Source organism: Erythrobacter crassostreae, assembly GCF_019204045.1.
In the GTDB taxonomy this organism is placed as follows: Bacteria; Pseudomonadota; Alphaproteobacteria; order Sphingomonadales; family Sphingomonadaceae; genus Erythrobacter; species Erythrobacter crassostreae.
The window spans coordinates 57672-115040 of record NZ_JAGSPC010000002.1; the positions used below are offsets into that span (position 1 = coordinate 57672).

The following is a 57369-nucleotide window of genomic DNA, read 5'->3' on the forward strand; positions in this document are numbered from 1 at the left end:
CCTGCCCGATACGCTCAGTCTCACGTGAACGTGCAAGCGTGATAAGAGCCGCCAAGCCAAGCGCCTCTGGCTCCTCGGGGAACAAATCGGCGATCATGGCGGCAAGTCTGCCGATTTCAGCGGACAATTCCGCATCCAATTCGCCCGCCGCATCCTGATATGCGGCAGTGTAAGCAAGCTCTAACGTCAGCAAGATCGCGTCCAGACGCTCAGGCCAGTCCCGGCGCTCAGGTAGATCAAATGGAATGCCTGCCTCGCGAACTTTGGCCTTAGCCCGCGTAATGCGCTGGAACATGGCCGGTTCACCAATCAGAAACAGCCGCGCAATCGTGCAAACAGGCAGACCGCATATAATTTTAAGAGCGAGCGCCGCGCGCGTTTCCAACGCAATCGCCGGGTGGCAGCAGATAAACAGCAGTCGCAGGCGCTCATCCGGAATGGGGTCGGGTAACGCGATAACTTCGCCCATGTCCATGGCTCCTTCTTTGATTAAGGCCGCCGCATCACCTGCTCTAAACTCAGCAGATCGCTTTCTGATTATGTCGATCCCTTTGCGGCGGGCGACGCTCATCAACCAACCGGCGATATGATCCGGCGGATCGCCCTGCGTCAGGCATACCGCCAGAGCGGCGTCAAACGCCTCTTCGGCCAGATCAAGATCGCTGAAATGCGCGGCCAGAGCTGCAATTAGCCGCGGCCGCGCATCCATGCATTCACGCGCAAGTCCGGCGCGGTGTCTCACTCGTCTTCGGGCCAGACCGGGCGGATTTCGATCGCTCCGGCACCTGGGATCGGGATCATTCGCGCCCATTCAACTGCCGCATCAAGATCCGGCACATCCACGATGTAATACCCGCCCAGTTCTTCATGAGTTTCGGCATACGGGCCGTCATGCAAAGCGCCCTCGCCTTTACCAGAATACCGCAATGTCGTTGCCGTGTGGGCTTCGCGCAGGCGGTTGCCTGACCATTCAACGCCGCTTGCCGCCAGTTTCTCTATCAATTTCATATGACCGGCGAGAGTCTCCTCCATCACTTGGGCGGCATTCTCACCCGCATAGGCATCTTCGCTCTCATTGATCAGCAGCATATATTGCATCGTCGTTTCTCCATGAATGGCCGCGCCGCAGCAGCGAGGCTCTGCCACCAAGACGGATGACGCAAGACGGATTCGACAGGGCCGAGTAAATTTATTTCGAAAGGGCGCTTTCGAGCAGATCGAGCGCGTTGCGCGTGAACGCCTCCATATTGTCGATCCGGTCATCGCTGGCTGTTTCAACGGTGGCGGTGCGTTCAAAATCAGGTCCGGAGACCGCTGCCACGCTGATGCCTGAGGCGACGCCCATCGGATGTTTGCTCGATCCGGCAGCGCCGCTTTCGGCGATGCCCCATTGCGCGCCAAGTCTGTCACGGATCGCGCGGGCTTGAAGCAGCGCATATTCCTCTGTCGCAGAGCGCATCCCTTCATAAGCATCGCGCGGCAGATCAAACAAAACATCGCGGGCCTTGAACGAATAGACAATCCCGCCACCGACATAGAATTTGAGCGCACCCGGCACAGTGAGCAAGCTCGCCCCGATCAATCCGCCAGTAGCGCCGTCGGCCACGGCAATCTTTTCGCCGCGCGCCTTAAGAGCGCCCGCAATGCGAACGGCTTGCGGATGAAGTTCGCGCAGGATCATAGCTGCTTGTCATCCTCTTCCATGTCGCCGTCTTTATCATAACCCGTCAGCACCTCGTACAACGCGCCAAGCCCCAATCCAATTGGCAGGCCAAGCGGAATGTTGTCGATCATCACTCCGATGAGCGGGCCAAAGATCAAACCAACAAATATCGGCCGCATCACAAAACCCTCTATCCCGCTTCCGCTACAATCTTGGCCCACCCCGCTTCGTCCGTCGTCTCGATGCCGAGTTCCTGCGCCTTTTTCAGCTTAGAACCCGCGCCCGGCCCTGCGACGAGCAAATCGGTTTTCGCGCTGACGCTGCCCGATGCTTTCGCGCCCAACCGCTCGGCCTGGGCTTTCGCTTCATCGCGGCTCATTGTTTCGAGTTTGCCGGTGAACACGACCGTTTTGCCTGCGACAGGGCTATCGAGTGTCTCTACCTCGTAACGCGGCGGGCTCACCTCGCTTAGCAAGCCATCCCACACAGTGACATTGTGCGGCTCGTGAAAGAAATCGGCGAGAGAGTGTGCGACAGTCACACCGAACTGATCGGTTACGCCAAAAACGTCCTTCGCTGCCTGATCCATCCGCGCTTTGAATGGAGAGGTCTTCTCGTCCTCGCCTTGCGGATTGGCAGCGCGGTATTCTGCGAATTTCTCCGCAGCAGTTCTAATCTCGGGAACCTCGCCTAGCGACTTCATCAAATCGCGCGCGGTCACTTCGCCGACATGCCGGATGCCGAGGCCGAACAGCAGCCGCGCCGCATCGGGTTCGCGTTTGCTATCCACAGCATCCAACAGGTTATCAACAGACTTATCCTGCCACCCTTCAAGCGCAAGAATATCCTCCCGCCGCTCCCGCAAACGGAAGATGTCCGCCGGACTCTCCAGCCACCCCAGCGCAAAAAATTGCGCGATGGTTTTGCTCCCGAAACCGTCAATATCGAGCGCCTTTCGACTGACAAAATGCTCAAGCCTTTGAGTGCGTTGCGCCGGACAGATAAGACCGCCTGTGCAGCGAACATCGACCTCGGCTTCCTCGGCCACGGCCTCGCTATCGCATTCGGGGCACTTGTCGGGAAACGCATAGGGATCGCGCGTAGTATCACGCGTCAGGTTCTCGACGACTTGCGGGATCACATCGCCTGCGCGCTGAATCACAATCCGGTCACCCTCACGCACACCGAGCCGCTCGATCTCGTCGCGATTGTGAAGCGTGACATTGGTGACCGTCACCCCGCCGACCAGCACAGGAGCGAGTCTGCCCACCGGCGTTAGCTTGCCCGTGCGCCCGACCTGAATATCAATCGCCTCCAGGGTGGTCTGCGCGCGCTCGGCAGGGAATTTGTGCGCCAATGCCCAACGCGGCGCCTTTGCCACAAAGCCCAATCGCTGCTGATAATCGAGCCGATCCACTTTGTAGACCACGCCATCAATATCATAGCCAAGATCGGGTCGCTGCCGGCCGATCTTGTCATAATGCGCGATCATCGCATCGACGCTGTCTGTGACGGTGAGAAACGGCGAAAGCGGAAAGCCCCAGCTTTCAAGCATCCGCATCATTTCGTGCTGCGTCTCGCACGGCACTTGCGAAGCCGCACCCCAACCGTAAGCCCAGAATTTCAGCGGACGTTTTGCCGTGACACTCGCATCTTTCTGACGCAGAGATCCTGCGGCAGCGTTGCGCGGGTTGGCGAAGAGCTTTGCCCCCGCCTCCTCCTGCGCCACATTAATCGCGGCAAAATCGGCCTTGGACATATAGACCTCGCCGCGCACCTCGAACACGTCGGGCACACCAGCAGGCAATTGCTGCGGAATGTCGGCGATATAGCGCACATTGGGCGTCACATCCTCGCCCACCTGCCCATCCCCGCGCGTAGCCGCGCGTACCAAAGCGCCGTTTTCATACCGCAGCGAGCACGATAGCCCGTCAATCTTATCCTCCGCCGTGATCGCCACCGGATCATGCGCACCAAGGGAAAGGAAACGCCGGATGCGCTGCGTCCAATCTTCCACTTCTTCGCGGTTAAACGCATTGTCGAGGCTCATCATGCGCTGCTCATGCGTCACCTTCGACAGCGGCGAAGCGGCGACCTCGTGCCCGACTTTCTGCGAGGGGCTGTCAGGCCGGATCAGATGCGGAAACGCCTCTTCAAGTTCGCGATTGCGGCGAACCAGTGCGTCATATTCCTGATCAGTGATCTCGGGATTGTCCTGCGCATGATACAGCTTGTCATGCTTCGCGATTTGGCGGGCAAGACGCATCAGCTCATTGGCGGCATCGGCTTCGGCCATGTGTTCAGCCACGCAAAACAGGCTTCGTTTCTACACGAGTGCCAAAGCCGGTGATATGCGCGCGCGCTTCACCAATGGCTTCCTGCACGCTGGGCAGGTTGAGGCTGTTGGCGTGGTCTGTTTTCGTCTGCCACACTTCGGTGATCCAGATCGAGTTCGGGTCTTCAATGTCCTCGGCGATCATGTAAGCGATGTTGCCCGGCATATCGCGCGTGCCCGCCAGCATGGCCGCGATCACCTCACCGCGCTTTCCCTCTGCGACTTTCATTTGCCCGATCAGGCCGTACATTTCTTCCATTGTTCTGTTCCCTAATCCTGCCGAAGTGCAGCCCGCCAATAGGCCAAGCGCCGCCGCGCCGACAAATTCGCGCCGTCCAATCACTTGCTGTTCTGAAACCGCACAGCCCAACCGTCGGGCGTCTTGTGCGCGGAAATCGGCACGCCGCTCTCAATCGTATAGCCGAAACTGATATCGGTGTTCGCCGTGCAAACCAGCTTTTCACAGCGGATCGTGCTGAGCCCCACCAAAACCGAGGTGTAGTCAGGATTGCGGCGCGGCGAGCAGGCCAAGCGGCCTTTCAGCGGAACGCCCGTATCCGCCATCTTTTCGAAAAAAGTCTCGGTCGGCTGACCATAGGAGTAGCCTAGACAGATAAAGTCCAATTCCTCACCAAAGCGCGCCTGCATCCTCGCAATTTCATGACGGAACAAAGCCTCAACCGCAGCCGGATCAGCCTTTTCAAGCGGCCATTCGCCGAACTCAGTCGCGTTTGCGTCGGGTACGATGATGCGCGGTGCTGGGGATGCGGCTGGCTGGGCGATCACCGTCGCAGAGAGCGCCATCGCACTGAACAAGCCGATCATCTCATTCCGCCTCCGAAACCTGATCCACTTCCGTCACCGCTCCGGACGGCACCTCAACGCCTTCGAGCTCAACCTGCGCGCCGGACGTTTCCTCGATCAACTGCTCGAGCTGAGTCTCGAACTCGTCTTGGGTAATCGTTCCATCACTCAATTGCTGGCGCAGTTCCCGAATGCGCGGAATAGCGCCCATCACATTCTCTGATCCAGATACTGCATCATTCAGTTCGGTCAGCAATTCGAGTTGAACACTTTCTTCGCTGACTTGAGTTGAAATCCACCCTGCGAGCAGAATTGGTGCGAGCAATCCTATCCCAAAAGATGCGAAAAACATGCGCTTGAAGCTCATTTCAGTAACGAGCCCTAGTAGCGCCATGCTCGCGAATGCCAGGACGGTTACCGAGCCAAGCATGGCCAGCAAGACCGTCACCAAAAGAAAGCCACCCAGAATTTCCATCAAACCCCCTCCAGCAAACGATCCGCTTGCGCCCTAGCTTCGGGCGTCACTTCCGCGCCTGACAGCATCCGCGCAATCTCTTCCTGACGCTGCGCATCGTCCAGCAACACGACGCTTGTTTTCGTGACAGTGCCGCTCGATGCCTTGGCGATCAGGTAATGTTGCCCGCCGCGCGCGGCGACTTGCGGGCTGTGCGTTACGGCCAGCAATTGCCCTTCCGCGCTGGCAAGCCGCGCGAGCCTGTCTCCGATGGCAGAGGCCACCGCCCCGCCTACACCGCGGTCAATCTCGTCAAAGATGATCGTCGCCGCGCCGCCTTTCTCCGCGAGCGCCACTTTCAGCGCGAGGATAAAGCGTGACAACTCGCCGCCCGATGCGATCTTGGCCAGCGGCGCAAAGTCGGCGCCGGGGTTGGTCGCGATCAGGAATTCGGCGCTGTCCATGCCATTCGCGCCCCATTTCTCCTCTGGCAGTTTGACAACCGAGGTGAGGAAGCGGGCCGCATCTAGTTTTAGCGGGGCAAGCTCCGCCGCTACCGCCTTGTCGAGCGTTTTGGATGCTTTAACGCGTTTCTCATGCACCTTTTCCGCCATGGTTAGATAGGCGGTGCGCGCTTCTTTCGCGGCGGCTTCCAACGCATCCAATTGCGCCTCACCGCCTTCGATTGCGTCCAATTGCCCGCGCATCTCCCGCACCAGATCGGGCAAGTGATCGACATCGCAGCGATGCTTTCGCGCCATCGCGCGCAGTTCAAACAGCCGCGTTTCTGCATCATCCAGCGCGGCGGGATCATGCACGAGCGATTGCGCTGCGGTTTCCAACTTGTCCTCTGCCTCGCCCGCTTCGATTACAGCGCGGTCGAGCGCTGCGAGCGCTTCTGTAAGCAGCGGATGTTGTTCCGCAATCCGGTCCAGCTTCCGCGCCGCCACACGTAGCGATGCCAGCGGCGAATCCGAACCCTCCCAGATGTGGCGCAAATCTTCGAGTTCACCCGAGAGTTTCTCCGCCTTTTGCATGTCGGACCGTGCGCCGGCGAGGCGCACTTCTTCGCCCGCCTGCGGCTCAAGCTCGGTAAGTTCAGCGAGATGCGCGATCAGCAGATCTTGGTCAGCTTTGGCCTGTTCAACATCGCTGCGCGCTTCGGACAGTTGCGCCTCAGCCTTGGCCCAAGCGCGCCACCGGCGCTCTAGCCCGGCGAGATCAGTGCCCGCATACCGATCCAGCAAAGCCCTGTGCCCGCGCGGATTCACCAAACCGCGATCATCGTGCTGTCCGTGCAGCTCGACCAGCGCAGCGGCAAGCTCGCGCAGCAGCGCCACGCTGGTAGGTTGGTCGTTGATAAAGGCTTTGGAACCGCCATCGGCTTTTACCTGACGGCGGATGATCAGCGGCTCGCCCGGCTCGATCTCCAGATCGGCATCGTCGAGCGCCTCAGCGATCAAGTCGGGCAAAGCTGCAAATTCAAAACTGGCCGTGACGCTGGCCTTGGCCTCTCCTGCGCGAACCAGAGCCGTCTCTGCACGGTCACCCAGGATCAGGCCAAGCGCATCCAGCAGGATCGACTTACCCGCGCCAGTCTCCCCCGTAAGCACGCCGAGACCACGCGAAAAGTCGAGGTCGAGCGCCTCGATCAAAACAATGTTGCGAATGGAAAGGCGGGTCAGCATCGTTTCAATGCCTTAACCCAAGTGTCTGGGCGCGTCACGCGGGGTGCGAAGCAATCCCCACAATTGGCAAACCTTAGTTGCCGCCAACCGATGCGACCGATTCAGGCGCCTTGTCCTGAACCATCTTATACGCCTTTTCGTACCACTCATCGCCGGGATAGTTAGCACCCAAAACGGCGGTGTATTTCACCGCTTCCTGACGCAGGCCAAGGGCAAGGCTGCTCTCGGTCAGACGGTAAAGCGCCTCTGGCGTGTGGCTCGTCGTATCGAATTTCTCGACAACATTGCGGAAGCGGATCGCGGAGGCGAGCCATTGGCCGGAGCGCTGATAATGGCGCCCGATTTCCATTTCCTTGCCCGCAAGGTGATCATCGACAAGGTCGAGTTTAAGCCGCGCATCGGCGGCATATTCTGTCTGCGGGAAACGGCGGTTCACCTCGCGCAAGGCTGTCTTGGCTTGCTCAGTGATTTTTTGATCGCGGTTCACATCGCTGATCTGCTCGTAATAGCTGAGCGCGATCAGATAATATGCGTAAGGCGCGTCTTTGTTGCCCGGGTGTATCGACAGGAAACGCTGCGCATTGCGGATCGATTTGTTGTAATCGCGGGCGATGTAATAGCTGAACGCGCTCATCAGCTGAGCCCGGCGGGCCCACGGCGAATACGGGTGCTGACGCTCCACTTCGTCAAACAAGGCCGCCGCCAACAATGTGTTGCCGCGATCAAGCCGACGCTGCGCCTCACCATAAAGCGATTCGACATCCCGCGCGACGTAGGCAACGTCCTCTTCAGCCGAGCCGCTGGAACAGGCGGTCGTAGCAGTGAGGGCGGTGCCGAGCAGAGCGGCGCGGATGAGCGGTGTGCGGAGTATCGTGAACATGGGAGCCGTATAACCGCGCCGCTCCTGAACGCCAAGTGAAGTTCGCGCGTCTTACCCCGATCAGAAATTCACTCGTCCGATTTGAACCTCTGGGCCTAGTGTCGGGGTCCAGCGAAACCTTTGCATGGCCTGATCCGGCCCGTCACACTTGGTGAAGCCGCCATTAGGCCCTGCATTCCTGTCCCATTGGTTGATGGCGTATTTGCGCTTTGTGTTCACGCAAAGCACAGGGTCTTCTCTCTCCGCAGCCCCGCTCCACACCGCTGCGTTGTCGCCGACAGTATAAGCGCGGTACATCATTTTCGGCGGATCGAGCGGATAACCGCCGCCGACTTTCATCAAAAGCTCGGAATAGTTGATCGTTATGCATTCCTTGGGCGCAATGCCCCAATACCCTTCCGAATAGGCTTTTGGCCCGCTGGACTGCCCGCCAGAGAACCCGATTGCCAGCCACACTTTGCCGGTCTGGCCTTCATTGCAAAACTTAACCCGGTATGACGGCTTGGGCTTGGCCGGCGCGCGATATGCACGGGCTGAAAGGTTCTGGTCCCGTACTGTAATGCTAACAGTATCGCCGGGCATCCTGTCTCTCGAATACAGATATTTCGGCAGCAGTTTGCGCTTTTCGAACACCTTCACCTTGAACCGTTCTGCTTTGCGATTTTCGCCGCGCGCCCAAATCGTCGTCCGTTCGCTTGGCAGATCAAAGCACTCCTCAGCCTTCAGATTGATCCGCTGATCTTTGTAAACGCACACGCGTTTTTCTGTGTCCGAACCATTGGTGATCTCGATCAGGCCGATCCGGTCCTGCGCAGAGGCAGGCAGTGCGGTGCATCCGGCGATCAATCCGGCCAGCCAGGCGGCGCGTTTGGCAAGTGATCTGAACATTTCCGTTTCCCCAAAGCGATAAGCGTTTCGTGCGATGAAGCCTGTTTGCCCGTTCCAAAGCCCAAATTAAATGGGGCAGATCCCCCAACTGTCCTACTCAGCTTTTATGATTTATCTCAGCCGATCCGTCGCACCGCAAGACCAGTTCCCGCGCGCCTTACCGCGTGGAACGCAAGGATTCACGATGACCCGCAAAGCCGATCCCCGCACCACGCGCCTGCCCGTACCCGCTGGCCAAATCCCCGATTTCACCCCCGTCCCTCGCAGATGTCAGCGCCATGACGGGTGGACGGAGGAACGCCAGCACGCCTTTATCGATGCTCTCGCCGATACAGGCAGCGTCGCCGCGGCCTGCAAAACAGTCGATATGAGCACAGAGGGTGCCTATTACCTGCGCCGCCAACCCCATGCAGAAAGCTTCCGCGCCGCTTGGGCCGCCGCGCTCGACCTTGGCGTGCAGCGGATCGAGGATGTCGCGATGGACCGCGCGCTTAATGGCGTGGATGAGCCGCTCTATTCCTATGGCAAGCTGATCGGCACACGCAAACGGTACAATGACCGATTGTTGATGTTCATGCTGCGCAACCGCGCGCCGGAGCGGTTTGCGGAAGGGTCTCCCAAAGCGCTGAACGCGGTCGGCAAGATGGATGAAGAGCGGCTTGCCAAGAAACTGCGTAAACAGCTGAAAAAGGAAATCCGCGCCGAGATGGAGGCCGAGGCGGAGGCAAACGCGCCCTCGCCCGCACAAATCCGCGCCAGCATCGATGCGAAGGTGGAAGGGTTCCGCCGCGAAGCCGAAGTGCGACGCAAAGCGGAATGGGAGCGCTTGTCCAAGGACACCCGCGAAGCGTGGGAGCGTTACGAAGCGCTAAAGACGCGCGATATGGTGCGCCTCGCCGCCGAGGAAGCCGCGCGGCGCAAAATGCTGGAGGGGCCGAGGGTGCAGGTAAATGCTGTGCCGCCGGTGGAGCAGGTTGCGGAGCCGACGCCGCCTAAGACGGTTTGGTCGCTTAAGGATGATGGGTGGGATTGAAACCTTGCTCCTTGACGCAAACTCTATCGTCCCGATGCGCGCAGTGAATTGTCCAAAATTGACGACAGTTGATTTCAGTGGCGCGGATTGGGCCGAACGAACCGGTTTCGAACTAGACTTCCAACTAATCAGCGATTGTAAATATATGCACGTCAACTTTGCCAAACATACCGTCCGCAGCACCCTTCAGTACCTCTCTAACGATACAAATTCCCTGGGCACTGGCCAACCGATACAAGCAAGAAAGCATGGATGAATTATCGGTTGGTTGCCCCTCTTCCATAGCCAGTGAGTTAAATCTTCCGTTATTCAACGCAACAAAAGTTGGCATGCCGCGGAACGACCGATTCTTGTGATGAGTATCCGCCACATCCCCAAGCGTTGAGCCGTAGATCGCGATCCCTCGAGTCTTGAGCAGCTCCAGCAACTGTTGCGCATCTACGACGCGCGCCTCAGCTCCAATCCAAAAGAGCACATGTAGTTTAGGAAGGGGATCACCACCCAAAGAGGCAATGCTGTAACACGCTTTTGCCCAATCAAGAGGCTGAATACCGGCATCCGATAAAAGCTTAATCTGGCAGGTAAGCCAAGCTTCAATATCAATAGTATCATACAAGCTATTTTGGTCTGGTTCTCGCTTTGCAGAAGCCGGACGAGTGTCCATAAAACCCAGAAACGATTTCTGACCGTTAGGAGTTACTGTTTGAGCAAGCCCTCCTACTGTCTGTATCCCATGCCCGGTGCTTTCAAAATTTGTCACTAAGGCAGCGATACCTTTGAGGCGCCCACCTCTATCGAAGAGACACCTCAGCCTGCCATAGAGTTCATTCAAAACACTCTGTGTCGCGACTAATTCCTCAGACTTCCAATCAAAAAGGTTCCTCGCCCACAATTCAATTTCGTCTTTCAGCATATCACGATGTATAGCCTTGTGCGCGAGTAACGGAGTACTATCACCCTCTTGTAGGTAAACATCCGTATCGAGACCGGCTGCTATGATTGCAATATACTGCTTTAATTGCAGATTGGACTTTGCGACATTCAATACCCCGCTTGGAATTTCCATTGCTTTGTCGAGCAGGTCCTGTTGCTCCAGTTCTAGGCAAACGAGAGTGCTAACCTGAGAACTGAATTGAGCAGAACGACTGTTGCTTAGTGTTGGCCGTAAAGTCACTCCATTGGGAAACTCGAGGGACGTTGCATCGACCAAGCCTCGGTCATATCGTTTCGATGTCACGGTAACTGCAGAGGCTACCATAAAGACAGAATAGAAACCAATGCCAAACTGGCCGACCATCTCTTGCTTCGATGAGCGAAGGCCCGGCCATTCGTCTTTCACAAGGTCGGATGTCCAGAATGAAGTTCCAAAATCGAGGAATGGTCCTGTCAGCACTCGCTTACTCATGCCAACACCATTGTCTTCGACCTGCACTACCGTCTTGGTCCCATCTGATTTCAATACGCGAACCGTTATCTTGCCTCTGACTCCACTTTCGGTAAACTGTCGCGCGGCGATGGCGTCCCGTGCATTCTGTAGGAGTTCTCTAAGTACCACCGCCAATGGCTGCCCTGCGCCATACAATTTTTCACCACCGAGTTCTCTGACAAGGCCTTGAACGTTACTTACGTGCAACTTGGCCGCACAAGGAGTCCATCCTCGAGTTTTAATGTAGTTTGACGCTAGTTCGGGAGCTTCGGCACCTTTGACTGATTTGATCGCAAATTCCAAATTTGAGGTCTGGTTTGATGAATTCCTCAATAGCTGGTTTGCCGACCTGATCTCGCGATCAATTAGTTGCAATGCATCAAACGCCACCCACCATGCCGAAGCTTCTGATTTCTCGAAGCTTTGGTTCGACGTTATGAGCAATACATCTTTTCCGTCAGATAACTGGTCGACATCGGCACGATTGAGATAGTTTTGCGCAGTCCAATGGTCCGCAGACACACCAGAGCGCCGAAAAAGCGCCCTGAGAAAATCTGGAGCGCGCCTCTCGTCTATATGTGCGGCGTCGGCACAACGAAGCAAACACGCAATTTTCATTGGATTAACTCGCCAAGAGGCTGGTAAATCTGGCGGCGAGTTTAGCTGTTGCGGGAGGCTGGCAACACGCTCAATCGACCAGTGATGGCTCGCAGCAATAGTTCCAATTATCTCACCGTACGCTTTCCTCAGGGCAAAGCTCTCAATTAGGAAGAGAGGATCTCCATCTCCATCTTTCCAAGATGCTATCGCCAATCGTTCAGCAGCGTGAGCATGCAGCACTCTTATGGCCGCGAAGTCAGCTTCCTTCTCAACGTCTCCCAAACGATGGGTTGGCATCCGTTGTCGCGCAACTGCAAACTCATCTTTCCACTGCGTAGTTTCTCTAACACCTGTTTGCCCGCCTTCATATGCTTCGAAACAGTGCGCGGCATCATGCAAAAGCACTGCCCCCCCAAAAACGAAGGCTTCTGCTGGATTCAAGTCATACTTCGAACCTGCAATCAAATCTGCAGTCTCCCAGAGCGCATCTAGATGAGTAACATCGTGAACGGTCAACTGTGGGAACTGTGCGCGGATTCCTTCGGTAAGTGTTGCGGCCCTTTTACGGAACGTATCTAGGTTCGTTCGAAGATCATCTAGAGCCTTTTTCTCGCTCTCATCAATTACATGTTTCCCCAGCGAGTTCTTCCAAAGGGCTAGATTTTCAAATTCTCGCATCAGTCTTCCTTTCGAGAAGACAATATATCGACAAAAAACTACTTGGAAGAGGTTCGATAAGACGTAATGCATTCACCTGTGGATGACCAGAATTCGCGATGCGCTGGCGCGCACCGGCTTCTAACTTGTCGCTTACTTTGTAGCTATGGCGTTAGGCGCGTTGGGACTGCGTCCCGCCTTTCGGCCTGCTTACTCTTCACCCATCCGCAACGCAGCAATAAACGCTTCCTGCGGGATGCTCACATTCCCGTACTCGCGCATCTTGGCTTTACCCTTTTTCTGCTTTTCCAGCAGTTTCTTCTTACGCGAAATATCGCCGCCGTAACATTTGGCGGTCACGTCCTTGCGCATCGCCGCGATAGTCTCGCGCGCGATGATTTTGCCGCCGATGGCGGCTTGCACGGGGATTTTGAACAGGTGGCGCGGGATCAGGTCTTTTAACCGTTCGCACATGCCGCGCCCGCGCTCTTCCGCCACGCCTGCATGGACGATCAGCGATAGCGCATCGACCGGCTCGGCATTCACGAGGATGTTCATCTTCACCAGATCGCCCTCACGCAGGCCGATTTGCTCGTAATCAAAGCTGGCATAGCCGCGGCTGATCGATTTCAGGCGGTCGTAGAAATCGAACACCACTTCGTTCAGCGGCAATTCGTATGTCACCTGCGCGCGGCCACCCACATATGTCAGGTCGGTCTGCACGCCGCGCCGGTCCTGACACAGTTTCAGGATGCTGCCGAGATATTCGTCGGGCGTGTAAATCACCGCTTTTATCCACGGTTCCTCAATCATGTCGATGCGGTTTACATCCGGCCAATCGGCGGGGTTGTGGAGCATGATCTCCTTCGCGTCCTCATTCTTCGTCTTACCCAATTGCAGGCGGTAAACGACCGAAGGCGCAGTGGTGATCAGATCAAGGTCATATTCGCGGCTGAGGCGTTCCTGAATAATCTCGAGGTGCAACAGGCCGAGGAAGCCGGCGCGGAACCCAAAGCCAAGCGCGGCGGAGCTTTCCATTTCAAAGCTGAAGCTGGCATCGTTAAGCCGCAATTTGGCGATGCTTTCGCGCAGTTTTTCGAAATCTGCCGCGTCCACAGGGAACAGGCCGCAGAACACGACCGGTTGCACTTCCTTATATCCGGGCAGCGCCTTTTCCGCCCCGCCCTTCACCGTGGTGATCGTGTCACCGACGCGGGCTTGCTCAACCTCTTTGATCTGCGCGGTGATAAAGCCGATCTCGCCCGGGCCAAGCTCGGTCAGGTCGGTGCGTTTCGGGCTGAAACAGCCGACGCGGTCAATCAGATGCTGGGTGCCGCCCTGCATGAATTTGATGTTGAGCCCTTTGGACAGCACGCCTTCGATCACGCGGACGAGGATCACGACGCCCAGATACGGGTCGTACCAGCTGTCCACCAAAGAGGCTTTAAGCGGCACGTCGCGGTCGCCCTTTGGCGGGGGGATTTTGGCGACGACCGCTTCGAGCACTTCTTCGATACCGATGCCGGTTTTGGCTGACGTCATGACCGCTTCAGATGCGTCGAGGCCGATTACCTCTTCGATTTCCTCCCGCACGCGTTCCGGCTCTGCCGCAGGCAGATCGACCTTGTTGATGACGCAGACGATTTCGTGGTCGTGCTCGATTGATTGATAGACATTGGCGAGCGTCTGCGCCTCAACGCCCTGAGCGGCGTCTACGATGAGCAGCGCGCCTTCACACGCTGCGAGACTGCGCGAGACTTCATAGGCGAAATCTACATGGCCGGGCGTGTCCATCAGGTTGAGCTGATAGGTCTCGCCATCTTTGGCGGTGTAGTTGAGGCGCACAGTCTGCGCCTTGATCGTGATGCCACGCTCTTTCTCGATATCCATATTATCAAGGACTTGCTCGGACATCTCACGCGTCGTCAGCCCGCCGGTGAACTGAATCAAACGGTCAGCCAGCGTGGATTTGCCATGATCGATGTGCGCGATAATGGAGAAATTGCGAATTTTGGAAAGGTCAGTCATTACTACGCGCAGATAGCGGTAGGAAAGCGCTATGTCATTCGCGAAAATCGCAACAGTCGCTTTGACCAACGGTGAGACCTTAAGCGGCTTCGTTCGCCGGGCTCGTGACGTAGCCGAATTGCGGCATACTTGCGCTCTGGTTCAGCAGCCCGCCTTGCATGCCTTTATAGTTTCCTGGCTCAAGGGCAGCCAACGGCGCCCCTGCTGCTGTTAGCGCGTAGGGCGACACTCGATTGCGAGTACACAATCCGCCTGATCCGTCGTCAACCAATGGCTGCTCAAATTCCAAACCCTGCGTGTCCGACATGGCGCGAATAACTGTGGCAACGGCCAGTTGCCCCCCGCCAAGGTCCACGACAAATTGCGTGCCCTTCGGGACATCGGCAAGGCCCTGAATAAGGGCTCCGGATCGTGATAGATTTCGCAGGGTGACTTCGTAAGAGTGGTCATCATGAATAACCTGAATCTTGCGGTAAACCGTCCTGCGGCGCGCCCGTTTCGTTCGGTCTCCGCAGGGTTCTATGGTCCACCCTTCCCCAAGCAATTCCGCGATCACAGTCTCTTGCCTTACCGGATCAGAGAAAATCGGCCCTTCGACAAAACTGACACCGCAATCGAGAAGCGAGGCGAGCAGCATGTTTGACTCGATGCCGTTTGCAATCGTGTCCATTTCGAGAGCGCCTGAGAGCGCAACGATTGCCCGGACCAAGCTTAACTCGCGGCTGTCATGCCGGTCTGCCTCGGCCAGCAATTTTTCATCGATCTTAATCGCATCGAATGGTGCTCGGCGCAGATAGGCGAGCGATGAGTATCCGCTGCCGAATTCATCAAGTGTTAGCCGCACTCCTAGCTTGAACAATTGAGCAAGCGTACGGTCAACCTGATTTGTGTCGCCAAAGAATACGGCCTCGTTGACTTCCAATTCCAAGCGTCCAGCCTGCATGTCTGCTGTTTTCAAAGCATCCGCTACAAACTCAACGAAATCGCTGTGATTGAACAGTTGTACAGGGACATTTACCGCAACCCGAACACTGTCAGGCCACTCAGCAGCTTGACCACATGCTTGAGAAATTGCCCATTTGCCGACTTCAATAACCTGGCTCGAACCGTCGAGGATAGATGCGAACTCGTCCTCGTCGATCTCTCCGCGTTGCTCATGTTCCCAGCAAATGTGAGCTTCGAGCGCGCTGACTTTCTGCGTCTTCGCGTGCACGATTGGTTCGTATTTAAGGAACAGTTCTTTCTCACGAACAGCCTTGCCGACATCCGCTTCGAGGCGCCGGCGAAAGATCGCTTCATTTTCGAGTTCACATGAGAAAAAGCGATACTGGCCGCGACCACCATTTTTGGCTGCGTAAAGCGCAAGGTCGGCTGACCGGACCACTTCGTCGCATGTTACGCCGTCATGCGGGGCGATAGCGACACCGACTGACGCGCCAATGACGCATCTGCCTTCGTCCAAAGAATATGGCTGCTTGAGCATCGTGATGATCTTCGAAGCTATGTCACCAAGGACGCCGCGATCATCAATATCTGGTATCATGACCTGAAATTCGTCACCACCAAGACGGCCGATTTCACAGTCTTGATCAATTGCGCGTTTCAACCGGTCAGCGACCTGCTTTAGCAGCTCATCGCCAGCGGCATGTCCAAGCGTATCGTTCACTTGTTTGAATTTATCGAGATCAAGCATCATGATCGCACAATCGCGTTTCGCCGCTTTGAATGCGGTAAGCGTCGTTTCGATCTGCTGCGCCATACGGTGGCGGTTCATTAGCCCGGTAAGGGAGTCGAACTTCGCCAGGCGTGCTGTCTCGGCCTCGCGGTGATACTCCTTAGTAATATCGGCGCCAGTCCCGCGAAATCCGTTGAACCTGTTAGAACCGTCAAAAACAGGCTGACCGGCAAGGCGCACAACGGCACCTTCTGGTCGGTTAGCAGCTCGGACAGCAAAGCCGCTGAAACCCTTTCGGGCAGCGTGTACCAATGAAAGGGACTTTGTGCGGCCATCGCCCTCAATTGGGTTGAAAACGTTCGCCAGCGCCTTGCCGATCAAATCATCGAGCGGAATTTCGAGCCGGTCGGCGATTGCACCGCTAAGATAGGTCAGATTTCCGTCTGCATCGCTCGCCCAGAACCAGCCAAGCCCTGACTGCTCGAGATCATCAAGCATAGCGAGGCGTTCACCATCGGACATCTCCGAGGCGGCTTCGGTTCGAAAATTGCGGAGTAGACTACCGCTTTTCGATGACAAGAGACCCTTTAGGGACACCTGTACAATTCCTCCAACACAGCAATTGGCCAGACCATTCTGGTTCTCAATCACGAGTAAACTCGGTTGGTTATTTTTTTGCTAAGATTGCAGCCAATTGACCACCAAAGCGCTGCTTCCACGCCTTGGTAGCGTGGCATCCCGTTAAAGGGTCAGTAAGGCTATCCAGCCAACTGTTCGCTTTGAGCGTTCATATCGACCTCGATAAATGCCTTGGGGCTTTTGCTCATTGCGCCAGTGATCGCTGCGACTGCAATATCGTTGAGCGCGCCAAGCGGCCGGCCCGCTGCTTCAATCTGGTAAGGTGAAACCCGGTGCCGCGTGCAGAGCCCTTCTGCCCCGTCACTTACCAAATGAGTTTCAAACTCCACGCCCTGGCTAAAGCCTTCGGACCTTCGCACTTTCGCAACTGCTAGCTGACCGCCGCCCAGATCCAGAACGACATCCGTGCCGATCGGCACGTCGAGCAACCCTTCAATCTTTGCACCCGTTTTAGAAAGATTGCGGAGGAACACGCTGTACCGGCTATCCTCATGGATAAGACCAACCTTGCGGAATTCGGTCCTGCGATCCGAACGGTATTTTTCGGGGCCCTTTGGCTCGAACAAGAGATCGCCCTTTTGCAGTCGCTCGCTGAACTCTTGCTCGGGTATTGCTCTTGAGAAGATAGCGCCTTGAATACGGGACGCTCCGAAAGAAACGACTGCTTCAAGCTCGTCTTTGGTTTCGACGCCTTCAGCCACGGTCTCCATGTTTAGCGCCTTGGCTAGGCTCACAACTGCTGAAACGATCGCTCCGTTGTTGTTGCCTTCCTCGGTGCAGCCACGCACGAAACTCTGATCAATTTTGATTTTGTCGAAAGGAGCATCACGCAAATAACTGAGCGATGAGTAGCCGGTCCCAAAATCATCAAGCGCCAGCCGCACGCCGATCTCTTTCAATTCGCGGAACATTCTCAGCGCGCGATCAATATCGCCGACAAAAACGCTTTCTGTGATCTCAAGCTCGATTTGCGAAGGCTCTACGCCGGAGTTTTGTAGCGCCTTCTTCACAACATCTATGAAAGTGTCGGATGCAAATTGGACCGCCGATACGTTGACAGCCGCGCAAATTCCACCGGGCCATTTGGCGACTTTCTGACACACATCGTTGATCGCCCATTCGCCAAGTTCGCGGATAATGCCAACTTCTTCCGCCACCGGAATAAAGTCAGCAGGCGAAATCATACCGCGATCAGAATGGTTCCACCGCATCAACGCCTCAGCGCAAACGACGCGGTGCTCATCTGAGCTAACGATTGGTTGAAAGTGCATTTCCAGTTCGTTTTTGGATAGCGCATCGCGCAAATCCTCCTCGATCTGGTGGCGGTGGCTCGCTTGGTCACGAAGGTCCGTCGAATAGAAACGGAATTGACCGCGGCCACCGCCCTTTGCAGCATACAACGCCAGGTCGGCCGCCTTGATCAGCTCTTCGCTTTCAATCCCATCGAATGGAGCGACTGCGACGCCGATTGAGCATCCGATCACCGCACGCATTCCGTTGATAGAATATGGCTGTGAGAGCATTTGAATGATCCGCTCTGACAGATCGCCAAGAATGGCGCGATCTTCTACGTCGGGCAGCAGAACCTGAAATTCGTCTCCACCCAAACGCCCTATCTCACCTTGATCGCCGACGATGCGGGTAAGGCGTTGAGAGACCTGCTTTAGTAGCTCGTCGCCAGCGGGATGACCCATCGTATCATTGACCTGTTTGAATCGGTCGAGATCAAGCAGGATGGTTGCACAGCTTCGCTTCGCCACCTGAAATGAGGTTAGAGTCGCCTCCAATTTGTGTGTGATGCGGTGACGATTTGCCAGACCTGTCAGCGCGTCATAGCGGGACATTTTCTCTGCGTCGCGCTGACTGGCAATAGTAGCTGTAACATCGCGTGCGATACCGTGATATCCGCTGAACGCATCATCGCCGCTCTGCCGCGGGGCTCCGGAAATTTCCCACCAAACCGTCTTACCGCCCCGGTCCAATTTCACGATCGTGGGCCGTAGTGAATTGCGCGCAGCCAACTGGAACTTTAGCGGGCGCTGATTGGCTGCCTCTTCGGCCTCTTCATCGTCAAGAAAGAGTTCACTGATTTTCGTGCCGAGCAGCTCATCAACTTGATCAGACAATCGGTCAGCCGCAGGCTCTGACAAATAGATCAGACGCCCGGCCTTATCGCTGGCCCAAAACCAGCCAAGGTTTGACCGCTCAAGGCTGTCGAGCAATCCCGCGCGGCGTTCAACATCAGACGACAGGATAGGAGCCAGAGGTGCGCTATCACCACCTGGATCAGATACAGGCTGCTGTGCCCCGCTAAACCTTGATAACAATCCGCCCATGACCAGGCATTCTCCAGCGCAAAATTCCAGACTGCGCTCATTAGCGTGTGACTAGTTGAGGAATGGCTAAGACAGGTTAACCCAAGTGCGCCGTGTTCTGGGAACCTGCGAGCATGCTTGAAACTTGTTAAGGCAAGAGGCATGACTTGAGGCGATAGAGAAAGTCAGCCGGAGAGCGGACTATTCAAAAGGGGATCAAATGTCAGACGGCACAATCAAGCTTGAAAACGAAGCTGCACAGTCCACCAATGCGCTAGGCCCCTTAATCGGCGTTGCGCGTGAGGATTTTGTTAGTGCGGTGGCGCTGCTGCTGCGTGAAACTGCGTCTGATCCCAACCGCGCCATCAGACACGCGCGGTCCTTTGGCGAAGACATGGTCAAAATCATGACCGGCAAAAGTGAGCTTGCCCCGAACCCCAAGGACAAGCGCTTTCAAGATCCCGCATGGCAGTTCAATCCATTCTTCCGCGCCGGTGCGCAATATTACCTGGCGGTGCAGAAAGGTATGCGCAGCTGGCTTGAGGATTTGGAACTGGACGAATTGGAGCGCAACCGCGCCAATTTCATCGCGAACATCATCCTAGATGGTCTCGCCCCGACCAACTCATTGGTTGGCAATCCGATTGCGCAAAAGCAGATCATCAATTCCGGCGGTTTGTCTCTGATAAAGGGATTGCAGAACGCCTATAACGATCTCGTCCATAACAAAGGGATGGTCAGTCAGGTTGACAAGCGACCGTTCACAATCGGCAAGAATATCGCGACTAGCGAAGGTTCTGTTGTGCATCGCACCGAGATGTACGAGCTAGTGCAATACGCGCCAACAACCGATGAAGTGCACGAAATCCCGCAGATGACGATCCCGCCGCAGATCAACAAGATGTACATCAATGATCTGTCGCCAGAGAAATCGATCATTAAGTGGCAGCTCGATAACGGCCTGCAAACCTTTGTAATCTCATGGCGCAACCCGTCCAAAGATCAGGGGCACTGGGGCCTTGGTGATTACATCGCTTCTTGCGAAGAAGCATTGGAAGTCGTCTCGCAAATCACGGGTTCGAAAAAGGTCAATGTTTCGGCGGGCTGCTCCGGCGGCCAGACAGCTTCGGTGCTCGCATCGAAACTCGCAGCGACCAAAAATGATGTGATGGGCACGCTTACGCTGATGGTCTGCGTCCTGCATCCGAAGCAAACCGATATCGAAGCAGCATCGCTCGTCAGCGAGAACGGCACCCAGCTCGCACGCCAACGCGCCGCGAAGGCAGGCATCATCAAGGCCGATGACCTAGCTCGCGGTTTTGCATGGTTGCGACCAAACGATCTCATCTGGAACTATGTGATCAACAATTACCTGCTCGGCATGGACCCTCCAGCTTTCGATGTTCTGTACTGGAACGCCGATGCGACGAACCTCTCTGCCACGCTGATGGGTGATTTCCTCACACTGTTCGACACCCTCGCTTTCACAAAGCAAGGCGAAGTCGAAGTCGCAGATCATATGCTCGACCTGTCAAAGGTCACTTCTGATATGTTTATCCTAGGCGGTGTCACAGATCACATCACGCCGTGGAAAGCGACCTATCGTTCCACGCAGTTGTTCGGCTCGAAAAACGTCACATATGTCCTAAGCCAGTCTGGCCACATGCAGGCAATCCTCAACCCTCCCGGCAATCCGAAAGCCAAATATTTCGTGCAGAAAAAGAAGGGCAAATTGCCTGACACTGCGGACGAATGGCTGCAGGGAACAGAAGAGGTCAAAGGCAGCTGGTGGCCATATTGGATGGAATGGATCCAGGCCCGCTCTGGCGGAATGAAAGCGGCACCAAAGAAACTGGGCAGTGCCAAGCACAAACCGTCTGACCCTGCACCCGGACTCTACGTTGTCGAAGAAGTCTGATAAGGGCTACACGGAACACAGATTTACAGCTTATGGGAGGCACCCCCGTTAGGGATCAACGAGGGTGCCTCCCACCCACGTTTCAGGCCCAACCGAAATGTGAACGAAGGACGGGAAATACATGTCTGATGTCTTGAAAGACGCCGTGGTGTCCATGCAGCAAGTGGGCGGGCGGACGCTACGGGTTGCTACATGGCGCCTCGATGAGAAGAGCGACCATCTGCCGGTTTTGTTCTTCAACGGGATCGGCGCGAATATTGAGGCTGTGGCCCCGCTCGCCGATGCCCTTTCAGAGCGCGGCTTCATCATGTTCGATATGCCGGGCGTGGGCGAATCACCCGATCCGACGATCCCCTACAATCCCTTCACGATGAGCTGGACAGCGTCCAAGTTGCTCGATCAGCTGGGGATAGACGATGTTGATGTCATGGGTATCAGTTGGGGCGGCGGCATGGCGCAGCATTTTGCCATGCAACACGCAGCCCGCACGCGGCGTCTCGTTCTCATCGCGACCAGCGCCGGTATGTTGATGATGCCCGGAAGTCCAAAGGCCCTCACAAAGATGGCCAATCCGCGGCGCTATATCGACACCGACTACATGTTGAAGAATTTTGAGACGCTTTACGGCGAAGGTCTGGGCAAATCGAAGGGCAAAAAGGGGCATATGTCCTTGCTTAAACCCCCTTCCCCGCGCGGCTATATGTACCAATTGATGTGTATGCTCGGTTGGACCAGCGCGCCTGCTTTGCCGTTTTTACTGAAACAGAAAACGCTCATCATGATGGGTGATGACGATGCAATTGTGCCGCTGACCAATGGTAAGTTCCTGTCGATGCTAATCCCGAACAGTGAGCTGGTCGTGATGGAAGGTGGCGGTCACTTGTTCCTGCTCAGCCATAAAGAGGAAAGCGTGAAGGCTATTCGCGGTTTCTTGAATGGCACAGCGGCAGACGCGGAAAGCAACGAAGCACAAGCGGCATAAGGTAGGCGCAGTTAAGCGCCCGGCAGCCAGTCTTTCAAAGCCGCGTTGACCGCCTCAGGCGCGTCTTGCTGAACCCAATGAGAGACGCCGGGAAAGCGCTTCAGCGTGAAATCCGGCACCCATTCCTCTGTCCCTTCGGTGCAATGGATGTTGAGAGCAACATCCTCTTCCCCCCACAGCATCAACGTGGGCACTTGGACACCGAATTCTCGCATATTCAACGTGCCGCGATGACGCAGCAATGCGCGATAGTAATTGACCATTGCGGTTCGTGCGCCTTTGCGCATTGCCGCCTTATTGTAGATTGCCTGTACCTCCGGGCCGAATAACTCGCGGTTGCAGCTGATCTTTTCGATCAACCTGCCCGCAGTCTGACCACCGCCGCGCCCCAGCATTTTCTCCGGCACCCATGGAAGCTGGAAAAAATAGATGTACCAGCTCTTCTTCAATTGCCGCCATTGCTTGATCTCCCGCATTGCAACCTGAGGATGCGGAACGTTCATAATCACCAATCGATCAAGATCGGGTTTGTGCGCGATCGCATATGCCCATGCGATAATCGCACCCCAATCGTGTGCGAACAAAGTTACCTTCTCCGCGCCGCTAGCCTTGATGAGAGCGGCAACATCACCTGTGAGCTTGTCCATCGCATAATTGCGAACGCCCTCTGGCCGCGATGTGCCACCATAGCCCCGTAGGTTTGGCGCCCATACGCGGTACCCCATTTCTGCGAGCAAGGGCATCTGATGCCGCCAACTGAAATGCAGCTCTGGAAACCCGTGAAGACAAAGAGCGAGATGATCGCCCTCGCCCGCCTTAGCGACCTCAAATGTCAGTTCTCCCGCCTCGACAAAATCGATGGAAATTCCGCTGGCTACATCGGGCGTCCAGCTCTTCGGTCCACTTGGCTTCATGGTCATCGTCGCAGAGTAGCAGCCCGATTGCTCTTATGGTAAGCCAGTCTCAAATAAAAACTGGGAGAGAGAACCATGCCAGCCTTTGACCTAATCATTCGTGGTGGAACCATTGTAGATGGAACGGGCGCGGAGCGTTTCACTGGCGATGTCGCGATCAAAGACGGTTTGATTGCGCAAGTCGGTGAAGTGCGCGGCGACGCGGCCGAGGAAATCGACGCATTGGGCAAGGTCGTCGCCCCTGGATTTGTAGACATCCACACGCATTACGATGGTCAGGCTACGTGGGATCAGGAAATGGCTCCGTCCAGTTGGCACGGTGTCACCACCGTGGTGATGGGCAATTGCGGCGTTGGCTTTGCCCCCGCCAAGCCCGATCGGCACGAATGGCTCATCAGTCTGATGGAAGGTGTTGAAGACATTCCCGGCACAGCTCTGGCCGAAGGGATCACATGGGAGTGGGAAACCTTCCCCGAATATCTCGATGCCCTCGAAAAGCTGCCCCGTTCGGTCGATATCGGCACTCACGTTCCGCATGGCGCAGTGCGCGCATACGTACTCGAAGAGCGCGAACAGCCCGGTGCAGTCCCGACCGATGATGACATCGCGAAAATGTGCGACATCGTGGAAGAAGGGGTGCGCGCCGGTGCGCTTGGCTTCTCAACGTCGCGAACGGTGCTTCACAAGTCTGTCGATGGCGAACTCGTCCCCGGAACCACTGCCACTCCGGAGGAATTGGTCGCAATCGGCAAGGCGATGGGCCGCGCCAAAGATGCAGGCGGTCACGCGGTTTTTGAAATGGCGAGCGACCTTCAGCGCGACTGGAACGAGTTTGGCTGGATGGGCAAGCTTTCCCGCGAAGCCGGCATCCCTGTCACATTCGCAGCGCTGGAATCCATCGCCAAGGAAATGCCGCTTAAAGAGCAAATTGAGACGATGCGTGCCGAGAATGACAATGGCGCCAATATCGTCGCCCAGATCGCATTGCGCGGGAACGGCATCATTATGGCCTGGCAAGGGACAGTGAACCCGTTTGCGTTCCGGCCGAGCTGGGAAACAATCAAAGAACTGCCTTGGGCGGAGCAAAAGGCGAAATTGCTCGACCCTGCTTTCAAGAAACGGCTTCTTTCCGAGGCAAATGATTACACCGAAGCGCCAATGGACATTATCGGCGTGGTGATGGTCATCACCCAAGGGTGGGCGCTTCAATACGAGATGGACCCGGATTTCGACTATGAGCCGGACGAAACCGCGAGCGTGAATGCACGGGCGCAAGCTGCCGGCGTTGATCCGCAAGAATACGCCTATGATATGCTGTGCGCCGATGACGGGACCGGTTTCATCTACCTGCCGATCTTGAATTACGCGGAGGGAAATCTGGATTTCCTCCACCCTCTGCAACATGCGGATGATACCGTAAACTCTCTGTCTGACGGCGGGGCGCATTGCGGTACGATCTGCGATGCGGCGTCGCCCACCTTCATGCTTGAGCATTGGGTGAAAAGCCGCAAACGCGGTGAGCGGATTAGCCTGGAGAACGCGATCAAACGCCAATGCCGCGATACGGCGGTGCTGTACGGCCTCGAAGATCGCGGCATTATCGCGCCGGGTTACCTCGCCGACATCAACGTGATCGATATGGACGCGATCAAGCTTGGCCGCCCTTGGCTGGCGTTTGACCTTCCCGCAGGCGGCAAGCGCCTGTTGCAAAAGGCCGATGGCTATGTCTGCACGATCAAGAACGGCGCAGTGACATTCCGCGATGGGACATGGACCGGCGAAACACCGGGCGGTCTGATCCGAGGACCGCAGCGCGCAGAGCTCGCCGAAGCGGCCGAATGACAGCCTATGTCCCAGCCAAGGGTGATTGGGCAGTCATAACCGGCGCCGGTCGTGGGATCGGCAGGTGGCTGGCGCAGCATTTTGCGGCAAAGGACATGCGGATCTGCGCGCTCGATATCGATGCCTATGAAGCAGAGGAAACGGCACGCCTGTGCGGGCCAGAATCACGCGCGCATGGCTGCGATGTATCCGACCGTGAAGAGACCAAACGCGTTGCCACAAAGCTGATCGCGATGGGTGTTGAGCCTTCGCTGCTCTGGATCAATGCAGGCGTCGGAACCGCGCAAACAGTAAGCGGCGCAAAACCGCAAGCGCTCGAATGGTTGATGGGCGTCAACGTGCTGGGGCCGGTGTACACAGCTCAGGCATGGCTTCCCACAATGAAATCGGTCAGCGGAAACCGTCACGTTGGCATCACCGCAAGTTCGGCATCGGTCACACCGGTGAGCGGTCCGTTTACGCTATATGCGACGACCAAGCAGATGACCGCGGCCATCGGAGAGGCGCTGACCGCCGAGCTTGCCGAAGACGGCATTGGCGTAACGATCCTGTGTCCCGGCATACTCAACACAGAGATATGGAATGCGGCGCAGGCACGACCCGAACGCTTTGGCGGCGTGCGCGAAACGCCAGACAATGTCGGCGATCACTGGCGCGCCCAGCCGGGCCCCGAAATTCTGGAACACGGATTGGACACCGCTCTCGCCAATGGCGGCGGGTGGTGCATCATTCCGACCGAGGCCGACACTGCAGACAAAATGAAAGCCCGCCACGCGGATCAGCGCAGCGGGCTGTTCGATTACGCAGTGCAGCCCAAAGGCAGCGACTAACCGGAACGGCTTATGGTTCGATCACGATCCCTTTGGCCGGATCGACACTGCCGCCGATCATTTCGAGATAGACAGATTTCGCAGCCTCAAGTCCCGAATGCTTGACGATTTCTACCGTACCTTCGGTTGAACCGAGGAAGCCGTGCCATGACTTCGCAACCAGCTTCCCACCTTCGACAGGGCCATGCTCTTGGAAGAACGAGACCGCATGATCTGGCGCAAAGAACAGGGTTGGCTTTGGTCCGGGAAGTCCGCGATCAGCATTCATACCGCCGCTGCCGCGTTCCTCGATATGGGTTGCGCCGACGAGACACGAATATTTGAGCGTGTCAGAGAAGTGTTCATGCAGGCTTGCGAGCAAGCTGGCATTGCCAGCAAAATCGACCGTGACGCTATCCGCAATCGGCAGCATTCCGACCTCATCATACGACACAACCTTGTCGTAAAGCCCTGTTCCCTCAACAAATTCAACATTGCCTGCCGAAGTCAGGCCGATGCGCTTCACCTTTGGTGAGTTCTGCTGCGCAACGCTGGCCAGCCCCATCGCCGTTTTGGATGAAGCACTGGTAAGGATGACCTGATCGGCTCCGAACCAGTCCTCATTGCGCATGAAGTACTCAATCAGATAACCGGTCTTGAACAGCGGGCCGAAGATCATCCGCTCCACTTCGCGCGAAGCATCATGCTCTGGGTCAGCGGCGAGACGCGCATACTGATTGTAGATCGGGCTCATCGGTTGACGGTAATCGGTCATATCCATGAAGCTGGATGCGGAAACTTTGCCCGGGCGAACGTCCAGATGCGTCGCCATCGGCAGATAGCCATAAACACGCTCACCCACCGCGAATTCGCTGTGATTGCTCCCGATCACCTTGGCGTGGCCCCACATCGGCACAATGCCGAAGCCCTCAGGCGCAGGGAAGAAATTCCAATAGCCGAAACCATCACCGACCACGGCATAAGTGATGTTATTCGCTGTGACCGAGAAGCTCTCAATCTCGAGGCGGACAGCCTCATCGGCAAGATCGGTCAGCTCGACATGGACGAGATCGGCGTGTGTCAGTTCGTCTTTTTTGACGTGAACTTGTTGGATGGTCATGGGGTTTCTCCTCTTTGAGACACCTCTAACGCATCACGGCTCGCTTTCCCACCGTGTTGCGTGGATCGACGGCCGCTTTTCGCAGTTCTTCATCCACTCCGAAATATGATCGCATTGCGCGATTCCAACCTCGCCTTGAGGGGTAAGCTGAAGCCCCCGCAAAACCGGATAGAGAAACACATCAGCCATGGAAAAGCCGTTCGCCGTCCACGCGCCATCAACGCTCATTTCCGCTTCGACAAAGCCGAGAGCGCGGCTAATATTGGGCAGCGCCGCTTCGATCTTCTCACGTCGCAGCGGATAGCCTGCGACATTGTGCATTATCCACGGCATGACAAGGCCATCCTCGAACAGCGGAAACAGGTAATTGTTGGCGATCGCGACCCATTTGTCTCCGACCGCGCGAACTGCTGGATCGGACAGCTGCAAAGCGCCGCCATTATACGCATTGTCGATATAGTTCGCGATGGCGACGCTTTCGATCAGTTCGAGGCCATCCACTTCCACCACCGGCACTTTCCCGAACGGATGGCGGTTCTGCGGTGACTGTGCAGCAGTCGCAATAATTTCGTGACTTATGGTCGATTCTTCACAAGTAATCTGAACTACGCGGGAGTAGGTCGAAATGACCGTTCCGAAGATGCGGACATCAGTCTTCATCACTATCCGTCAGGCTCATTTTTCAAGAGCTATAATGCGCTCGGACGTAGCCATCAGTCGTTCACCGAATGCTCCAAAACGCTCAAGGCACGATGGAGTGAAGGAAAGAAGCGTCGCCCGATCAAGTTCGGCCGTACGCTCTACCATCGCGTCGTCGATCTTCGTGCCTGTTTCGCCCTCATAAAGGCCGATGAACCATGCAAGGGCAATTGCGAAAGCGTCCTTCTGCTCTTTCTCAGGCAGCGTCCCAGTCTGATAAGAGGCCCAAATCGCGCAGTCCAGATTTTGCTGGGCACTAGCTTGCTCAACTGGAGCACTTTCTTGAGCGGCAACCGGCGAAGCCAACATTTGCAATGCAAAGCAGGTAGTTAGGATCGGAGCGAGCAGGCGCATCAATTACACCCGCATCGGCATCAGCACATACAGCGCCGGGCTTTTCTCATCCTGCCGGATCATAGTCGGAGCACCGGCATCGGCGAGGTGCAGTTCAACCGTTTCGCTATCAATCTGATCGAGAATGTCTTTCAGATAATTGGCGTTAAAGCCGATTTCAAAACCTTCGTCTTTAAATTCTGCGGCCAACTCTTCCGTCGCCGTGCCGTTGTCAGGCGATGTGACAGAGAGCGTGACCTTGTCCGTATCCAGACCCATCTTCACAGCGCGTGTTTTTTCGGTCGCGATTGTCGCGACGCGGTCCACGCCTTGGAAGAACAGTTTTGGGTCGACTTTCAGCAGCTTGTCATTTCCTGTTGGGATAACCCGGCTGTAGTCGGGGAACGTTCCGTCGATCAGCTTGCTGGTAAGTACAACACCGCCCTCACCGCCAAGCGTGAAGCGGACTTTGCTCGCCGACAGATCAACTTGAACATTTCCGTCTAGCGATTCTTCAAGCAGCTTGCGCAGTTCCGCCACGGCTTTGCGAGGGACGATCACATCCGGCATGCCCTCTGCACCTTCCGGACGATCAAGCGTGAAGCGCGCGAGACGATGACCGTCGGTCGCCGCTGCCTTCAAAACAGGCTCATCTTCGTCGGTAACGTGAAGGAAGATACCGTTGAGGTAGTAACGCGTTTCTTCGGTGGAGATTGCAAACCGAGTACGGTCGATCATCTCAGCCAGAGTGCGCGCAGGAAGCTCGAATGAGGTTGGCAGGTCGCCCTCAACGATCACGGGAAAGTCATCACGCGGCAGGGTCGGCAGTTTAAACCGGCTGCGGCCTGCTTTCACTTCCATCCGGTTTTCAGCCGTTTCGAGGCTGACCTGGCTGCCCTCTGGCAGTTTACGGGCAATGTCGAAGAGAAGGTGCGCAGAAACCGTGATTGCGCCCGCATTCTCAACCGAAGCGGCCGACATAGTCTCCACAACTTGCAAATCGAGGTCGGTCGCCATGACTTTCACGCTGCCGCCATCGCTGGCATCAATCAGCACATTGGAAAGGATCGGAATGGTATTCCGGCGTTCAACCACCGATTGGACGTGGGAGAGACAACGCAGGAGGGTTGCGCGTTCGATCGTAGCCTTCATCGCTTACCTATCGCTCTGTTGGGGCCTGTGGCCCTCGTTTGGTGCATTGAGAGCGGAATCGCTCTGTGCGCACTGGAATTCGTCAGAAAACCTTAGCGTTGTAGCGAATACGGGCAAGCCGCCAGCCTCGTGAATTGCGGACTCCTCTGGGGATAAGGGGGGCGTAAGGCTGCAGGAGAGCCCTCTCAGCCTCTTCTCAGCCCTAAGAAAGCATCGCCATGCCGCCATTCACATGAATGGTCTGTCCGGTGACGTAACCGGCTTCACGGCTGCCCAGATAGGCCACTGCTGCACCGATATCGTCGCCCTCGCCCATTTTGCCCGCCGGAATCTTGGCGTTGATCGTGTCTGTCTGCTTTTCGTCCAGCGCCGCTGTCATCGCGGTGCGGATAAAGCCGGGCGCAACGCAGTTTGCCGTGATCCCGCGTGACGCGACCTCCTGAGCGAAGCTTTTGGTCATACCTGTGACGCCTGCTTTCGCAGCGATATAGTTCATCTGGCCCGGATTACCGGTCGCGCCGACAACGCTTGTGATGTTGATGATCCGGCCGAAGCGCGCCTTCATCATCGGACGGGCACTTGCGCGCATCAGGCGGAATGTCGCCTCGAGGTTGATACGGATCACATCATCCCACTCATCATCCTTCATCCGCATTGCGAGGTTGTCGCGCGTGATGCCGGCGTTGTTCACGAGGATATCGATCCCGCCCATCGTGTCGAGCGTCGCAGGGATCAGCTCCTCGACTTGTGTCGTATCCGAGAGGTTGCAGGTAATCTCGACGTGATCGCCGCCATGCTCTTCGATCAACTGCTCACGAAATCCGCGCAGTTTTTGTCCGTTAGAGCCGGACAGCGCGACCCGCGCCCCTTGTTTGGCCAGCGCAATCGCAATTGCCGAACCGATACCGCCGCTTGCGCCGGTAACCAGCGCGTTCATTCCTGAAAGTGAAAACATGGGTGTCTCCTCACCACTTGAATTGTTTGTCGGGCCAAAACTGCCAAAGACGGGTTCTATTTATAAGGCTTCGAGCGCCTTGACAGCGCGATCGCGCAGCAACTTGGCAGCAAGATAACCGCCGATAAGCTCAGATTGCTCGACAGTTGCGCCAACAGGTTCGCCGATCAGAGTTTTCTCAAACCACGCTGCTTCTTCGGCATTGAGATTATCGCCCGCACCGGGGCCTGCACCGCCGAACACCAGTTTTTCGAACAGCGCCATAAAGCGCTCGTTATCTTGCTGCGAAAGCTCGGTATCTATCCGCGTTACTACACCGACAACATCTGGCCGTGTCGCTGCAATTCCGCGCTCCGAAAGCAGTGCGAATTGGTGCTGCGACAGCATAACCAAAGTCGTCTCGCTAGCCCCTTCTCCGGCGCATTCGGTTATTCGGCGACGCAGCGCATCACCCAAAGGCTGCGTGTCGCTATCATCGCCAATTTCGAAGTTGGCGATGTATCGATCAATCGTAGCCTGCTCCGCATCGGTGTAGCCGGTATCACTACATGCCAACATTTCTGTTACTTGAGCCGCAGCTTGTGCAGGAACAAATGCCGCCGTCGCAGCCAAGGAAAGTGTCGTGATCCAGCGCATCACGTGACATCCTTCGCAAATGCTTCGATGTCTTCCATCGTTATCAGACTGGTCGAGGAAGCCTCTTTGTTGATCCGGCCAATCATCGGGCCGAGGACTTTTCCGCCAAGCTCTACGAAGCTCTCAACGCCATCAGCGCTCATCGCCAGAACACTTTCCCGCCAGCGCACGCGGCCAGTGACTTGTTCGACCAACAGGCCCAGCTCCTCGGCAGGGTCGCTGACCTTCGCCGCCGTAACATTGGCATAGAGCGGCATTGAGAGCGCACCCGGAGGTGTTTCGCCGAGCGCTTCGGCCATGCGATCAGCGGCGGGCTGCATCATCGAGCAATGGAATGGCGCGGAAACCGGCAGCAGAATGCCGCGCTTAATCCCGTGATCTTTCACCAGACCGATAGCGCGTTCGATCGCGCTCTTCTGACCGGAGATAACCACTTGTGTTGGATCATTATCGTTGGCGATCTCGCAGACTTCGCCTTCGGCAGCTACCTCAGCCAGAGCAGCTGCTTTCTCGATGTCCGCACCCAGCAAAGCCGCCATCGCGCCCTCACCCACCGGCACCGCCGCCTGCATTGCTTGTCCGCGTAGTTTGAGCAGCCGCGCAGTTGTGGCCAGATCAAACGCTCCGACGGCGCACAGGGCAGTGTATTCCCCAAGCGAGTGGCCCGCGACACCGGAGCCTTTATCGGCGAGCTTTACTCCGAATTCGCTTTCCAAAACACGCAAAGTCGCAATCGCATTGGCCATAATCGCGGGCTGCGCATTCTCGGTAAGGGTCAACTGATCCTCTGGACCGTCACGCATGATCGCAGAAAGCTTCTGCCCCAACGCTTCATCGACTTCTTCGAACACTGCACGAGCCGCGCCGCTAGCCAATGCCAACTCGCTGCCCATTCCAACTTTCTGGCTGCCCTGTCCGGGAAACACGAATGCACGCATCAATATCCTCCTGTTGAGCTTGCGCGGTTACGTAGCTCGGGATGGACTGGCAAGTCCGAAGGGTACGACCTTGTTGGCAGATGTGTGTCCGATTTCCGCCCTTCCGAGATAGGGAACCCCTGCCCGCTCGCACCAGAACCGGGCAATTTCTTCCTCTGTTTGTCCGAACTCGACATAGTTCTCGGGAATGTCCGTAACCGCGCCCAATTTCAGACCTGCAATCCGCGGCAAGCTGCCGGCGAGATGGAAAAACAACCGGTCAATCGCATAAAGATGCTCGCTGACCTCTTCCACCATCACAATGTGACCGGAAAGGTCCGGCATCATCGGCGTGTTCGAAACCATCGCGAGCGTGATAAGGTTGAAGGCCACCGCAGGCCTTGTCCCGTCCAAGCTCGGCTCAAGGCCGCTATTGTCCCCGTTCAGCCATTGCAGAACCCGCCGCACAGCTTTCCGGCCATTTTCCGACCGCGCGCTGACCGGCATCGAACCATGAGCGCATTGCCCGATCCCGTTGCGGTACAGCGCGGCAAGCAGATATCCGCAATCGGAAAAGCCGACATAGGTCTTTGCCCGCGCTGCCTCGTTCATCCGAGTCACCGCGGCTTCTGCAATCCTGTTTGAACCATAGCCGCCTTTGGCAAACCAAACGGCATCAAACGCAGGGTCGTTGGCGCAATCAAGCAAAGCGGTCAGCCGTGTCAGATCATTTCCTGCAAAGTGCCCTTCACGCTCAAAACATTGATCGTGAAACGTCACTTCCGTTTGCGGGAATTCGGCAGCAACCATCTCCTCCAATGCCTTCGCATGTTCGCGGGTAATCGGGGTCGCCGGTGCACAGATCGCGATTTTCGTCATTCTTTACACCTAGTTTGCTTGTCAGTGCGCGTGCAAGCCAATATCCGTGCTGCCTATGGATAACGGGATTGATAGGCCGGACCTCGATGGACGGCCCTTTTTCTTTTGCGGGATAGGCGGATCGGGGATGCTTCCCCTTGCCCAGATCGCGCACGGACTAGGCCACGACATCGCAGGTTCCGATAGGAGCCGCGATCAAGGACACACGCCTGACAAATTCGCATGGCTCGCGGACAACGGTTTTGCGCTTCATCCACAGGATGGCAGCGGCATAACCTCGGCCGATCAGATCCTGATCGCGTCTGCTGCAGTCGAGGATACGGTGCCCGAGGTAAAGCGCGCAAAAGAGCTAGGCTGTGCCCGCATGAGCCGCGCGGAATTGCTGTCAGCCTTCTTCAATGAAGCGGGGTATTCAGTCGCAATCGGCGGGACTTCGGGAAAATCGACTGTAACGGGGATGATTTCCTGGATTTTGTCCGAAGTTGATCATGACCCTACCGTTATGAACGGCGCGGTGATGAAGAACTTCGCTGATACCGATAATCCCTTTGCGAGCGCCCGCGTCGGAAATCCGCGTGTGTTCGTAAGCGAAGTGGATGAAAGCGATGGCTCGATTGCGCTTTACCGCCCGACAATCGGCGTTCTTCTCAATGTTAGCCTCGATCATAAAAGTATCGAGGAATTGAGAGTTCTGTTTGGTGATTACCTCGCTTCCTCCGGCTGCGCAGTGATAAACTTCGACAATGCAGAGGCACGCAATCTGGCGAGCCGCGCATCACAACTGGTCAGCTTTGGTATCGAAAACGGTGATTCTGATATCACCGTCGATACCGCGACAATTGATCAGGGCGCTTTGGAGATTCGTGCTGCGGTGATCGACAACCGGTCAGGCGAGACGGTGCCACTCATCCTGCCGATGCCGGGTATGCACAATCTGTCCAATGCTTTGGCAGCAGTTGCTGCGGTTAGTGCGGCGGGAATTGAAGTTGGCAAGGCCGTCAACGCGCTCCAATCATTCAAAGGCTTGGCCCGCCGGTTCGATGTTGTCGGGACGAGCGAAAACGGCATCACCGTGATCGATGATTTCGGTCATAACCCAGAGAAATGCGCGGCGACGCTCCGCACACTCAAATCCTCTCCGGGCCGTGTGATCGCGTTCTTCCAGCCGCATGGCTATGGCCCGCTGCGCCAGATGGGCGATGAGCTGGCCGAGACGTTTGCAAAAGAGCTTGGCCCGGATGACCTGACTATCATGTGCGACCCGGTCTATTTCGGCGGTACCGTTGATCGCAGTCAGGGAAGCGAGCGGATCATTGACCTGATCAAATCGCAAGGTGGAAACGCAGAACACGTCGGTTCGCGCAAAGACTGCGGAACGCGGATTGCAGAGATTGCGCAGGCTGGTGACCGGATCGTCGTCATGGGCGCGCGCGACGACACTTTGAGCGAGTTTGCGCAATCCATCTTCGAAGCAATCGAATGACAACCTATCAGTCCGCCTTAGCGCATGCGAAACGGATGCTCGGCGCGCTTACCATCGCCATCTTGTTGGTGCTCGTGATTGATCAGTTTTTCGGACACTCAACGATTGCGTTTGCAATCGCGATCATCGGCTTGGTCGCCGCCAATCGGCCCATGCTGAGAATGAACTGCACGACCTGCGGAAAGAACCTATTCTTCCGCGGCATTTTCGTGGTTCCGTGGCCAAACAAAGTCTGCGGAAAATGCGGGACCGATTTGGCCGAAGCAAGCGACTAGACTTTGAGCGCTTTTAGCCCTGCCTCTTCGCGTTCAACCCCGCGTCTGTAGGCCTCTCGTCCGGTCAGTCGCTCTCTGTACTCTTTAAGTGCTTCTGGAACGCCCTCGTCCAAACCGACCTTTTCCGCCAGAATCAGAGCATATCCAACGCAGATATCCGCGACAGTAAATCGGTCTGCGCACAGGAAATCACGCCCCTCAAGCCTCTGTTCAACCTTCACTAATCGCTTGTGAAACCACTTGGCATAGGCCTGCCCTGCCTCAGCCCAGCCCTTGTCCTTTTCGAAAATGGCAAAGCGCATATAGACCGTTTGCGGGAATGTGATCGTTGCATCGGCGTGGTATGTGAAATCCAGATATTCGGCATAGTCCGGCTCGCCCGGAGCAATGGCGAGATCGGTCATTCCATCCTTCGTCGCCAGATAGTGCGCGATGGCGCAGCTTTCTGTCAGGCGAGCATCGCCGTCTATCAACAGCGGAACAGTGCCGAGTGGATTGATCTTGAGATATTCCGGAGCGAGATAGCGCGGCGGAAAAGGTAGCATTTTCAGATCGATTTGGGCGCCTGCTTCTTCCGCTGCCCAAGTGGCTCGCAATCCGCGCGATCCAGAACAGGTATAAAGCGTCGGCCGATCAGCCATCAATGCGCGCCTTCAAAGCCAAATACCTTGTGAAGAACGAAAGCAATGATCGCGCCCAATATTAACCCGATGACACCAGAAATTGCGGCATAGGTTACCCAGCCCGCTACTCCCGACAGAGCGCCTGTGACACTTGCCACCCAATATTCCGCGCCATGTGCGATGTCATAAAGCAAATGGAAGCCAACCTCGTGGGTGCCATGGACAATAATGCCGCCGCCCACCCAGAGCATCGCAATTGTGCCGATAAACGACAGCGCGATCAGAAGTTTAGGCACCGAATTGACCAGCGCATGTCCGAAATTGCGCTTAAACTGACTGCCAGTTTTGCTCATCGACAAACCGATATCATCCAGCTTCACGATAATCGCGACTGCGCCGTATACGACAATTGTGACAGCAATCGCCACAAGCGCCAGAGCAATTCCTCTTTCCCACCATGTCGGCAAATCGAGCTCACTCAGAGTGATCGCCATGATTTCTGCAGAAAGGATCAGGTCCGTTCGCACCGCACCTGAAACCCTTTGATTTTCGAACTCAACGGGATCTTGAATTTCATCTTCAAGCGTTTTTCCGTGCTTAGCTCCACCGAGCTTTTCAAGCACCTTTTCGGCGCCTTCATAACAGAGAAACGCTCCGCCCAGCATCAATATCCATATGATAAGCCAAGGCAGGAACTCTGAAAGCAGGATTGCGCCGGGCAGCAGAATTACGAGTTTGTTGAACAGGCTGCCCTTGGTAATCTTCCAGATGATCGGCAGCTCACGCGCAGGTGATAGGCCTGTCACATAGCTCGGCGTTACCGCCGCATCGTCGATGACTACGCCAGCGGTCTTGGAACCAGCGCGGCCCGCCGCGGCGGCGATATCATCAACCGATGCCGCTGCAGCGCGGGCGATTACTGCGACATCGTCAAAAAGTGCGACTAATCCTGAAGGCACAAACTTCCCCTGTATGATATGAGCCTCACCTTCATATCGGCTCTTCGCTTCCTCGCAAGGGCGCGCGACGTAAAGCCCCACAGAGCTTGCATTCACACCAAAACCAGTTATGTGCGCGCATCCGCTCTTTCTGGAGTGGTGTTTAAGAAAGCCGGAGGGGCCCCGTCATCCGGACGGACAAGTCAGCGATCGGCATTAATATGAAAGGAAGCGAGATGGCTCACTACGAGCATATCTTTCTCGCGCGTCAGGATTTGAGCCAGGCTCAAGTCGATGCGCTGGCGGCTACGGCCACCGAAATCGTCGAGAAAAACGATGGCAAGGTCACAAAGACCGAAACTTGGGGTCTCAAAACCCTCGCCTACAAAATCGACCGTAACCGTAAGGCTCACTTCGTGATGCTCAACATCGATGCTCCGGGCACCGTTGTCGAGGAACTCGAGCGCCAGACCCGTATTAACGAAGACGTCATTCGTTACATGACCATTCGTGTCGAAGAGCACGAAGAAGGTCCAAGCGTAATGATGCGCAAAAACGAGCGCGATCGTAAGCGCCGTTCAGACCGTGAGGAGCGCGACTGATGGCACGCCCGTTTTTCCGCCGCCGCAAATCCTGCCCGTTCTCTGGCAAGGATGCCCCCAAGATCGATTACAAAGACGTGCGCCTGCTACAGGGCTTTATGTCCGAGCGTGGCAAGATCGTGCCTTCGCGCATCACCGCCGTTTCTGCAAAGAAGCAGCGTGAACTCGCCAAAGCGATCAAGCGTTCGCGTCACATCGGCCTTCTGCCGTACATTGTGAAGTAAGAGGAGAATACATCATGGATATCATTCTTCTTGAACGCGTCGAGAAGCTCGGCACGATCGGTGACGTTGTCACTGTGAAAGACGGCTACGCTCGCAACTTCCTTCTCCCGCAGAAGAAAGCTCTTCGTGCAAACAACGCCAACAAGGCCGTATTTGAAGCGAACCGTGAGCGTCTCGAAAAAGAGAATGCTGAGCGCCGTACCGTTGCAGAAGCAGCCGGTAGCAAAGTCGAAGGCGCAGAGGTCGTTCTGATCCGCGCAGCTTCCAATGCTGGCCAGCTTTATGGTTCGGTCAATGTCCGCGACATGGTCGCTGGCTTGGTTGAGCAAGGCCACGAAGTCGACAAGAAGCAGGTCATCATGGGCGCGCCGATCAAAGTGATCGGCATGCACGATGTGACTGTTGCTCTGCACCCTGAGGTGCACGTTATCGTCAAAGCGAACGTCGCCCGTTCGGACGACGAAGCCGAACTGCAATCGCAGGGTGTAGACGTTCTTGCCCAGCTGTTTGAAGAAGAGCAGAAGGAAATCGAGGAACAGGCCGGTGCAAACCGCATCGATCCAAACCTTGAGCCGGGTGAAATCCCCGCTGAACTGCTTGAAGACGGCGGCATGACTGCCGCTCCTGAAGGCGACGAAGCACCGGCTGAAGAAGCCGCCAGCGAAGACGAAGCCGAAGGCTGATGACCCGCTGAGCTTTCGCTCAAACATTCAAAAGGGCGCGGCGGTCGAGAGACTTCCGCGCCCTTTTTGTAACAGAGACAATTCGCGCTATTACGGGCTGTAACTGCAATGAAAAACAACAAACATAGGGACGACTGAATGACTCCAATCAACACCATCATCGAACAATTGCAAAGCATCTACAGCGAATCTGTCTCCACATTGCGGGCAGACGTCATCGCATTCGGTAAGGACTCAACAGTCCCGCCAAAACGTAAGCGCGAAGACGGCAGTTACGCCTATCCGCAGCTCACTTTGCATTATTCGGGTGTTGGTGAACCTATGGATCGGAGCCGCGCTTTTGGTCGGCTCGAAATGCCGGGTACCTATACAACAACGATAACCCGTCCGGATTTGTTTGGTCCCTACTTGGCCGAACAACTTGGTTTGATTTCCGCCGAGTACGACATCGAGGTTGAAGTTAGCCGCTCACGGCAGGAAATCCCCTTTCCTTATGTTCTTGATGGCGAAGCAGGTGCTGCAATGGTTGGAATCGCTCCGACCGATATTGCCCAACACTTTCCGTCGACCGACCTTGCTCTGATCGGCGATGAACTGGCCGATGGTATCGAGTTTGACGAGAACGAAGATATGCCTCTGTCGCTGTTTGACGGGCTGCGCACAGATTATTCGCTCGCGCGCCTCGCGCATTACACCGGCACGCGCGTCGAAGATTTCCAGGATTTTATCCTGTTCACCAACTATCACCGATATGTCGATGAGTTTGTGAACTGGGGTGCGCAGCAGATCAGCGATGGCAGCTATACTGGGCTAACCGGTGCTGGCGGGCTCAACATTGCCGATTGCACCGACAACGCTCAAAAGCAGCTGAACGACACCGCATGGCGCAAACACCAGATGCCAGCCTACCACCTGATGCGCGAAGACGGCAAAGGGATTACGCTGGTAAATATCGGCGTCGGACCTTCTAACGCCAAGACGATCTGCGATCACCTCGCGGTGCTGCGTCCACATGCATGGATGATGATCGGTCACTGCGGCGGGGTTCGCTCAAGTCAGAAGATCGGCGACTTTGTCCTCGCTCACGCCTATCTGCGCGATGACCATGTGCTCGACAATGTCCTGCCGCCGGAAATTCCGATCCCCCCGATTGCCGAGGTACAACAAGCACTTGCTGTCGCAGCCGAAGAAGTTTCGGGTGTGCAAGGCGCGAACATTAAACAGCGCATGCGTACTGGCACCGTTGTGACGACAGACGATCGCAATTGGGAATTGCATTATGCGAGCTCGGCCAAGCGATTCTCGCACAGCCGCGCAATTGCGGTCGAAATGGAAAGCGCGACCATCGCAGCCCAGGGGTACCGTTTCCGTGTGCCCTACGGCACGCTGCTTTGTGTTTCAGACAAGCCACTGCACGGTGAGATCAAATTGCCGGGTCAGGCGAACAAATTCTACGAAGAAGCCATCGCCGCGCACCTTCAGATCGGTTTGGAGGCCTGTAAGCGATTGCGCGATGAAGGCGATCGCCTCCATAGCCGCAAGCTGCGGGCATTCAACGAGCCTCCATTCCGGTAAACCCACCAACGTAGAACTACGCAACGCCGCGATATCGGAGCAATAACCAAACCCCGTCAAAAGTGTGCCCATGGCAAAACAGGGCACACGAATGAAGGACGCAAAACGGCGCCTGCAGGACCTATTGTTGTTTTCGCTTCAGGCGGGCGTTTCGCTCGTGGTGTTGTTGGGAATGTTTCTAGTACCCCAGCCAAATGGCCCGGTAACCCTGGTGCCGCTGAACGATGCGGGCGAGCAGGCTATCCCGACGATCCTTTCACCTGGCGATATAAAATTGCTGGCACGGGGAAGCATGCCAAACAGCTACGTAGTGGCTGGGCCTCTGCCCGATTTCGTTGACTTAATCCTTGAGCATGGCGTCCTCGCCTTAAATGCGAGAGCGCCCGGTTGCGGCCCCGTTTCACTTAAAGGGCGTAGGATATGATCCATTCGGTGGCGGAGCTGCGGGAACGCGGCATTGTATTTATAACGTTGGGCGGTTGGCTGGTGACGGCGACGTTGCTTGGTCTGGCTTTCATAATTGGCGATTTTGCCATTCCAGCGGCCATCTTAAGCGCGGTGTTGAATGTGGTTCCGACAATGTGTGTGCTGCGCGGATCTAATGGCCGAAACGCACGCGCAGTTATGGGTCTGCTGGCCGCGGCTCAACCCGCCCTGCTGTTGTTTGCGATGCAGAACACCGGGCTGCAGATTGACATGCACCTCTATTTCTTCGTCGCGTTGGCCTCGCTAGTTGTCCTGTGTGATGTTCGACCGATCCTATTTGCCAGCGTAACAATCATCGCTCACCACTTGCTGCTCGCCTACACAGCCCCTGCTTGGGTTTTCTATGACGGAGGGGGGCTCAGCCGTGTCTTGATCCATGGTTTCGCAACATTTCTGATCGGGTCGGTGCTTGGCTGGATATCGCTGGAAATCAAACAACTCTTGGAACGTATCGCCGCCTCTCGCGATCAAGCTGAATTGCACGCAAAATTGATGACAGAACAGTCAAGCGAGCTGCAACAAGCACTTCATCGCGTTGAGTTAGAGCGGACACGCCGCGAGGAATTCGAAGTCGAAAAGGAGCAGCAACGCAAAGCTGATCTTGGATCGTTCTCTCGTGAATTTGAGTCGTCAATCTCCACTGTAATTCATTCAGTCAGCGCGACTGCTGCGGTGTTGGAGCAAACCACCAAACAGCTTGATGCAATCGCGCAGGAAAATGGAGAGCAGGCACAGGGCTTTAGCGGCACCGCCAATGCGGCTTCGAAAGCGGCTGATACTGTTGCACGCGGCGTCGCTGAATTGACGGACTCCATCGCGAAAATTGCAGTCAATGTGAGCCAACAGGATGAGCTCACCACGCTCGCAACTGCCCGGGCCCACTCAGGCGGAGAGTCCGTCGGGTCTTTGACACAGCACTCAGACACGATCGGTGAGGCGACACGGGCCATCGTCCGGATCGCAGAACGCACCAACTTGCTTTCATTAAACGCTGCTATCGAGGCGGCCACTGCAGGAGCCTCTGGCAGAGGGTTCACAATCGTCGCACAGGAAGTGAAGGCGCTGGCGATGCAAGCTGCTCAAGCTGCGACAGAAATCGACGAATTCCTAACCGGCGTCAGGACCGGCACACTCCAGGCTGAAAGAAGCTTCAAAGCGATTGACGAAGCCGTAGCCGAGCTTGATCAGGCAGCAAAAGCCATCAGATTTGATGTTAATGACCAGCGCCAATCGGCGAATACGATCCAAGACTATGCACGCGGCGCGGCCAAAGAAGTGAGTGAAATGGCCGAGCGCAGCCGCACACTGTCTCAATCAGCGAGCACGGCAAAACAATTATCGAGCGAGCTGGAAGAATCCGCGACCACGTTGACCGCAACCATCAGGGAATTGGAAAGCTCCACCGAACGATTTGTAGCGAAGCTAAGAGCCGCGTGAACTCGTCTCACGGAAGGATGGCGACGCCATCTCCGCCCTCACCCGCAGGTAGGCGCCGCAGAACTTTGCCACTCGCATAATCAACCTCCGCAACCGTATTACTGGCTGTCTCAGCGACATAGATGCGTTCGCCGTCATCCGACCACAGGATAGTTACCTGAAAGCGCTGCTGTGCCTCGGCTTTGCCGGATACTTCGATTGAGCGGGCCACTCTTGCCGTCTTGAGATCGATCACGGTCAACCCGCCATCCATAAGATCAGATGTTACCGCTACATCGCCTTGGGGACGGATCGACAAGCGAAGTGGAAATGCGCCCGTGTCTAAGGTGTTGCGGATTTCCATTGTCGCAGGATCAAGTTCGAATGCCTGATTTGAGCCTCGCGCAGACACCCATAGGGCGGATCCATCGGGCGCCAGTGAGATGCCCTCTGGCTCCTCTCCGACGGTCACAGTGCGCAGATCAGAGGCATCGTCAAGATTGACCCGTGTGACCGTTTTCGACCCAAGATCGGTGGTCCACACCGTCCTAGCATCAGGGGATACAGCCAACATATGGCTGCCATCCTGATTTGTGCTGAATTCGGTAAATTCCGGTGTATCGGAAAGCGGACCTGTGATGCGGAATACAGATTTGCGCCCCTCTGCGGTTACGAAGATCGCTGTGCCGGCATGCCATGCGATCCCGTGAGGCCGCGCATTTTCCCCAAGGTCGAGACTAGCAACCTTGGTTAGATCGTCAGTCTGGAAAATGTCGACCGTCGTCCCACCATAACAAGCGAGCGCAACGTGCTTTCCGTTTGGCGACGTCGCGAGCTCGTGCGGGTTCGTACAGCTATCAAGCCGCAGCACCTCCCGGCCAGTCTCCAGATCGATTTTTGACAGAGTATTGCCGCGCTTGTTAGCGACAAACAGGGTCGGACGAACCTCCCCCGCTGTTACATCACTGGCGGTTGCGGCATCACCGCCCGGCGCGCACGCGGTGATCAACACCGCACACAGCGCCGGGACAGCAAAACGGATCATTACCAGCCCTGCTCTTGGCCTTTGTTCTGCTCGTCGAGCCATTCCTTGAGAGGAGCGAAGTATTCGACCATTGCTTTACCCGACATCTGGCGCTCTCCAGTGAACGCCTCAAGCGCATCTGGCCATGGCTTGGACGCACCCAATTCAAGCATTGCATTCAAGTTCGTACCGACTTCTTCGTTGCCGTAGAACGAGCAGCGATGAAGCGGCCCTTCCCAACCGGCAGTATCGCAAGCGGCTTTGTAGAACTGGAATTGGAGCAGACGCGCCAGGAAATAGCGGGTGTAGCTGACATTGCCCGGAACGTGGTATTTTGCGCCGGGATCGAATCCGTCCTCAGAACGCTCAACTGGCGGAACAATACCCTGATATTCCGTACGAAGTTCGGTCCACGCGGTGTTGTAATCTGCGGGCGCGACAGAGCCGTCGAACAGGCTCCAGCGGTAGCGATCAACGAGCAAGCCGAATGGCAGGAATGCGACTTTATCCATCGCCTGACGCAGGAGCAGGCCGATATCCTTGTCAGCGCTCGGCACTTGGTCAGCCTCGAGCATATCGATCTGGACCAGATAATCCGGCGTGATCGAAAGAGCGATCATATCGCCGATTGCTTCATGGAAGCCATCGTTGGCGCCCGTCAGGTGCAGGAAGTCCTTATCGTTATAAGCGCGCTGGTAGTAGTTGTGACCCAGCTCATGATGGATCGTGATGAAGTCATCCGCATTCTGCTTGATGCACATCTTGATGCGGAGGTCGTCGATATTGTCGAGGTTCCACGCAGAGGCATGGCAAACAACGTCACGGTCGCGCGGTTTTGTGAACTGGCTGCGGTCCCAGAATGTTTCAGGAAGCGGATCGAAACCGAGCGAGGAGAAGAAATCCTCGCCAACCTTGGTCATGGCAACTGCATCCAGATCTTTCTCTGCGATAAGGTCTGTCAGGTCATAACCGATGTCTCCGGCGCCTTCAGGCGCGACAAGCGGGTAGATATTGCCCCATTCCTGCGCCCACATATTGCCAAGCAAGTCGGCGCGGATCGGGCCAGTCGCAGGCTGCACGGCATCACCGTGCTTTTCATTGAGTTTGCGGCGAACATAGGTGTGGAGCGCAACATAAAGCGGCTTCACTTCCTGCCACATACGCTCAGTTTCCGCAGCGAACTGCTCTGGCGTCATGTCATAGCCGGAGCGCCACATAGTGCCGACATTGTCGAAGCCAAGCTCGGTAGCCCCTTCATTGGCAATGGCGAGCATACGAGTGTAATCTTCGCGCATCGGCGCGCCGACATTGTCGTGCCAGCTCGCCCACATTTCAGCGAGTTCCGCAGGCGTCCGCTCCAGATTTCCCATTTCGGCTTCGATGTCTGATCCACTGATCGGTTCGCCGTTCAGTGTGCCCTTGCCTTGGCCGTATTGTGCGCCAAGATCGGTGGCGATGTTGGAGAGTTCCTCGGCTGCACCTTCGCGGGATGGCGCTGGCATCGAGATACCGTTGCGCAACATATCCAGTTTCCGTGCGACATCGGGATTTAGTCCTTCAATCGGCGCGTATTTGGCCGCTTCGTTTGCGAACCTAACACTCATCAGCGTCGCCTCAGCGCCGTATTTGGCGGCAAGCTTGTTGCTGTCGTAATTGATGTTTGTCGCCTGCAACCAATAAATATGCGCAGCTGTTGTTGAGAATTCAGCCATCTCGGCTTCCGCAGCGGCAATGAATTGCGCTGCCCCTTCCGGCGTCAACGGAAATTCGGCAGCTGCCGCATCTTCAGTCGCGTGGTCATCAGCAAAAGCCGGAAGCGGCGCGGAAGCAAGCGACACTGCCAGCGCAGCGAAAGAGGTTTTTAGCGCAGTTTTTGCGAGTTTCATGGGTAAGCGATCCTCTTGGTATTGATATCTGTTGTGATGCGTAGTTGATTGAACCTGTGCGGCATCTGAATCAAGCGTCACTCGTCGAAAAGCGCTCTACCAGCAGCGCCGCGATGACAGCGAGAAACGCGCTCGACCATGTGAACATCTTGATCGGCCTGACGGTGGACGCAAAATTCGCAAGTCCGTCGTCTCCGGCGGATTGCATCAGTTGGATGAACTGAGCGATAGTCTCGCCGTAATCCGTAACGAGAAAAACAGCGCCGGATATCAACGCCAGCCATCCGAGAATTCTCAGCGCCGACGCTGCCTTAGCGCGGTAGTAGAGACCGCCCAGAACGCACCCGACGCCGTAGATGCCAATAAAGATCAGATCAGAAACCATCGCAATCGCGGCCTGATTGGACAGGCCAGCTGCGCGCCAAGAGTTTTGAATTGCATCAACCGTCGCGGCATCAGGTGCACTTTGGTGATCTGCGATACCGCCCGGCACGCTATCAATCGCGAGCGGAATGTGGAGGTAAAGTGTGATCGCGAATGCGGCCAAGCCCCCGAAGAACCACAAAAGGAATGTCCGTTTAGAAACTGTCATGACGAATTTAGGAACCGGACGATTTTCTCACCAAGCTCTGGTTTGGTCGCGCTGTCCAAGTGGCCGCCCGGAACTGTTTCATAAGCAGCGTTGGGAAGAAGCGCGGCGAGTTCTTCGGCAGAACCGTTGTCTTCGTCCTTATCCCCGCAGAGGACCAAAGTCGGCGTTTCGATATTGCCAAGCATCGCAGGATCAAGGTTTTCGAACGCGTTCAGTAACAAGCGAGCGGCAACACGATCAACGCCTTGTGACTTTAGAAATTGACGGGATAGGTATGCAGGATCGCCCCGCATGATCGTATCGAATTCATCAATCACGCGCTTGAAGAATGCTGAACGCTTTTCCCACTCAGCCAATCCAGCAACGCCCATTCCGCAAGCAATCAATCGGCGCGGCCCGAGAACACCAGTTGCGCATGCATGTATCGAAGTCCGCGCCCCAAGCGAGAATCCAACCAAGTCGTACTCGCCATCGGGCAATCCAAGATGATCGATCAAAGCAGCCGTATCGCGGACCAATACACCGTTCGGATAGGCGGCAGGATCAGTCGGCGAAGCGCTGCGTCCATGTACGCGAAAGTCGAGCATGATCGCTTCGAGCCCAGCTTCCGCAAGGCGTTTCGCGTGCCCCCACTTGATCCAGTTCATGTCCGCGCTTGAAAAAAGCCCATGGAGCAAGATTACCGGCCGACCCTCACCCTGCCGATGAACCGCAAGCTTTGTTCCGTCGAATGATTCGAATGTTTTGGTGACGAAATCAGTCATGTAAGCAGTGTGATCCATTCTTCTTGAGAAGTCGGCTGTCGTTCCCATTGCGGGATGCCTACTGGCAGCACAACCCACCCCTGCTTGCTCGCTGTCCAGATGTGCGCGACCGGTTGAAGCTCTAATGCGCTATCGAGTGAGCCGCCTTTGATTGTGATCATACCGGGCCTGTTCGCCCCGGCATGGCAAACGCGTGTTCCGCAGTTCTTACAATAGTGGCAGTCCGTATGTGAGCCGCTGTCGGTCGGGCGGCGCCATACGCCGGTATCGCCCACAACGGTAACACTAGCCTTCCACACCGGAACAGAGATTCCAAAGGCGCTCGCAGATTGTTTTTGGCACTCGCGGCAGTGGCAGGCGTAGGAGACAAGGCTCTCAGCCTTGATTTGATAGCGCACCGCGCCACACTGGCAACCGCCGGTGAATTCATTTGAACTCACCGCTTTACCAAACCCTTCTGCTTCATCCGCCACTGTCCCATCTCGATCCGATCCTGCCCGAAAAACGGTTCCCCATCGAACACCAGAGTCGGCACACCCCAATGCCCCGCCGCTTCAAGCGCTGCCTGATTCTCGGCGATTTCGGCATCGAGAGCGACTGCATCAGACACGGCTTCGGCTTCGAGTTCATCGAAGTCTAAGCCTGCACGCGACGCAGCTCCGGCAAGATGATCGCCTTCGTTCCAGCCATCCACTTCGCCGGAGAATATCAAACGCGATACTTCATCCGCAAAGGCAAGCCCTTTGCCTCGGCGTGTCGCGGCCTGTCCCATCCGCCCGATCCGGTAGATGTGAGGTTGATCCGCTGCGATCTCGCGTGTCATCAAGTTCTGCACCACAGGATCAGGGCGAGGCCAGCGATAGGGTATGCCCAAATGCTGCGCGACACGCATCGAATCCATCAGGATATAGCGGGGTGCGTTCGGATTACCGGTGAACAGAATATCAGGATCGCGGATCGCAATAGGCCAGACCGTTCGCAAGGTAATGTCGACATCATATTCGTCAGCCATCGCGCGATAGCGACCGATAGCGAGATAGGAATACGGCGATCGGAAGCTGAAAAACAGGTCTGCTTTGAGTGTCATGCAGGCACCCTAGCGCGGCCTATCGGAAAAAGCACTGCGTCCCGGCGTAGAGTGTCGACACAGCGTCACCCTCAAAGAGGCCGCCGATACGGTCACCCAAAGCGAATTCCTCACCAAGGGTGCTACCTTCGATTAAAGCGAAGCCGGGCAACGCCTCGACATCACTGCGCGCGGCCCCGATGCTAAACTCACCATCGACGGCAATCTGATCGCTGCCATTGTTGTGAAACCAACCAACGAAAATACCGTCTTTGAAATTGACGGTTAGCCCATCTGGGAAGGAAGCGTTTTCCATCGGTCCGGCGCCGCATTCCAGCATTGGTCCGCCGCCCGTTTGCGCGCCAAGCGTTGCCGAGAGTGCTGTGGTAACTTCATTCTGACCCGCGGCGAAGTAAAACGCTTCTGCCCCCGCGGCGAGCCCGTCCCCGCGCAGCGAAACCAGCGTTTCGTCAACAGGTGCGATCGCGGGTGCTGCGCCTGCCTGACGTTCCGCCGGCGAAGGCACGTTGCTGCTATCGCATGCGGCCAGTGAAAGCGCCGCGAAACCGATCAAGAATGCCCGCATCTCTCTTATCCCTTTTTCAGGTGACGCCGACCAAGCAGCTCAGCGATTTGCACCGCGTTCAACGCTGCGCCTTTGCGCAAGTTATCGCTGACACACCACAGAGAGAGGCCGTTTTCGACTGTCGGGTCTTCGCGGACGCGGCTGATATAGGTTGCGCTGTCACCGGCGCATTCAACCGGGGTGACGTAGCCTTCGTCTTCGCGCTTATCGACGAGCATGATGCCCGGCGCCTCCCGCAGGATTTCCTGTGCTTGTTCAGCAGAGAGCTCTTTTTCGAACTCGATATTGATGGACTCTGCATGGCCAACAAACACCGGCACACGCACACAAGTCGCATTCAATTTGACCTTCGGATCGAGGATCTTCTTGGTTTCAACGACCATCTTCCATTCTTCCTTGGTCGATCCATCGTCAAGGAAGGCATCGATATGCGGGATGACGTTAAAGGCGATTTGCTTGGTAAACTTCGTCGGTTCCACAGGATCGCCAACAAAGATTGCGCGGCTTTGTTCGAACAGTTCGTCCATGCCCGCTTTGCCCGCGCCGGATACTGACTGATAGGTAGAGACAACGACGCGCTTGATCGTCGCGGCATCATGCAGCGGCTTAAGCGCAACAACCAGCTGTGCGGTTGAGCAGTTAGGGTTGGCGATGATGTTGCGCTTTGCATAGCCATCAATCGCATCCGGATTCACTTCCGGTACGATCAGCGGAACGTCCGGGTCCATCCGGTAAAGCGAGGAATTGTCGATCACGACACAGCCCGCTGCAGCCGCTTTTGGAGCGTATTCCTTCGCAGGACCGCTTCCCGCGGCGAACAGTGCGATGTCCCAGCCTGCCCAGTCAAAATGCTCGATATTCTTGCATTTGAGCATCTTGCCAGTGTCGCCAAACTCGACCTCACTGCCATGGGAACGGCCACTGGCTACGGCTGCGACTTCCTCAATTGGAAATTCGCGCTCAGCCAGAATCATCATCATTTCGCGCCCGACATTTCCCGTCGCGCCAACGACTGCCACCCGATAACCCAATTCACATACTCCGTCTGAATGTCTTGCGTGCCTCGCTTACGCGGGTAGCGTGGCATGGCAAGCGATAAGGTGATGAGATGGATACTCGGGATTGGCGAAACAAGGCGAGGTATTTCAACTATCAAGGGCATCAGATTGCCTATTGGCAAGGTGAGAATACGAATTCGAAGCCGTTGTTGCTGGTGCACGGTTTCCCGACCTGCGCGTGGGATTGGGTTCCAGTTTGGGAAACGTTGCGCGCAGAACATCATCTGATCGCTTGCGATATGCTGGGATTTGGCCTCTCCGACAAACCGCGCTCAGGGTATTCGATCCACCAGCAAACCGGTATTCAAGAGGCACTGCTCGCGCATCTAAAGGTTAGCGAATTTGATGCTCTGGTTCATGATTATGGCGTGTCTGTCGGACAAGAACTTCTCGCCCGGCAGCAAGATGGTTCGGGCGCAGAGGGGCTTGGTAAAATGGTCTTTCTAAACGGCGGTATATTCCCCGATCAGCACCGCGCGCGGCCAATCCAGAAGCTTGGCGTGTCGCCGTTCGGCTTCCTGCTTGGCCTGCTGTTTAGCCGCAAGGGGTTTGGCAAGAGCTTTTCGGCGGTCTTCGGGCCAGACACTCAACCGACAGAGACTGAGCTTGACCAATTCTGGGAATTCATCAGCCACAAGGGCGGCAACAAAATCACGCATAAGTTGCTGCATTACATCGCCGACAGGGTGACGCACAAAACGCGCTGGGAGGCCGCTCTCATCGCGGCACAAGACAAGATCGGCCTCATCAACGGCGCACTTGATCCAGTGTCTGGCAAGCACGCCTACGATCGTTGGCGCACGACTGTGCCCAAAGCCCGTCACCACCTGATCGAAACCGTCGGGCATTACCCGCAAGTCGAAGCGCCGCGCGAAGTCGCTGCAAAAGCGCTCGAATGGCTCGAAGACTGATTACTCCGGCGGAGTAACGCCGTGGCTTTCAAGGAAGCGGAAAATCGTGTTCCACAGATGCGGTGAGATTTTCTCGCCCGCCACACGGTGCGTGTACCCGGGATAGAGCATCATTTCGAACGGCACATTGCCTTCCTGAAGAACGCTGATCAGCTCTGACGAGTTTTCGAACACCACATTATCGTCCGCCATGCCGTGGATCAGCAGCATCGGATCGCTGATCTTGGTTGCATCGGGGATGGCGCTGGCGGTTTCGTAAGCCTCCGGCACTACGCGCGGATCGCCCATAAAGCGTTCGGTATAATGCGTGTCATACAGCTCCCACTTGGTCACTGGCGCACCGGAGATACCAGCAGCATAAAGGCCGGGATCAGCCTGAAGCTGTTTGAGCGTCATGTATCCGCCGTATGACCAGCCATAAAGCGCGATTTTGTCACCATCGACATAATCGAGCGTCTTCAGAAACTCTGCGCCAACTTTCTGATCACGAACTTCGACACCGCCCATTGCGCGGTATAGTGGTTGTTCGAAATCGACGCCGCGATTGGCGGTTCCGCGATTGTCGAGAGCGAAATAGATGTAGCCTCTATCGACGACGGCCTGCGCGAGAGCACCGCCCCACCCTTTGTCCACGATCTGCGGCCCGGGGCCGGAGTAATGGTAATAGAATACGGGGTACTTTTTACCCGCTTCCATCTCCGGTTTCAGCATCATGTAATGGAGATCGGTGCCGTCCTCAGCTTTTACCGTGCCGTATTCAGGCGCGACGTGGCTGGCGAGATATGGCGCGTATGGGTGGTCGACATTAAGAGCATTCTCTTCGACCCACGTCAGTCGTTCACCGCTGGTATCCGCAAGATAGCTTTGCGCAGGTTGATCGGTCTTGGAGCGCGTGACGTAAAGCGAGCGCCCTTTTCCATCCATGCTGGCCGAATTCATATACTCCGCATCGGTGATCAATGTCGGGCGAGTTTCGCCGTCCAAGAATGTACGATAAATTTGCTGGGTCAGCACATTGTCAGTGCGCTGGAAGAACAGTTCACGGGTTTCCTGATTTACCCCGACAAGCGAAGTTGCCGGTGACGTACCGCTGGTAAGCTGCGTCCATTCGGTCCCGTCGAAACGGTAGAACTGGCCATATCCGCTGCGCTCTGACCACCACAGCAAAGTACCATCCGACAGAAAGCGGTAGTTGTTGCTAAGATTGATCCAGTAGTCTTCGCGCGCGGCTTTCTCTGTGAACCATACTTCGCTCGCGCCCGTCGCAGGGTCAACTTTCAGCATATCGAGCACGGTCTGCTCGCGGTTCTGCCGCTGAACATAAAGGTTGCCATCTGCGGCCCAGTTAACGCGCGCGATGTAGATGTCGGTTTCCTCACCGATATCGACCTTCACCTGATTTCCGCCATCGGGATCCATCACGTAAAGTTCGACAATCGCATTGTCAGAACCGGCCACTGGATAGCGCTGATCGAACACTTTCGTCCCGGTCGCACCAATAGCTGCGCGGGTCACAATGCCGACTGGGCTTTCATCTGTGCGCTGCACAGCGATACGCGTGTCAGTGCCATTCCACCAGTAACCGGTGAGGCGGCCCATTTCTTCCTGCGCGACGAACTCCGCTTCGCCCCAACGGATCGTATCGTCTTCTTTGGGAGTGATCGGAGCGGCTTCTTCGCCGACTTCGCCGACCCACAACTGACGATCACGCACAAACGACACGAAACCGCCTTTGCTCGACAGCTTTGGGTTGAGCTCACTTTCCTCGGTATCAGTCAGGCGCTGAACGCTGCCATCCAGCTTTGCGAAATAGAGATCGCCATCCAGCGGCACGAGCACGCCGGAGCCGTCGCTCGCCCATTGATAGGAAATAATTCCTTTGAGGTTTCCCACGCGCGCACGCTCGCGCTGCATCTTTTCGTCTTCGGAAAGCTCACGTCCCGTACCCAGCGCTTCGCTATCGACCAGCATAGTCCATTCGCCGCTTGAGACATCAAAGCCCCACAGGTCATAGCGATCACGGTCATCATCGCGGTTGCGCAGCAAGGTTAGATACCGGCCATCGGGAGAGAGTTTCGCCTGACGAGGGCTGGAGCCATCGAGTGATGGCGAAGCAAACACCCGCTCAAATGTCAGTTCTTTCGGCTCGCTCATTGTGTGATCATCCGCGATGGCAGGAGCGGACAGGACAACGGCAGCAGCGGCGAGAAGCGATAAGCGCATTTCAAGGATAGCCCCTTTGAATTCAAAATGTGCCGCACTCCTCGCAATCGCGCCGCCGCAATGCAAGCCCGCGCGCCCTACCAACCACGAAAAAGGGCGGCTCCCGCAGGAACCGCCCTCTCAAATTCGCTATTGCGTGACTTAGCTCTTTGGAGCGTTTTCCCGGCGTTCCGCGATACGCGCACGCTTACCAGTGCGACCACGCAGATAGTAAAGCTTCGCACGGCGCACGACACCGCGGCGAACCACGGTGATGCTGTCGACGATTGGCGCGTAAAGCGGGAACACACGTTCCACACCTTCGCCAAAGCTCATTTTGCGGACGGTGAAGTTGCTGTTGATGCTGCGGTTAGAGCGCGCAATCACAACGCCTTCAAAGTTCTGAATACGCTCACGCGTACCTTCAATAACCTTCACGCCGACGCGCACTGTGTCGCCAGCCTGAAACTCAGGAATATCTTTGTTTGCTTTGCCGATTTCTTCGGCTTCGATTTGCTGGATCAGGTTCACTGGTCCGGTCCTTTTTCTTTTCGCCGCGCGCCAGAGGCAGACTGGTCCCGAACGCTGTTATAGCGTTCCCAAAGGTCCGGCCTGCGTAACCTAGTGTCGGTTTCAGACTGTAGCTTTCGCCAAGCATCAACCTTCGCATGATCCCCAGATCGCAGCACTTCGGGGATCGTGCGCCCTTCCCATTCTTGAGGTCGGGTATATTGCGGATATTCAAGGAGACCGTCTTCAAACGATTCCTCGGTTCCACTAGAAGCCGCGCCCATTACGCCGGGAAGCAGCCGAATGCAAGCATCAAGTATGGCAATCGCCGCCGTTTCACCGCCGGAAAGGACGATGTCGGCAAGGCTGACCTGCTCGATCTGAGGCCGAGCTTCAAATAACCGTTCATCAAAACCCTCAAACCGTCCGCACAGCAGCGTCACGCCGGAGCCAGCAGCAATCTCGCGAATGCGGTCCTGAGTGATCGGCTTCCCGCGCGGCGTCATGGCAAGGATCGGGGCGTTCGGTTGGCGCTCGATAGCATGATCGACGCCGCGCCCAAGAACATCGCACTTAAGCACCATCCCTGCCCCGCCGCCCGACGGAGGGGAGTCGACATTCTTGTGCTTGTCCAAAGCAAAGTCGCGCATCTGGATCGTCTCGCAAGTCCAATTCCCGCGTTCGAGCGCCTTACCCGCAAGGGATTGGCCGAGCGAGCCGGGGAACATCTCTGGGTAGAGGGTGAGGATTTGAGCGGCGAAGGTCATTTCTTGAAATGACCGAGAAATACAGCTGCGATACTACTGCTCAGGATTACGCCGCCAAGAGCGAAGAAAACGACAGGTCGGATGAAGGGCCACCATCCGAAATCGCATGCGCCGCCAAGGCAGTCCAAAGCAGTCAAGTAGCCGAAAAACGAAACCAGCAGAAGCGACGGAGCGAACAGCATCGAATAGAACTGAGGGAGTCCAGCCTTGGCCAAGAGCAATCCAGCCAGATAAGTCAGCACAAAAGTCAAAAGCAGAGTGGCCGCTAAACCAAGCATGTCAATATCATCCCCAATTCACCCCATCCTTAGCCCGCGTATCAACATTGAGTTCAAACACATCAGGCCGCGAATAGTGGCCATCCGTGTCAAGGCTCGCCAGCGCGCCGCCGATTTCGCTTAGGTCCAACTCCGCGTGGAGGGTTTCTTCACCCTCGCCAGCCTGCGCAATCACTCGCGCATCGGGCGCGATTATCATCGATCCGCCTTGGTTCAGCTGCTCGCCTTCAATGGCGTTGAACAGCGCGAGTGCATCGGCGTTGCCACCAACCCGCTCCAGCCCGTCAAACAGATCATCACGGTGCTGAACCAGCCCTGCGGCGAGCACAAAACAGCGTCCTTCCATCGCATAGTGCCGCGACGCTATCGCGTATTCTTCGCGCACAGTCGGCCATGCGGCGACGTGCAGCGTCTCGCCCAGATTGTGCATCGCGGCCCGCGCGAGCGGCATCCAGTGCTCCCAGCAGATCAAATTTCCTGCGCGGCCCCACTCCGCCTGATGCACGCCCAGCGTCGAACCATCGCCGCGCATCCAGATCAGCCGTTCGCCATGTGTCGGCACCAGCTTGCGGTGGTCCAGCGGCGCTTCGCCTGGACGGAACATCAATTGATTGTTGTAAAGGCTCTGGCGCACCCGTTCATGCGCACCGAGCGAGATACACGCGCCGGTCTCATCGCACAGCTCCTGCAATGGCAGCAGCCGTTCGTCATTCGGCACAATCGCCTGTTCCAGCATGATCGCGTGGAGCGCCTTGCTTCCCGGATGATCCCACAGCGCCGCGCCCGGAGCCTCATCCAGCCACAGCGGATATCCGCCCAGAAACGTCTCGCCAAATGCCACAAACTGCGCGCCGCCATCCATGGCTTCGCGGGCGAGACGCACCGCCTTCTCAATACCACCGGCAAAATCCAGCGGGATAGACGCGGCTTGGCAAATGGCAACTTTGAGTGTGGTCATTTGCTCAGTCTTCCGCGAAATCAGCGGCTATCACAAGCCTTGTCACATCCCATTCGATGACCGCTGCATCGGTCATCGGAACCATGAACGTCTTCATGCCTTTCGCAGGCACCGGATCTTTCTCGATCTCGATCACGTCAGTGGCGCCGAAATTCTGAATTGCGATCAGTTTGCCGACTTTGCTGCCAGTGTCTGTAACCACAGAGAGGCCAATCAGATCAGCGTGATAGTACTCACCGGTTTCAAGCGGAGGTAATTCCTCGCGCGAAACGGTCAAAACGCTACCGCGCATTTTCTCTGCATCGGTGCGTCCGGAACATTCGGCAAAGCGCGCAACCGCGCCGCCTTTATTGTCTGAGCGGATTTTCTTGAGCGTTAGCTCCCCGCCCGTATCGCGGACGATGAAAGTGCTGTGCGCGGAGAGCGCCTCGACGCCCTCCCCGAACAATTTGAGGCGAACCTCTCCCGAAACACCGTGCGCACCAGTGACCGCGGCAAGTTCCAAGGTCTGGCGCGCATCGTTGTTTTCAGGCATTTGAGCGGCTTACTCGCTCTTTTCTTCGGCAGCGTCATCAGCAGCAGCTTCTTCGGCTGGCGCTTCTTCGGTTGCAGCTTCTTCAGCCGGAGCCTCGTCTGCAGGCGCTTCTTCTGCAGCAGGTTCTTCTGCTGGCGCTTCGGCTGCTGCCTTGGCTTCTTCTTCCGCGGCCTTCTTGGCTTCTTCTTCAGCTTCCTTAGCGGCTACGGCCTTTTCAGCCTTCTCTTCAGCGCGCTCAGTCGCTTTTTCGCCCGGCTTGCCTTTGTTCGGGTTGTTGCGGGCTTCGCGCTCAAGAATGCCAGCAGCATCGAGGAAACGAAGAACCCGGTCCGATGGTGTCGCGCCAACGCCGAGCCAGTATTTGGCGCGGTCTTCGTCAAGCTTCACGCGGTTTTCATCGTCCTTGGCGAGCAGCGGGTTATAGGTGCCGATCTGCTCAAGATATTTGCCGTCACGCGGGCTGCGCGAGTCGGATACGACGATGCGATAGTATGGACGTTTCTTTGCGCCACCGCGCGAAAGCCGGATTGCTACTGCCATTTGAAATTACCTTTCGAGTGTAAATATCTGTAATTGCGTTAATTATTGGATTCTATTTCTTCGGACCGCCGAGGCCGGGAAGCCCGCCGGGCATGCCGCCGCCCGGTCCGCCAAGGCCGCCCATCCCGCCACCGGGACCGCCCATTCCTGGCATCCCACCGCCTCCAAACATGGCCGCGAGGCCTTTGAGGCCGCCCATTTTCTTGATCTGCTTCATGGCGCGGCCCATTTCCTGATGCATTTTCAGCACCTTGTTGACCGTCTGGATATCCGTGCCGCTGCCCGCCGCAACGCGCTTTTTACGCTTGGCGTTCATCAGTTTTGGAAATGCGCGCTCTTTGGCCGTCATCGAACCGATGATCGCATCCATGTGGAGCAACACCTTGTCGTCCATGTTGGAGGCTTCCATCGCGGCCTTGGCCTTCTTCATGCCGGGCATCATGCCGGCAAGCATGCCGAGACCGCCCATATTCTGCATCTGCTTCAACTGCATACGAAGATCGTTAAGGTCGAACTTGCCCTTCTCGAAATTCTTCGCGAGCTGCTCGGCATCTTCTTCCTTGATCGTCGCAGCGGCCTTTTCGACCAAGCTGACAACATCACCCATGCCGAGGATACGGTCAGCAACCGATCCCGGGCGGAAAGCTTCGATTGCGTCAAGTTTCTCGCCAGTGCCGGCAAACTTGATCGGTTTACCTGTAACAGCACGCATCGAAAGCGCGGCCCCGCCGCGTGCATCGCCGTCCATTCGCGTGAGAACAACACCGGTAAGCGGAACTTCATTGGTAAAGCTTTGCGCGACATTGACGGCATCTTGACCCGTCAGACTGTCGACAACCAGCAGCACTTCCGTGGGGGTCGAAACTTGGCTGACAGCCTTCATTTCGGCCATCAAAGCTTCGTCTACGTGCAAACGTCCAGCGGTATCGAGCAGAAGAACGTCGAAATTTTGAAGCTTCGCCGATTCCATTGCGCGTCGTGCAATATCAACAGGTTGCTGGCCATCAACGATGGGAAGTGTGGAAACGTCCACTTGCTCGCCAAGCACAGCAAGCTGCTCCTGCGCCGCCGGACGATTGACATCGAGCGAGGCCATCATGGCTTTCTTGCCATGCTTTTCGCGAAGCATTTTGCCGAGTTTGGCAGTCGTAGTCGTCTTACCAGAGCCTTGCAGACCCACCATCATGATCACGATTGGTGGCTTCGCTTCGAGGGTTAGCCCTTCGACTTCGTGTCCGCCGAGGGTCTCAACAAGTTCGTCATGAACGATTTTGACGACTTGTTGGCCAGGGCTGACCGCTTTGAGGACTTCCTGACCGATCGCCTTTTCAGTGACCGCGTCGATAAAGCGGCGGGCAACCGGCAGCGCCACGTCAGCTTCAAGCAACGCGATCCGCACTTCGCGCATCGCATCGCGAACGTCTTGCTCTTTAAGCGCACCGCGACCTTTGAGCTTGTCAAAGACGCCGCCTAAGCGGTCGGACAAATTGTCAAACATCGTCTTCAACTCCCTCATGCCAGCGGCGGCACGAATTTTTGTCTGGTCGCCTCCCGAACCGAAAAAGTGCTGTTCACTTTTTCTGGGAAACTCCCGTAAACGCGAAAAACGCCGGCGAACGAAACCTCGTTGGCCAGCGTGCGGAGCTCTTACTTAGAATTCCGACTTCAATATGGTTCGATGGTGGAGCCTAGCGGGATCGAACCGCTGACCTCAACACTGCCAGTGTTGCGCTCTCCCAGCTGAGCTAAGGCCCCATCTCATCGATTTTGGCCTTACCAAAGATAAGACCGAACCCTGCTATCGCAAGGAGGTGGCCGTTTATGGCCGCCCCCTGCGAAACGCAAGAATTAATTCTCGTGATCGTCGTCGTCGCCTTTGCCCTTGGAAACGCCAAGGTCATCGTCGCCGCCCAGATCAATATCATTATCTGGCGAATCTTCTTCATCGTCGATATTCTCGACGTCTTTCAGCTCATCATCCTCGTCGTCGCCCGACAGGTCTGAATCCGCCTCACCGTCTTTCTTTTTCTTGGCATCATCAAACGGGATAGGCTGCTTCGATTTCAGGACCGGCTCAGGGTACCATTCTTCGCCGCACTCAATGCAGGTAGCCGGTTCATCTTTACCGAGGTCGTAAAAACGCTCTCCGCATTTTGGGCAGGTACGCTTGGTACCCCATTCTGGCTTAGCCATTCTCACACAATCCTTAGTCTTGCCCGATCAGCGTGCCGGGCGAATGTCTCTGATATGTATTGGGACCGGAGAGTTCCGGAATCAAGATCGCGGCGCGCCTTGCCAGATGCATGGGGCACTGTCAAAGCAGCGCGTCTTGAAATCGAACGTAGTCACGGACGAAAAGAATTGCCAGCCCACACTTTTCAATCATCTAGAGCGCTTTCTGGAAACATCCGCGTTCCCGGCGACAAATCGATCAGCCACCGTGCACTGATGTTCTCCGCGCTTGCGATTGGCGAAAGCACGGTTGAGGGGTTGCTAGAAGGCGAAGACGTCTTGGCTACCGCTTCCGCTATGCGGCAACTCGGCGCGCATATTGAGCGCGATGAAACGGGTACATGGCATGTGCACGGTGCAGGTCTGGGCAGCTTGCTTGAGCCAAAGCAGGCTCTCGACATGGGAAATTCCGGCACATCGACGCGGCTTCTGTTGGGATTGCTGGCCAGTCACGGTTTAAGCGCTACGTTTACAGGCGACGCGAGCCTTTCAGGTCGTCCGATGAACCGCGTTATTGAACCGTTGAGCCAAATGAGCGCGTCTTTTGACGCATCGCGAGGCGGCACCCTGCCCCTTATGCTGCGAGGAGCTTCCCCAGCTGTACCGATTACCTATCGCCTCCCTGTGGCGAGCGCGCAGGTGAAGAGCGCTGTTTTACTGGCAGGCCTCAACACGCCAGGCACCACCAGCGTTATTGAACCCATCGCGACCCGCGATCACACCGAGCGGATGTTGACGGGCTTTGGCGCGAAACTTGAGATTGGCGAACAAGATGGCGAGCGTTTAATCTCGATACATGGCGAAGCGGAACTAAAACCTCAGAATGTTGTCGTGCCCGGCGATCCATCATCGGCAGCGTTTTTCATGGTCGCCGCGTTGATTGTACCCGGCAGCGATATCACCATCGAAAATGT

58 protein-coding genes and 1 tRNA gene (2 of these 59 running past the window's edge) are annotated in these 57369 nt (G+C 56.2%); 15 read left to right on the top strand and 44 right to left on the bottom strand.

Features of this window, described 5'->3' with window-relative positions:
• The 11 genes from KCG46_RS10955 to KCG46_RS11005 form a co-directional block, all read right to left on the bottom strand.
• Positions 1-709, bottom strand: partial view of an RNA polymerase sigma factor gene (locus KCG46_RS10955; RefSeq protein WP_218405470.1) — the 5' portion only. 485 nt of this gene lie to the left of the window's left edge; only the first 709 of its 1194 coding nucleotides appear in the window; the start codon lies at positions 707-709; its stop codon lies beyond the left edge, outside the window.
• Positions 710-738: 29 nt separating this feature from the next.
• On the bottom strand, positions 739-1098 hold the full coding sequence (locus KCG46_RS10960; RefSeq protein WP_218405471.1) for a YciI family protein: 360 nt from the start codon (positions 1096-1098) through the stop codon (positions 739-741).
• A 91-nt stretch (positions 1099-1189) separates the two neighbouring features.
• Complete coding sequence (locus KCG46_RS10965; protein ID WP_218405472.1) at positions 1190-1681, bottom strand: CinA family protein; 492 nt, start codon at positions 1679-1681, stop codon at positions 1190-1192.
• Entirely contained in the window at positions 1678-1842 is a 165-nt protein-coding gene (locus tag KCG46_RS10970) for a hypothetical protein (RefSeq protein ID WP_218405473.1), read from the bottom strand. Before KCG46_RS10970 ends, KCG46_RS10965 begins: the two co-directional genes overlap by 4 nt.
• Positions 1843-1853: 11 nt before the next feature.
• Positions 1854-3959: an NAD-dependent DNA ligase LigA gene (ligA, locus tag KCG46_RS10975; RefSeq protein ID WP_218405557.1), complete on the bottom strand. Its 2106-nt coding sequence runs from the start codon at positions 3957-3959 to the stop codon at positions 1854-1856.
• A gap of 4 nt (positions 3960-3963) precedes the next feature.
• Complete coding sequence (locus tag KCG46_RS10980; protein ID WP_218405474.1) at positions 3964-4257, bottom strand: putative quinol monooxygenase; 294 nt, start codon at positions 4255-4257, stop codon at positions 3964-3966.
• Between the two features lie 80 nt (positions 4258-4337).
• Complete coding sequence (locus KCG46_RS10985; protein ID WP_218405475.1) at positions 4338-4823, bottom strand: hypothetical protein; 486 nt, start codon at positions 4821-4823, stop codon at positions 4338-4340.
• Position 4824: 1 nt separating this feature from the next.
• Positions 4825-5277 (bottom strand): hypothetical protein, encoded by a 453-nt coding sequence (locus KCG46_RS10990; protein WP_218405476.1) that lies wholly within the window; start codon positions 5275-5277, stop codon positions 4825-4827.
• Entirely contained in the window at positions 5277-6944 is a 1668-nt protein-coding gene (recN, locus tag KCG46_RS10995; RefSeq protein WP_218405477.1) for a DNA repair protein RecN, read from the bottom strand. Before recN ends, KCG46_RS10990 begins: the two co-directional genes overlap by 1 nt.
• A gap of 73 nt (positions 6945-7017) precedes the next feature.
• Positions 7018-7824: an outer membrane protein assembly factor BamD gene (locus tag KCG46_RS11000; protein WP_218405478.1), complete on the bottom strand. Its 807-nt coding sequence runs from the start codon at positions 7822-7824 to the stop codon at positions 7018-7020.
• A gap of 60 nt (positions 7825-7884) precedes the next feature.
• Positions 7885-8712, bottom strand: a complete 828-nt coding sequence (locus tag KCG46_RS11005; RefSeq protein WP_218405479.1) for a hypothetical protein — start codon at positions 8710-8712, stop codon at positions 7885-7887.
• Positions 8713-8896: 184 nt separating this feature from the next.
• On the opposite strand from KCG46_RS11005, the gene KCG46_RS12685 reads away from it, so the two are divergent.
• A complete protein-coding gene (locus KCG46_RS12685; RefSeq protein WP_255551968.1) occupies positions 8897-9745 on the top strand; it encodes a hypothetical protein in 849 nt (282 codons plus the stop codon).
• Positions 9746-9869: 124 nt separating this feature from the next.
• On the opposite strand, the gene KCG46_RS11015 is transcribed toward KCG46_RS12685, so the two are convergent.
• The 4 genes from KCG46_RS11015 to KCG46_RS11030 all read right to left on the bottom strand — a co-directional run bounded on the left by KCG46_RS11015 (position 9870) and on the right by KCG46_RS11030 (position 19106).
• Positions 9870-12449, bottom strand: coding sequence for an HD domain-containing protein (locus tag KCG46_RS11015; RefSeq protein ID WP_218405480.1), 2580 nt, complete (start codon positions 12447-12449; stop codon positions 9870-9872).
• Between the two features lie 189 nt (positions 12450-12638).
• The gene (gene lepA / locus KCG46_RS11020) at positions 12639-14456 is read right to left on the bottom strand and encodes a translation elongation factor 4 (protein ID WP_218405481.1); all 1818 of its coding nucleotides are present in this window, start codon (positions 14454-14456) and stop codon (positions 12639-12641) included.
• Between the two features lie 79 nt (positions 14457-14535).
• On the bottom strand, positions 14536-16710 hold the full coding sequence (locus tag KCG46_RS11025) for a putative bifunctional diguanylate cyclase/phosphodiesterase (protein WP_255551969.1): 2175 nt from the start codon (positions 16708-16710) through the stop codon (positions 14536-14538).
• 179 nt (positions 16711-16889) lie between these two features.
• Entirely contained in the window at positions 16890-19106 is a 2217-nt protein-coding gene (locus KCG46_RS11030) for an EAL domain-containing protein (protein ID WP_218405482.1), read from the bottom strand.
• Between the two features lie 199 nt (positions 19107-19305).
• Between KCG46_RS11030 and KCG46_RS11035 the strand changes: the two genes are divergently transcribed.
• A complete protein-coding gene (locus tag KCG46_RS11035) occupies positions 19306-21003 on the top strand; it encodes an alpha/beta fold hydrolase (RefSeq protein ID WP_218405483.1) in 1698 nt (565 codons plus the stop codon).
• Positions 21004-21124: 121 nt separating this feature from the next.
• Positions 21125-21985 (top strand): alpha/beta fold hydrolase, encoded by an 861-nt coding sequence (locus tag KCG46_RS11040; protein WP_255551970.1) that lies wholly within the window; start codon positions 21125-21127, stop codon positions 21983-21985.
• Positions 21986-21996: 11 nt separating this feature from the next.
• Here KCG46_RS11040 and KCG46_RS11045 read toward each other — a convergent pair whose 3' ends face one another.
• Positions 21997-22905, bottom strand: a complete 909-nt coding sequence (locus tag KCG46_RS11045; RefSeq protein WP_255551971.1) for an alpha/beta fold hydrolase — start codon at positions 22903-22905, stop codon at positions 21997-21999.
• 69 nt (positions 22906-22974) lie between these two features.
• On the opposite strand from KCG46_RS11045, the gene KCG46_RS11050 reads away from it, so the two are divergent.
• Together KCG46_RS11050 and KCG46_RS11055 are read left to right on the top strand one after the other, a co-directional pair.
• Positions 22975-24741 (top strand): N-acyl-D-amino-acid deacylase family protein, encoded by a 1767-nt coding sequence (locus KCG46_RS11050; RefSeq protein WP_218405484.1) that lies wholly within the window; start codon positions 22975-22977, stop codon positions 24739-24741.
• The gene (locus tag KCG46_RS11055) at positions 24738-25571 is read left to right on the top strand and encodes an SDR family NAD(P)-dependent oxidoreductase (protein ID WP_218405485.1); all 834 of its coding nucleotides are present in this window, start codon (positions 24738-24740) and stop codon (positions 25569-25571) included. Before KCG46_RS11050 ends, KCG46_RS11055 begins: the two co-directional genes overlap by 4 nt.
• 10 nt (positions 25572-25581) lie before the next feature.
• On the opposite strand, the gene KCG46_RS11060 is transcribed toward KCG46_RS11055, so the two are convergent.
• The 8 genes from KCG46_RS11060 to KCG46_RS11095 all read right to left on the bottom strand — a co-directional run bounded on the left by KCG46_RS11060 (position 25582) and on the right by KCG46_RS11095 (position 32241).
• Positions 25582-26670 (bottom strand): DUF2855 family protein, encoded by a 1089-nt coding sequence (locus KCG46_RS11060; protein WP_218405486.1) that lies wholly within the window; start codon positions 26668-26670, stop codon positions 25582-25584.
• A gap of 33 nt (positions 26671-26703) precedes the next feature.
• Positions 26704-27330, bottom strand: coding sequence for a glutathione S-transferase family protein (locus tag KCG46_RS11065; RefSeq protein ID WP_218405487.1), 627 nt, complete (start codon positions 27328-27330; stop codon positions 26704-26706).
• A gap of 15 nt (positions 27331-27345) precedes the next feature.
• Entirely contained in the window at positions 27346-27678 is a 333-nt protein-coding gene (locus tag KCG46_RS11070) for a hypothetical protein (protein ID WP_218405488.1), read from the bottom strand.
• 48 nt (positions 27679-27726) lie between these two features.
• Positions 27727-28854, bottom strand: coding sequence for a DNA polymerase III subunit beta (gene dnaN, locus KCG46_RS11075; RefSeq protein ID WP_218405489.1), 1128 nt, complete (start codon positions 28852-28854; stop codon positions 27727-27729).
• A 202-nt stretch (positions 28855-29056) separates the two neighbouring features.
• Positions 29057-29809, bottom strand: a complete 753-nt coding sequence (gene fabG, locus KCG46_RS11080; protein ID WP_218405490.1) for a 3-oxoacyl-[acyl-carrier-protein] reductase — start codon at positions 29807-29809, stop codon at positions 29057-29059.
• A gap of 60 nt (positions 29810-29869) precedes the next feature.
• On the bottom strand, positions 29870-30448 hold the full coding sequence (locus tag KCG46_RS11085) for a hypothetical protein (RefSeq protein WP_218405491.1): 579 nt from the start codon (positions 30446-30448) through the stop codon (positions 29870-29872).
• Entirely contained in the window at positions 30445-31383 is a 939-nt protein-coding gene (gene fabD, locus KCG46_RS11090; RefSeq protein WP_218405492.1) for an ACP S-malonyltransferase, read from the bottom strand. Before fabD ends, KCG46_RS11085 begins: the two co-directional genes overlap by 4 nt.
• 27 nt (positions 31384-31410) lie before the next feature.
• Positions 31411-32241 carry an LD-carboxypeptidase gene (locus KCG46_RS11095; protein WP_218405493.1) on the bottom strand — a complete coding sequence of 277 codons (831 nt, stop codon included), beginning with the start codon at positions 32239-32241 and terminating at the stop codon, positions 31411-31413.
• 55 nt (positions 32242-32296) lie between these two features.
• Between KCG46_RS11095 and KCG46_RS11100 the strand changes: the two genes are divergently transcribed.
• Together KCG46_RS11100 and KCG46_RS11105 are read left to right on the top strand one after the other, a co-directional pair.
• A complete protein-coding gene (locus KCG46_RS11100) occupies positions 32297-33724 on the top strand; it encodes a glutamate ligase domain-containing protein (protein ID WP_218405494.1) in 1428 nt (475 codons plus the stop codon).
• The gene (locus KCG46_RS11105) at positions 33721-33999 is read left to right on the top strand and encodes a hypothetical protein (protein ID WP_218405495.1); all 279 of its coding nucleotides are present in this window, start codon (positions 33721-33723) and stop codon (positions 33997-33999) included. Before KCG46_RS11100 ends, KCG46_RS11105 begins: the two co-directional genes overlap by 4 nt.
• On the opposite strand, the gene KCG46_RS11110 is transcribed toward KCG46_RS11105, so the two are convergent.
• Positions 33996-34640, bottom strand: a complete 645-nt coding sequence (locus tag KCG46_RS11110; RefSeq protein ID WP_218405496.1) for a glutathione S-transferase family protein — start codon at positions 34638-34640, stop codon at positions 33996-33998. The two genes, KCG46_RS11105 and KCG46_RS11110, sit on opposite strands and share 4 nt — an antisense overlap.
• Entirely contained in the window at positions 34640-35581 is a 942-nt protein-coding gene (locus tag KCG46_RS11115) for a DUF808 domain-containing protein (RefSeq protein ID WP_218405497.1), read from the bottom strand. Before KCG46_RS11115 ends, KCG46_RS11110 begins: the two co-directional genes overlap by 1 nt.
• 215 nt (positions 35582-35796) lie before the next feature.
• Between KCG46_RS11115 and rpsF the strand changes: the two genes are divergently transcribed.
• The 6 genes from rpsF to KCG46_RS11145 all read left to right on the top strand — a co-directional run bounded on the left by rpsF (position 35797) and on the right by KCG46_RS11145 (position 40567).
• Complete coding sequence (gene rpsF / locus KCG46_RS11120; protein ID WP_218405498.1) at positions 35797-36162, top strand: 30S ribosomal protein S6; 366 nt, start codon at positions 35797-35799, stop codon at positions 36160-36162.
• Positions 36162-36386, top strand: a complete 225-nt coding sequence (gene rpsR, locus KCG46_RS11125) for a 30S ribosomal protein S18 (RefSeq protein WP_108787525.1) — start codon at positions 36162-36164, stop codon at positions 36384-36386. The genes rpsF and rpsR overlap by 1 nt, the downstream gene beginning before the upstream one ends.
• A gap of 14 nt (positions 36387-36400) precedes the next feature.
• Positions 36401-37069: a 50S ribosomal protein L9 gene (gene rplI / locus KCG46_RS11130; protein WP_218405499.1), complete on the top strand. Its 669-nt coding sequence runs from the start codon at positions 36401-36403 to the stop codon at positions 37067-37069.
• A 138-nt stretch (positions 37070-37207) separates the two neighbouring features.
• Positions 37208-38644, top strand: coding sequence for an AMP nucleosidase (locus tag KCG46_RS11135; protein ID WP_218405500.1), 1437 nt, complete (start codon positions 37208-37210; stop codon positions 38642-38644).
• A gap of 91 nt (positions 38645-38735) precedes the next feature.
• A complete protein-coding gene (locus tag KCG46_RS11140) occupies positions 38736-39068 on the top strand; it encodes a hypothetical protein (RefSeq protein ID WP_218405501.1) in 333 nt (110 codons plus the stop codon).
• A complete protein-coding gene (locus KCG46_RS11145; protein WP_218405502.1) occupies positions 39065-40567 on the top strand; it encodes a methyl-accepting chemotaxis protein in 1503 nt (500 codons plus the stop codon). The genes KCG46_RS11140 and KCG46_RS11145 overlap by 4 nt, the downstream gene beginning before the upstream one ends.
• Positions 40568-40574: 7 nt before the next feature.
• Here KCG46_RS11145 and KCG46_RS11150 read toward each other — a convergent pair whose 3' ends face one another.
• The 8 genes from KCG46_RS11150 to KCG46_RS11185 form a co-directional block, all read right to left on the bottom strand.
• Positions 40575-41591 carry a YncE family protein gene (locus KCG46_RS11150; RefSeq protein ID WP_218405503.1) on the bottom strand — a complete coding sequence of 339 codons (1017 nt, stop codon included), beginning with the start codon at positions 41589-41591 and terminating at the stop codon, positions 40575-40577.
• Entirely contained in the window at positions 41591-43456 is a 1866-nt protein-coding gene (locus KCG46_RS11155) for a M2 family metallopeptidase (RefSeq protein ID WP_218405504.1), read from the bottom strand. The genes KCG46_RS11150 and KCG46_RS11155 overlap by 1 nt, the downstream gene beginning before the upstream one ends.
• A gap of 70 nt (positions 43457-43526) precedes the next feature.
• The gene (locus tag KCG46_RS11160) at positions 43527-44048 is read right to left on the bottom strand and encodes a hypothetical protein (RefSeq protein ID WP_218405505.1); all 522 of its coding nucleotides are present in this window, start codon (positions 44046-44048) and stop codon (positions 43527-43529) included.
• Positions 44045-44812 (bottom strand): alpha/beta fold hydrolase, encoded by a 768-nt coding sequence (locus tag KCG46_RS11165; RefSeq protein ID WP_218405506.1) that lies wholly within the window; start codon positions 44810-44812, stop codon positions 44045-44047. Before KCG46_RS11165 ends, KCG46_RS11160 begins: the two co-directional genes overlap by 4 nt.
• Positions 44809-45285, bottom strand: a complete 477-nt coding sequence (locus KCG46_RS11170) for a GFA family protein (protein WP_218405507.1) — start codon at positions 45283-45285, stop codon at positions 44809-44811. The genes KCG46_RS11165 and KCG46_RS11170 overlap by 4 nt, the downstream gene beginning before the upstream one ends.
• Positions 45249-45899, bottom strand: a complete 651-nt coding sequence (locus tag KCG46_RS11175; RefSeq protein WP_218405508.1) for a 2-hydroxychromene-2-carboxylate isomerase — start codon at positions 45897-45899, stop codon at positions 45249-45251. Before KCG46_RS11175 ends, KCG46_RS11170 begins: the two co-directional genes overlap by 37 nt.
• A 19-nt stretch (positions 45900-45918) precedes the next feature.
• Complete coding sequence (locus KCG46_RS11180; protein ID WP_218405509.1) at positions 45919-46464, bottom strand: aspartate-semialdehyde dehydrogenase; 546 nt, start codon at positions 46462-46464, stop codon at positions 45919-45921.
• Positions 46465-46469: 5 nt separating this feature from the next.
• Complete coding sequence (locus KCG46_RS11185; RefSeq protein ID WP_218405510.1) at positions 46470-47495, bottom strand: aspartate-semialdehyde dehydrogenase; 1026 nt, start codon at positions 47493-47495, stop codon at positions 46470-46472.
• Positions 47496-47572: 77 nt separating this feature from the next.
• Between KCG46_RS11185 and KCG46_RS11190 the strand changes: the two genes are divergently transcribed.
• Positions 47573-48433 (top strand): alpha/beta fold hydrolase, encoded by an 861-nt coding sequence (locus KCG46_RS11190; RefSeq protein ID WP_218405511.1) that lies wholly within the window; start codon positions 47573-47575, stop codon positions 48431-48433.
• Here the strand turns inward: KCG46_RS11190 and KCG46_RS11195 are convergent, their stop codons facing one another.
• The 10 genes from KCG46_RS11195 to KCG46_RS11240 form a co-directional block, all read right to left on the bottom strand.
• Complete coding sequence (locus KCG46_RS11195; RefSeq protein ID WP_218405512.1) at positions 48434-50656, bottom strand: S9 family peptidase; 2223 nt, start codon at positions 50654-50656, stop codon at positions 48434-48436.
• Between the two features lie 141 nt (positions 50657-50797).
• Positions 50798-51166, bottom strand: a complete 369-nt coding sequence (gene rplS / locus KCG46_RS11200) for a 50S ribosomal protein L19 (protein ID WP_369410210.1) — start codon at positions 51164-51166, stop codon at positions 50798-50800.
• A complete protein-coding gene (trmD, locus tag KCG46_RS11205) occupies positions 51163-51912 on the bottom strand; it encodes a tRNA (guanosine(37)-N1)-methyltransferase TrmD (protein ID WP_218405513.1) in 750 nt (249 codons plus the stop codon). The genes rplS and trmD overlap by 4 nt, the downstream gene beginning before the upstream one ends.
• On the bottom strand, positions 51909-52190 hold the full coding sequence (locus KCG46_RS11210) for a hypothetical protein (protein WP_218405514.1): 282 nt from the start codon (positions 52188-52190) through the stop codon (positions 51909-51911). Before KCG46_RS11210 ends, trmD begins: the two co-directional genes overlap by 4 nt.
• A 7-nt stretch (positions 52191-52197) precedes the next feature.
• The gene (locus tag KCG46_RS11215; protein ID WP_218405515.1) at positions 52198-53148 is read right to left on the bottom strand and encodes a carbon-nitrogen hydrolase family protein; all 951 of its coding nucleotides are present in this window, start codon (positions 53146-53148) and stop codon (positions 52198-52200) included.
• A gap of 4 nt (positions 53149-53152) precedes the next feature.
• The gene (rimM, locus tag KCG46_RS11220; RefSeq protein ID WP_218405516.1) at positions 53153-53683 is read right to left on the bottom strand and encodes a ribosome maturation factor RimM; all 531 of its coding nucleotides are present in this window, start codon (positions 53681-53683) and stop codon (positions 53153-53155) included.
• 9 nt (positions 53684-53692) lie between these two features.
• Positions 53693-54223 carry a 30S ribosomal protein S16 gene (gene rpsP / locus KCG46_RS11225; RefSeq protein WP_218405517.1) on the bottom strand — a complete coding sequence of 177 codons (531 nt, stop codon included), beginning with the start codon at positions 54221-54223 and terminating at the stop codon, positions 53693-53695.
• A gap of 52 nt (positions 54224-54275) precedes the next feature.
• A complete protein-coding gene (ffh, locus tag KCG46_RS11230) occupies positions 54276-55721 on the bottom strand; it encodes a signal recognition particle protein (RefSeq protein ID WP_218405518.1) in 1446 nt (481 codons plus the stop codon).
• Between the two features lie 181 nt (positions 55722-55902).
• Positions 55903-55978: transfer RNA gene (locus KCG46_RS11235), tRNA-Ala, on the bottom strand.
• Positions 55979-56071: 93 nt separating this feature from the next.
• Entirely contained in the window at positions 56072-56416 is a 345-nt protein-coding gene (locus tag KCG46_RS11240; protein WP_218405519.1) for a TIGR02300 family protein, read from the bottom strand.
• Between the two features lie 168 nt (positions 56417-56584).
• Here KCG46_RS11240 and aroA point away from each other — a divergent pair, with 168 nt between their 5' ends.
• Positions 56585-57369 carry the 5' portion of a 3-phosphoshikimate 1-carboxyvinyltransferase gene (gene aroA, locus KCG46_RS11245; protein WP_255551974.1) on the top strand. Its footprint extends 538 nt past the window's final position, so only the first 785 of its 1323 coding nucleotides appear in the window; its start codon is at positions 56585-56587; the stop codon falls past the right edge of the window.

Coding starts and splice junctions, on each gene's coding strand:
- KCG46_RS10960 (WP_218405471.1), bottom strand. CDS start 1,098: ATGCAATATATGCTGCTGATCAATGAGAGCGAAGATGCCTATGCGGGT.
- KCG46_RS10965 (WP_218405472.1), bottom strand. CDS start 1,681: ATGATCCTGCGCGAACTTCATCCGCAAGCCGTTCGCATTGCGGGCGCT.
- KCG46_RS10970 (WP_218405473.1), bottom strand. CDS start 1,842: ATGCGGCCGATATTTGTTGGTTTGATCTTTGGCCCGCTCATCGGAGTG.
- ligA (WP_218405557.1), bottom strand. CDS start 3,959: ATGGCCGAAGCCGATGCCGCCAATGAGCTGATGCGTCTTGCCCGCCAA.
- KCG46_RS10980 (WP_218405474.1), bottom strand. CDS start 4,257: ATGGAAGAAATGTACGGCCTGATCGGGCAAATGAAAGTCGCAGAGGGA.
- KCG46_RS10985 (WP_218405475.1), bottom strand. CDS start 4,823: ATGATCGGCTTGTTCAGTGCGATGGCGCTCTCTGCGACGGTGATCGCC.
- KCG46_RS10990 (WP_218405476.1), bottom strand. CDS start 5,277: ATGGAAATTCTGGGTGGCTTTCTTTTGGTGACGGTCTTGCTGGCCATG.
- recN (WP_218405477.1), bottom strand. CDS start 6,944: ATGCTGACCCGCCTTTCCATTCGCAACATTGTTTTGATCGAGGCGCTC.
- KCG46_RS11000 (WP_218405478.1), bottom strand. CDS start 7,824: ATGTTCACGATACTCCGCACACCGCTCATCCGCGCCGCTCTGCTCGGC.
- KCG46_RS11005 (WP_218405479.1), bottom strand. CDS start 8,712: ATGTTCAGATCACTTGCCAAACGCGCCGCCTGGCTGGCCGGATTGATC.
- KCG46_RS12685 (WP_255551968.1), top strand. CDS start 8,897: ATGACCCGCAAAGCCGATCCCCGCACCACGCGCCTGCCCGTACCCGCT.
- KCG46_RS11015 (WP_218405480.1), bottom strand. CDS start 12,449: ATGCGAGAATTTGAAAATCTAGCCCTTTGGAAGAACTCGCTGGGGAAA.
- lepA (WP_218405481.1), bottom strand. CDS start 14,456: ATGACTGACCTTTCCAAAATTCGCAATTTCTCCATTATCGCGCACATC.
- KCG46_RS11030 (WP_218405482.1), bottom strand. CDS start 19,106: ATGGGCGGATTGTTATCAAGGTTTAGCGGGGCACAGCAGCCTGTATCT.
- KCG46_RS11035 (WP_218405483.1), top strand. CDS start 19,306: ATGTCAGACGGCACAATCAAGCTTGAAAACGAAGCTGCACAGTCCACC.
- KCG46_RS11040 (WP_255551970.1), top strand. CDS start 21,125: ATGTCTGATGTCTTGAAAGACGCCGTGGTGTCCATGCAGCAAGTGGGC.
- KCG46_RS11045 (WP_255551971.1), bottom strand. CDS start 22,905: ATGACCATGAAGCCAAGTGGACCGAAGAGCTGGACGCCCGATGTAGCC.
- KCG46_RS11050 (WP_218405484.1), top strand. CDS start 22,975: ATGCCAGCCTTTGACCTAATCATTCGTGGTGGAACCATTGTAGATGGA.
- KCG46_RS11055 (WP_218405485.1), top strand. CDS start 24,738: ATGACAGCCTATGTCCCAGCCAAGGGTGATTGGGCAGTCATAACCGGC.
- KCG46_RS11060 (WP_218405486.1), bottom strand. CDS start 26,670: ATGACCATCCAACAAGTTCACGTCAAAAAAGACGAACTGACACACGCC.
- KCG46_RS11065 (WP_218405487.1), bottom strand. CDS start 27,330: ATGAAGACTGATGTCCGCATCTTCGGAACGGTCATTTCGACCTACTCC.
- KCG46_RS11070 (WP_218405488.1), bottom strand. CDS start 27,678: ATGTTGGCTTCGCCGGTTGCCGCTCAAGAAAGTGCTCCAGTTGAGCAA.
- dnaN (WP_218405489.1), bottom strand. CDS start 28,854: ATGAAGGCTACGATCGAACGCGCAACCCTCCTGCGTTGTCTCTCCCAC.
- fabG (WP_218405490.1), bottom strand. CDS start 29,809: ATGTTTTCACTTTCAGGAATGAACGCGCTGGTTACCGGCGCAAGCGGC.
- fabD (WP_218405492.1), bottom strand. CDS start 31,383: ATGCGTGCATTCGTGTTTCCCGGACAGGGCAGCCAGAAAGTTGGAATG.
- KCG46_RS11095 (WP_218405493.1), bottom strand. CDS start 32,241: ATGACGAAAATCGCGATCTGTGCACCGGCGACCCCGATTACCCGCGAA.
- KCG46_RS11100 (WP_218405494.1), top strand. CDS start 32,297: ATGGATAACGGGATTGATAGGCCGGACCTCGATGGACGGCCCTTTTTC.
- KCG46_RS11105 (WP_218405495.1), top strand. CDS start 33,721: ATGACAACCTATCAGTCCGCCTTAGCGCATGCGAAACGGATGCTCGGC.
- KCG46_RS11110 (WP_218405496.1), bottom strand. CDS start 34,640: ATGGCTGATCGGCCGACGCTTTATACCTGTTCTGGATCGCGCGGATTG.
- rpsF (WP_218405498.1), top strand. CDS start 35,797: ATGGCTCACTACGAGCATATCTTTCTCGCGCGTCAGGATTTGAGCCAG.
- rpsR (WP_108787525.1), top strand. CDS start 36,162: ATGGCACGCCCGTTTTTCCGCCGCCGCAAATCCTGCCCGTTCTCTGGC.
- rplI (WP_218405499.1), top strand. CDS start 36,401: ATGGATATCATTCTTCTTGAACGCGTCGAGAAGCTCGGCACGATCGGT.
- KCG46_RS11135 (WP_218405500.1), top strand. CDS start 37,208: ATGACTCCAATCAACACCATCATCGAACAATTGCAAAGCATCTACAGC.
- KCG46_RS11140 (WP_218405501.1), top strand. CDS start 38,736: ATGAAGGACGCAAAACGGCGCCTGCAGGACCTATTGTTGTTTTCGCTT.
- KCG46_RS11145 (WP_218405502.1), top strand. CDS start 39,065: ATGATCCATTCGGTGGCGGAGCTGCGGGAACGCGGCATTGTATTTATA.
- KCG46_RS11150 (WP_218405503.1), bottom strand. CDS start 41,591: ATGATCCGTTTTGCTGTCCCGGCGCTGTGTGCGGTGTTGATCACCGCG.
- KCG46_RS11155 (WP_218405504.1), bottom strand. CDS start 43,456: ATGAAACTCGCAAAAACTGCGCTAAAAACCTCTTTCGCTGCGCTGGCA.
- KCG46_RS11160 (WP_218405505.1), bottom strand. CDS start 44,048: ATGACAGTTTCTAAACGGACATTCCTTTTGTGGTTCTTCGGGGGCTTG.
- KCG46_RS11165 (WP_218405506.1), bottom strand. CDS start 44,812: ATGACTGATTTCGTCACCAAAACATTCGAATCATTCGACGGAACAAAG.
- KCG46_RS11175 (WP_218405508.1), bottom strand. CDS start 45,899: ATGACACTCAAAGCAGACCTGTTTTTCAGCTTCCGATCGCCGTATTCC.
- KCG46_RS11180 (WP_218405509.1), bottom strand. CDS start 46,464: ATGCGGGCATTCTTGATCGGTTTCGCGGCGCTTTCACTGGCCGCATGC.
- KCG46_RS11190 (WP_218405511.1), top strand. CDS start 47,573: ATGGATACTCGGGATTGGCGAAACAAGGCGAGGTATTTCAACTATCAA.
- KCG46_RS11195 (WP_218405512.1), bottom strand. CDS start 50,656: ATGCGCTTATCGCTTCTCGCCGCTGCTGCCGTTGTCCTGTCCGCTCCT.
- trmD (WP_218405513.1), bottom strand. CDS start 51,912: ATGACCTTCGCCGCTCAAATCCTCACCCTCTACCCAGAGATGTTCCCC.
- KCG46_RS11210 (WP_218405514.1), bottom strand. CDS start 52,190: ATGCTTGGTTTAGCGGCCACTCTGCTTTTGACTTTTGTGCTGACTTAT.
- KCG46_RS11215 (WP_218405515.1), bottom strand. CDS start 53,148: ATGACCACACTCAAAGTTGCCATTTGCCAAGCCGCGTCTATCCCGCTG.
- rimM (WP_218405516.1), bottom strand. CDS start 53,683: ATGCCTGAAAACAACGATGCGCGCCAGACCTTGGAACTTGCCGCGGTC.
- rpsP (WP_218405517.1), bottom strand. CDS start 54,223: ATGGCAGTAGCAATCCGGCTTTCGCGCGGTGGCGCAAAGAAACGTCCA.
- ffh (WP_218405518.1), bottom strand. CDS start 55,721: ATGTTTGACAATTTGTCCGACCGCTTAGGCGGCGTCTTTGACAAGCTC.
- KCG46_RS11240 (WP_218405519.1), bottom strand. CDS start 56,416: ATGGCTAAGCCAGAATGGGGTACCAAGCGTACCTGCCCAAAATGCGGA.